This window comes from Ornithinibacillus salinisoli (assembly GCF_042684965.1).
Taxonomy (GTDB): Bacteria; Bacillota; Bacilli; order Bacillales; family Amphibacillaceae; genus Ornithinibacillus; species Ornithinibacillus salinisoli.
Window position 1 is genome coordinate 57,672 of sequence record NZ_JBHUMI010000046.1, and the last position, 53,525, is coordinate 111,196.

General features: G+C 36.6%; 47 protein-coding genes and 2 riboswitches (1 of these 49 only partly in view). Of the genes, 36 read left to right on the top strand and 11 right to left on the bottom strand.

Annotation, left to right across the window (positions count from 1 at the left end; translation table 11 throughout):
* The 6 genes from ACFSTA_RS20605 to ACFSTA_RS20630 form a co-directional block, all read left to right on the top strand.
* A protein-coding gene (locus tag ACFSTA_RS20605; RefSeq protein WP_377558718.1) for a surface carbohydrate biosynthesis protein crosses the window boundary here: on the top strand, positions 1-591 show its 3' portion. The gene continues 675 nt to the left of window position 1, outside the view; the window shows 591 of its 1,266 coding nt (coding positions 676-1,266); its start codon lies off the left edge, out of view; it ends in the stop codon at positions 589-591.
* Positions 592-798: 207 nt separating this feature from the next.
* On the top strand, positions 799-1,803 hold the full coding sequence (locus tag ACFSTA_RS20610) for an SDR family NAD(P)-dependent oxidoreductase (RefSeq protein ID WP_377558772.1): 1,005 nt from the start codon (positions 799-801) through the stop codon (positions 1,801-1,803).
* A 26-nt stretch (positions 1,804-1,829) separates the two neighbouring features.
* Positions 1,830-3,440, top strand: a complete 1,611-nt coding sequence (locus ACFSTA_RS20615; protein WP_377558719.1) for a hypothetical protein — start codon at positions 1,830-1,832, stop codon at positions 3,438-3,440.
* A gap of 24 nt (positions 3,441-3,464) precedes the next feature.
* Positions 3,465-4,895 carry a hypothetical protein gene (locus ACFSTA_RS20620; protein ID WP_377558721.1) on the top strand — a complete coding sequence of 477 codons (1,431 nt, stop codon included), beginning with the start codon at positions 3,465-3,467 and terminating at the stop codon, positions 4,893-4,895.
* Between the two features lie 57 nt (positions 4,896-4,952).
* Positions 4,953-5,546: a class I SAM-dependent methyltransferase gene (locus tag ACFSTA_RS20625; RefSeq protein ID WP_377558722.1), complete on the top strand. Its 594-nt coding sequence runs from the start codon at positions 4,953-4,955 to the stop codon at positions 5,544-5,546.
* Between the two features lie 108 nt (positions 5,547-5,654).
* The gene (locus tag ACFSTA_RS20630) at positions 5,655-6,218 is read left to right on the top strand and encodes a class I SAM-dependent methyltransferase (protein WP_377558723.1); all 564 of its coding nucleotides are present in this window, start codon (positions 5,655-5,657) and stop codon (positions 6,216-6,218) included.
* 28 nt (positions 6,219-6,246) lie between these two features.
* On the opposite strand, the gene ACFSTA_RS20635 is transcribed toward ACFSTA_RS20630, so the two are convergent.
* Positions 6,247-6,963, bottom strand: coding sequence for a hypothetical protein (locus ACFSTA_RS20635; protein ID WP_377558724.1), 717 nt, complete (start codon positions 6,961-6,963; stop codon positions 6,247-6,249).
* 222 nt (positions 6,964-7,185) lie between these two features.
* Here ACFSTA_RS20635 and ACFSTA_RS20640 point away from each other — a divergent pair, with 222 nt between their 5' ends.
* The 8 genes from ACFSTA_RS20640 to ACFSTA_RS20675 all read left to right on the top strand — a co-directional run bounded on the left by ACFSTA_RS20640 (position 7,186) and on the right by ACFSTA_RS20675 (position 14,300).
* On the top strand, positions 7,186-8,130 hold the full coding sequence (locus ACFSTA_RS20640) for a dTDP-glucose 4,6-dehydratase (protein WP_377558725.1): 945 nt from the start codon (positions 7,186-7,188) through the stop codon (positions 8,128-8,130).
* 18 nt (positions 8,131-8,148) lie between these two features.
* Positions 8,149-9,348, top strand: a complete 1,200-nt coding sequence (pseC, locus tag ACFSTA_RS20645) for a UDP-4-amino-4,6-dideoxy-N-acetyl-beta-L-altrosamine transaminase (RefSeq protein ID WP_377558726.1) — start codon at positions 8,149-8,151, stop codon at positions 9,346-9,348.
* A 10-nt stretch (positions 9,349-9,358) separates the two neighbouring features.
* On the top strand, positions 9,359-10,090 hold the full coding sequence (locus ACFSTA_RS20650) for a cytidylyltransferase domain-containing protein (RefSeq protein WP_377558727.1): 732 nt from the start codon (positions 9,359-9,361) through the stop codon (positions 10,088-10,090).
* A 13-nt stretch (positions 10,091-10,103) separates the two neighbouring features.
* On the top strand, positions 10,104-11,171 hold the full coding sequence (gene pseG, locus ACFSTA_RS20655; protein ID WP_377558728.1) for a UDP-2,4-diacetamido-2,4,6-trideoxy-beta-L-altropyranose hydrolase: 1,068 nt from the start codon (positions 10,104-10,106) through the stop codon (positions 11,169-11,171).
* Between the two features lie 3 nt (positions 11,172-11,174).
* Positions 11,175-11,726 (top strand): UDP-4-amino-4,6-dideoxy-N-acetyl-beta-L-altrosamine N-acetyltransferase, encoded by a 552-nt coding sequence (gene pseH, locus ACFSTA_RS20660; RefSeq protein ID WP_377558729.1) that lies wholly within the window; start codon positions 11,175-11,177, stop codon positions 11,724-11,726.
* On the top strand, positions 11,723-12,778 hold the full coding sequence (pseI, locus tag ACFSTA_RS20665; RefSeq protein WP_377558730.1) for a pseudaminic acid synthase: 1,056 nt from the start codon (positions 11,723-11,725) through the stop codon (positions 12,776-12,778). The genes pseH and pseI overlap by 4 nt, the downstream gene beginning before the upstream one ends.
* A 252-nt stretch (positions 12,779-13,030) precedes the next feature.
* A complete protein-coding gene (locus tag ACFSTA_RS20670; RefSeq protein ID WP_377558731.1) occupies positions 13,031-13,858 on the top strand; it encodes a GNAT family N-acetyltransferase in 828 nt (275 codons plus the stop codon).
* A 28-nt stretch (positions 13,859-13,886) separates the two neighbouring features.
* Positions 13,887-14,300, top strand: a complete 414-nt coding sequence (locus ACFSTA_RS20675; RefSeq protein WP_377558732.1) for an ASCH domain-containing protein — start codon at positions 13,887-13,889, stop codon at positions 14,298-14,300.
* 59 nt (positions 14,301-14,359) lie between these two features.
* Here the strand turns inward: ACFSTA_RS20675 and ACFSTA_RS20680 are convergent, their stop codons facing one another.
* The 8 genes from ACFSTA_RS20680 to ACFSTA_RS20715 all read right to left on the bottom strand — a co-directional run bounded on the left by ACFSTA_RS20680 (position 14,360) and on the right by ACFSTA_RS20715 (position 22,603).
* Complete coding sequence (locus tag ACFSTA_RS20680; RefSeq protein ID WP_377558734.1) at positions 14,360-14,569, bottom strand: hypothetical protein; 210 nt, start codon at positions 14,567-14,569, stop codon at positions 14,360-14,362.
* 101 nt (positions 14,570-14,670) lie between these two features.
* Positions 14,671-15,591, bottom strand: a complete 921-nt coding sequence (gene opp4C / locus ACFSTA_RS20685) for an oligopeptide ABC transporter permease (RefSeq protein ID WP_377558735.1) — start codon at positions 15,589-15,591, stop codon at positions 14,671-14,673.
* 14 nt (positions 15,592-15,605) lie between these two features.
* Positions 15,606-16,574, bottom strand: coding sequence for an ABC transporter permease (locus ACFSTA_RS20690; protein WP_377558736.1), 969 nt, complete (start codon positions 16,572-16,574; stop codon positions 15,606-15,608).
* Between the two features lie 115 nt (positions 16,575-16,689).
* Positions 16,690-18,507, bottom strand: coding sequence for a peptide-binding protein (locus ACFSTA_RS20695; protein ID WP_377558737.1), 1,818 nt, complete (start codon positions 18,505-18,507; stop codon positions 16,690-16,692).
* A gap of 136 nt (positions 18,508-18,643) precedes the next feature.
* Positions 18,644-19,675: an ABC transporter ATP-binding protein gene (locus ACFSTA_RS20700; protein ID WP_377558738.1), complete on the bottom strand. Its 1,032-nt coding sequence runs from the start codon at positions 19,673-19,675 to the stop codon at positions 18,644-18,646.
* The gene (locus tag ACFSTA_RS20705; RefSeq protein WP_377558739.1) at positions 19,668-20,660 is read right to left on the bottom strand and encodes an ABC transporter ATP-binding protein; all 993 of its coding nucleotides are present in this window, start codon (positions 20,658-20,660) and stop codon (positions 19,668-19,670) included. Before ACFSTA_RS20705 ends, ACFSTA_RS20700 begins: the two co-directional genes overlap by 8 nt.
* 339 nt (positions 20,661-20,999) lie before the next feature.
* Complete coding sequence (locus tag ACFSTA_RS20710) at positions 21,000-21,476, bottom strand: hypothetical protein (protein WP_377558740.1); 477 nt, start codon at positions 21,474-21,476, stop codon at positions 21,000-21,002.
* A 110-nt stretch (positions 21,477-21,586) separates the two neighbouring features.
* A complete protein-coding gene (locus tag ACFSTA_RS20715; RefSeq protein ID WP_377558742.1) occupies positions 21,587-22,603 on the bottom strand; it encodes a DUF3231 family protein in 1,017 nt (338 codons plus the stop codon).
* A gap of 152 nt (positions 22,604-22,755) precedes the next feature.
* Between ACFSTA_RS20715 and ACFSTA_RS20720 the strand changes: the two genes are divergently transcribed.
* The 8 genes from ACFSTA_RS20720 (at position 22,756) to ACFSTA_RS20755 (ending at position 34,615) form a co-directional block, all read left to right on the top strand.
* The gene (locus ACFSTA_RS20720) at positions 22,756-24,279 is read left to right on the top strand and encodes an amidase (RefSeq protein WP_377558743.1); all 1,524 of its coding nucleotides are present in this window, start codon (positions 22,756-22,758) and stop codon (positions 24,277-24,279) included.
* A gap of 254 nt (positions 24,280-24,533) precedes the next feature.
* The gene (locus ACFSTA_RS20725; protein WP_377558744.1) at positions 24,534-24,662 is read left to right on the top strand and encodes a hypothetical protein; all 129 of its coding nucleotides are present in this window, start codon (positions 24,534-24,536) and stop codon (positions 24,660-24,662) included.
* Between the two features lie 244 nt (positions 24,663-24,906).
* Positions 24,907-26,436: an AbgT family transporter gene (locus ACFSTA_RS20730; protein WP_377558745.1), complete on the top strand. Its 1,530-nt coding sequence runs from the start codon at positions 24,907-24,909 to the stop codon at positions 26,434-26,436.
* A 234-nt stretch (positions 26,437-26,670) separates the two neighbouring features.
* Complete coding sequence (locus tag ACFSTA_RS20735; RefSeq protein ID WP_377558747.1) at positions 26,671-27,633, top strand: AAA family ATPase; 963 nt, start codon at positions 26,671-26,673, stop codon at positions 27,631-27,633.
* Positions 27,633-28,901, top strand: a complete 1,269-nt coding sequence (locus tag ACFSTA_RS20740) for a DUF58 domain-containing protein (protein ID WP_377558748.1) — start codon at positions 27,633-27,635, stop codon at positions 28,899-28,901. Before ACFSTA_RS20735 ends, ACFSTA_RS20740 begins: the two co-directional genes overlap by 1 nt.
* Entirely contained in the window at positions 28,898-31,102 is a 2,205-nt protein-coding gene (locus ACFSTA_RS20745) for a transglutaminase domain-containing protein (protein ID WP_377558750.1), read from the top strand. The genes ACFSTA_RS20740 and ACFSTA_RS20745 overlap by 4 nt, the downstream gene beginning before the upstream one ends.
* 37 nt (positions 31,103-31,139) lie before the next feature.
* Positions 31,140-31,241, top strand: a riboswitch (purine riboswitch).
* Between the two features lie 129 nt (positions 31,242-31,370).
* On the top strand, positions 31,371-32,906 hold the full coding sequence (gene guaA / locus ACFSTA_RS20750) for a glutamine-hydrolyzing GMP synthase (RefSeq protein WP_377558751.1): 1,536 nt from the start codon (positions 31,371-31,373) through the stop codon (positions 32,904-32,906).
* 88 nt (positions 32,907-32,994) lie between these two features.
* Positions 32,995-33,095, top strand: a riboswitch (purine riboswitch).
* 224 nt (positions 33,096-33,319) lie between these two features.
* On the top strand, positions 33,320-34,615 hold the full coding sequence (locus ACFSTA_RS20755) for an NCS2 family permease (protein WP_377558752.1): 1,296 nt from the start codon (positions 33,320-33,322) through the stop codon (positions 34,613-34,615).
* Positions 34,616-34,673: 58 nt separating this feature from the next.
* Here ACFSTA_RS20755 and ACFSTA_RS20760 read toward each other — a convergent pair whose 3' ends face one another.
* Together ACFSTA_RS20760 and msrA are read right to left on the bottom strand one after the other, a co-directional pair.
* The gene (locus ACFSTA_RS20760; protein ID WP_377558753.1) at positions 34,674-35,840 is read right to left on the bottom strand and encodes an MFS transporter; all 1,167 of its coding nucleotides are present in this window, start codon (positions 35,838-35,840) and stop codon (positions 34,674-34,676) included.
* A 366-nt stretch (positions 35,841-36,206) separates the two neighbouring features.
* Positions 36,207-36,731 (bottom strand): peptide-methionine (S)-S-oxide reductase MsrA, encoded by a 525-nt coding sequence (msrA, locus tag ACFSTA_RS20765; protein ID WP_377558754.1) that lies wholly within the window; start codon positions 36,729-36,731, stop codon positions 36,207-36,209.
* 166 nt (positions 36,732-36,897) lie between these two features.
* Between msrA and ACFSTA_RS20770 the strand changes: the two genes are divergently transcribed.
* The 14 genes from ACFSTA_RS20770 to ACFSTA_RS20835 all read left to right on the top strand — a co-directional run bounded on the left by ACFSTA_RS20770 (position 36,898) and on the right by ACFSTA_RS20835 (position 53,134).
* A complete protein-coding gene (locus tag ACFSTA_RS20770; protein ID WP_377558755.1) occupies positions 36,898-40,152 on the top strand; it encodes a BTAD domain-containing putative transcriptional regulator in 3,255 nt (1,084 codons plus the stop codon).
* 250 nt (positions 40,153-40,402) lie between these two features.
* Complete coding sequence (locus tag ACFSTA_RS20775; protein ID WP_377558773.1) at positions 40,403-41,002, top strand: TetR/AcrR family transcriptional regulator; 600 nt, start codon at positions 40,403-40,405, stop codon at positions 41,000-41,002.
* The gene (gene menE, locus ACFSTA_RS20780) at positions 41,003-42,493 is read left to right on the top strand and encodes an o-succinylbenzoate--CoA ligase (RefSeq protein WP_377558756.1); all 1,491 of its coding nucleotides are present in this window, start codon (positions 41,003-41,005) and stop codon (positions 42,491-42,493) included. It abuts the gene before it with no gap.
* 6 nt (positions 42,494-42,499) lie between these two features.
* Positions 42,500-42,913 (top strand): MaoC family dehydratase, encoded by a 414-nt coding sequence (locus tag ACFSTA_RS20785; protein WP_377558758.1) that lies wholly within the window; start codon positions 42,500-42,502, stop codon positions 42,911-42,913.
* Positions 42,910-43,920 (top strand): 3-oxoacyl-ACP synthase, encoded by a 1,011-nt coding sequence (locus ACFSTA_RS20790; RefSeq protein ID WP_377558759.1) that lies wholly within the window; start codon positions 42,910-42,912, stop codon positions 43,918-43,920. The genes ACFSTA_RS20785 and ACFSTA_RS20790 overlap by 4 nt, the downstream gene beginning before the upstream one ends.
* Positions 43,921-43,990: 70 nt before the next feature.
* Positions 43,991-45,190 (top strand): substrate-binding domain-containing protein, encoded by a 1,200-nt coding sequence (locus ACFSTA_RS20795; RefSeq protein ID WP_377558760.1) that lies wholly within the window; start codon positions 43,991-43,993, stop codon positions 45,188-45,190.
* Between the two features lie 77 nt (positions 45,191-45,267).
* On the top strand, positions 45,268-46,041 hold the full coding sequence (locus ACFSTA_RS20800; RefSeq protein WP_377558761.1) for an ABC transporter ATP-binding protein: 774 nt from the start codon (positions 45,268-45,270) through the stop codon (positions 46,039-46,041).
* Positions 46,019-46,732, top strand: a complete 714-nt coding sequence (locus ACFSTA_RS20805) for an ABC transporter ATP-binding protein (RefSeq protein ID WP_377558762.1) — start codon at positions 46,019-46,021, stop codon at positions 46,730-46,732. The genes ACFSTA_RS20800 and ACFSTA_RS20805 overlap by 23 nt, the downstream gene beginning before the upstream one ends.
* Before the next feature lie 16 nt (positions 46,733-46,748).
* Positions 46,749-47,609: a branched-chain amino acid ABC transporter permease gene (locus ACFSTA_RS20810; RefSeq protein ID WP_377558763.1), complete on the top strand. Its 861-nt coding sequence runs from the start codon at positions 46,749-46,751 to the stop codon at positions 47,607-47,609.
* Between the two features lie 7 nt (positions 47,610-47,616).
* Complete coding sequence (locus ACFSTA_RS20815; protein WP_377558765.1) at positions 47,617-48,618, top strand: branched-chain amino acid ABC transporter permease; 1,002 nt, start codon at positions 47,617-47,619, stop codon at positions 48,616-48,618.
* Between the two features lie 13 nt (positions 48,619-48,631).
* On the top strand, positions 48,632-49,642 hold the full coding sequence (locus ACFSTA_RS20820) for a 3-oxoacyl-ACP synthase (protein ID WP_377558766.1): 1,011 nt from the start codon (positions 48,632-48,634) through the stop codon (positions 49,640-49,642).
* Positions 49,643-49,660: 18 nt separating this feature from the next.
* Complete coding sequence (phaZ, locus tag ACFSTA_RS20825) at positions 49,661-50,569, top strand: intracellular short-chain-length polyhydroxyalkanoate depolymerase (protein ID WP_377558767.1); 909 nt, start codon at positions 49,661-49,663, stop codon at positions 50,567-50,569.
* 28 nt (positions 50,570-50,597) lie between these two features.
* Positions 50,598-51,341, top strand: coding sequence for a 3-oxoacyl-ACP reductase FabG (gene fabG, locus ACFSTA_RS20830; RefSeq protein WP_377558768.1), 744 nt, complete (start codon positions 50,598-50,600; stop codon positions 51,339-51,341).
* Positions 51,342-51,637: 296 nt separating this feature from the next.
* The gene (locus ACFSTA_RS20835; RefSeq protein ID WP_377558769.1) at positions 51,638-53,134 is read left to right on the top strand and encodes a class I adenylate-forming enzyme family protein; all 1,497 of its coding nucleotides are present in this window, start codon (positions 51,638-51,640) and stop codon (positions 53,132-53,134) included.
* The last annotated feature ends 391 nt before the right edge of the window (positions 53,135-53,525 follow it).

Sequence of the window (53,525 nt, forward strand, 5' to 3'; positions counted from 1 at the left end):
GAATCATATCGTAAAACTTTTGCTAAGTATAGTAATGTTCACGTGATTCACGAAGGTAATATTATCAAATGGCTATTAGCAGCAAAGGCAATTATTCACAATGGGTGTACTTCGGGCATAGAGGGGTATTTACTTGGAAAACCAGTAATTTCCTATGTTCCTTACCATGTTCCAGATAGTGCAGATGTACTCCCAAATCAATTGGGGGAGAAGGCTACAAACATAGAACAGCTTCATAAGGTATTAACAGTTGAATTGAATAGAAAATGTATAGATACGAATTCTAATGATAATGTTAAATGCATTGATAATTTATTTAATTATTGCGAATGGTCACAGGATACATTTGCTTATGATGCAATTCTACGTTTGTGTAATACGATTGTCCTAGCACCTTCCAAGCCAATAAAGTATCCGAAGACAATACACTCATCTCAAATTAAATCGAAAAAGAAGCGGAAACGTAGGTTTTCTTTAACAGAGCTTGAGATCGAGGAATTCTTTGAAAAGCTTCATCATATAGAGGATGATGATTCGATTGTAAAAATTAAAGAAATAGGGAAAAACGTATTTCACATTCAAACAGAATAAACGTAGTAGGAAAAACTAAGCTTGAAAGCTTAGTTTTTTTTATGTTTTAGCCAATTAGGGCGATTTCTCTATTGTTCGTTTTAATAGGCCGTGGTCTTTAACCAATAGTCTCTTTTTTAATATATATATTAACGTAACATGGAATAACAAAGATGTGAATTCATGTTAGAAATAAACGAATCATCTACTAGGAAAGAAGGAATAATTGTGTATTTTAAAGATAAGAGAATATTGGTTATCGGAGGAACCGGAACGATTGGAAAAAGTATAGTTAAACAAATAATAAACGAGAATCCACAGGATATCAAAGTATTTAGTCGAGATGAGTATAAACAACAATATCTTCGAACGGAACTAGGAAATCGTGATAATCTGCGTTTTATTATTGGGGATATAAGAGAATATGATAGCTTGGTTGCTGCAATGCAAGATATAGATTATGTACTACATCTAGCTGCAATGAAGCACGTGGATGCTTGTGAATATAATCCAATTGAGGCTGTCAGGACAAATATTCAAGGAACAAATAATGTTATTAAAGCCTCCATTTCACAAAATGTAAAAAAAGTAATATTTACTAGTTCTGATAAAGCAATTTCACCTACTAGTACCTATGGTGCCACAAAACTTATAGCAGAAAGATTAGTTTCAGCAGCGGAATCGAATAAATCCGAAGGAATGCCCGTATTTGCAAGTGTACGTTTTGGTAATGTAATGGGTTCGAGAGGTTCAGTTATTCCTTTTTTTAAAGAGCAAATTCTTAAGGAAAAGAAAATTACTGTAACAGATAGGGATATGACACGTTTTATGATGACCGAGAATCAAGCTACTGAATTAACGATAAAAGCGCTAAAAGAAGCAAAGGGTGGCGAAGTATTTGTGCTGAAAATGCCAGTTATTAAGCTGGGGGATCTTGCAGATATTTTAGTTGAGGAAATAAGTAAAACATACCAAATAAACGACGAAGAGATTGTTGTAGAAGTAATCGGGCTTAGACCTGGAGAAAAGATGTATGAAGAATTAATGACATATGATGAATCGAAATCAGCTTGGGAATTACCAAGTATGTATATTATTCGAGGCAGTTCAGATAGGGAAATAAACTATAGTGATGCTAAAAAAGCGAACATCGGAACTTATAGTTCGATGAGTCATCATCCATTAGCCGTTAATAAATTACGTTTCATGTTAAAGGGAGCAGGGTTAATTTAAAATCTGTACAGTAATAGGAGGTTACCATGGATACTTTTTTAAAAAATTATTGGTCTTTGTATCTAGATTTTTTAAAGGACTTTGAAAAATTAACTTATAAAGGATATTCATTACCGTATTTATGTCATTTACCAAGTTTTATTCTTAAGAATGAAAGTTTGTTAAGTGAATTAGATCATAAAACGTTTGCTAACAAACTAAAACGTCAGGTTAATGATCAAAAAGAATTTCAGGAAGTATTTAATACGTTTATGCAATCTCATCAAAGACCATTAGTGAAAAATAAGCAAGGAAAAGTCGTAATTCACTACGACAAATTACTTCGATTTCCAGTTACTACACTATCCGATTATTTTGATCCATCACGTACAATCCTCCTGACGAAAGGTAATAAAAGCAAAATAGAAAAGGCAAGGAAGGCAGCTAAAAAACGTAAACAGCAAAAATCGAAAGTTCCATCTAAAACTAAAAACTTAAAAGGAAAAAATAAGGCGAAAGCAAAATTATTAGATAATACGGTTAACCTAAAAGGAAAAAAAACGAAAAAAAATGCAATTCAGAAAGTATCAACAAAGGCGAATAACAATACAAGTGTGAAGAAAGTTAAAAAGCCAAAACCACCTAAAAAGAAGATACCATTCTATCATTTGAGTATTCATGCAGTTGATACAAAGAATGTAACGACACAGGTTCAAAATAAAGCAAAGACCATGTTACGTGCTTATGAAGATCATCATTTATATAAGCGTAGTGATTTTCAAACTTGGTTTTTAAATAACATCGCGACAGTCATTTACCATTTAGAAATGACTAGAAACTTTTTAAAAACAGTTAGTGTTTCTTGTGTCGTTGTTTCTACTACGCATAGCTTCCGTAGTCGTATATTAGCATTAGTAGCTGCAGAAAAAGGTATTCCTACTATTTGCATGCAGCATGGGATTATTTCAAGCGAACTTGGTTATATACCAAAGATTGCTACTATTGATGCAGTATACGGAAATTTTGAAAAGAACTGGTATAAAAAGATTGGAGCTCCAGATGGATCTGTTGAAGTAATAGGACATCCAAGATTCGATCAAATATTTTCAAGTCCTAAACTTACTCGTAGCCAGTTCTATCAAAAATTAGGATTAGATCCTAATAAGAAAACAATCATGATTGCGGTAAGGGAAGCCCGAAATGAAGATAAATGGCGAACGTTAATTGAAACGATTTCGAAAAAGATAAATCTTAATATACTCATAAAAAATTATCCGAGTTCGATCCCGCATAGTTTAACGAAAGAATTTTCCTTTGTTTATTCCACACAAAATTATAATATGTATGATCTTTTTCCATACGTCGATGCTGTGGTCACCTATTCTTCTACAGTGGGGTTAGAAGCAATGTTTGCTAAGAAGAACGTGTTTATCTTAAAAGAGGATATCGCAGGGTATACCGGTTATTATGAAGGGCTAGATAAATTAGTTCAAACGGATCCAACTGTTTTAGGTAATTATATAATTGAATATTTTTCACAGCCAAATTTTAAGAGTTATGCAGAAAGTAAGCGGATTAATTTTCTTGCCAATGCATATCCGGATTCGAGAAAATCTGGAGCACGGTTAAGAATATGGATAAATAGATTGATATATTAGTATGTCGTACGTAGGGGGGACAGCATGAATACGTATTTAAAAAACTACTGGTCATTATACCTTGATTTTGTTCAAGACTTCCGAAGTTTGAAATATAGAGGTTTTTCTTTATCTTATATCATTCATTTCCCCAGCCTAATTAGAAAAAACACAGCATTGTGGGAAGCATTATATGGAGATATGTTTGGTAATAAATTAAATAATCGAGTGAGCGATCCAAAAGAAATACAAGAAGTTTTTAATCAATATGTGCGATCGCATAAGAAAAAGAGTTTAGAGGATCGGAAGCATGGAAAGGTCGTTATCAATTACGATACGATACTTCGATTTCCTGAAACAATTTTTAATAATTATTTTGATAGGTCGCAAACTGTGATGGTAATGGCCGGTAGTAAAAGCAATAAAAGACCTAGTGTTGATGCATTGAATAACAAACAATATTTTCATTATCCTACGAAATATTTAAGTAATTATGTTACTCATACAAAGGAGGCTGTACTTCAAGTCCAAAGCCAGGCTAGAACGATCTTTCATTCCTATACAAACCATCATTTATATCAAGAGAAAACATTTCAAAATATCATGTTAAAGAAAATAGCGGAGGCAATTAATCGTATTGAACAATCAATTCGTTTTTTAACTGAAGTACCAACTTCCTGTATTGTTGTATCTACAACACACAGCTTTATAAGCCGAATACTAGCATTAGCTGCTGTAGAAAGGGGAATCCCAACTATTTGTATGCAGCATGGCATTATAGGTAGCGAATTGGGTTACATCCCTAAAATTGCAACTGTTGATGCTGTATATGGACATTTTGAGAAGGATTGGTTTAAAGCAAGAGGAGCACCAAAAGGATCAATTGAAATTATTGGTCATCCTCGTTTTGATCAAGCATTTCTACCACCCACCATATCAAGGAATAAATTTTTTAAGCAATTAGGTGTAGATAGGAACAAGAAAACATTGCTAATAGTTGTTAGAGGGAATCGAGATGTGGATCAATGGAGGATATTAATCAATACACTTTCTAGGCAACATTATCTAAATATTTTAGTAAAAGACTTTCCAAATGATGTCCCCCATACACTGACAAAAGAGTTTCCGTTTGTACATTCGACTCAATCATTCGACCTCTATAACATTCTTCACAAAGTAGATTGTGTAGTTTCCTACCCATCTACAGTAGCTTTGGAAGCAATGTTAACACAAAAACCAGCTTTTATTTTGGATAATAAGATACCGAGTTACACAGGGTATTTTAATGGCTTGGATGAATTAGTTCAAACGGATCCACAGAAGTTAGGGGAGTTAATAATAAACTATTTTAATGATCTGAATTGGGCTAATAATGTTAAGGAAAAGAGAGAAAAATTTATTCGCTATGCTTATCCTTCCGAGAGTTCGTCTGGAGAACGATTGAAAAAATTAATAAATAAATTAATTAATAACTAGTTTTTAATATGCTTTAGTAGGTATTACGAATTGAAAATAGGAGGATAAAGAGTATAAATGACTGATAAAAATAAAAAAACACTGGAAGAAATTCATAATTATTGGATAAACCGAAGCTTGCCAAAATTATATCTTAATCAGGTGAAACGAAGTGAATTTTTAACGGAATATATAAAGAAATATGTAATATCCAGTGATAGGATACTTGAAATTGGATGTAATGCAGGAAGAAATTTAAATCATTTAAAACAGCATAACTATAAACATTTGACTGGTATAGAAATAAGTGAGGAGGCAATTCGTGAACTAAAAAAATCCTTCCCATCATTATATAAAAATGCTGAGATTATTCACGCTCCGATAGAGAATGTAATTAAACAATTACCATCTAATCATTATGACCTCGTATTTACTATGGCTGTGTTAGAGCATATCCATCCAGATAGTGAATGGATTTTTCAGGATATGGCAAGGATTGCAAAATCGTTTGTAATTACGGTTGAAGCTGAAAATGCAGAGCATTGGCGTGTCTTTCCCCGAAACTATAAAAAGATATTTGAAAAATACGGCTTGAAACAATTAGAAGAAGCAAGGTGCGATAAAGATTTAGGATTGGGAGCCTATACAATTAGAGTGCTAAAAAAGAACTAAACTAAGTTATAGCCCAGGTTGTAAGGCAGATTAATGATGGGTACAGGTCCTTCGGAAAAAGATCATATTTATTATGTTTGAGAAAATAAAAGTTTGGAGGATAATACGATGTATCAAGATATTTGGGTAAAAGGGAAGGTAGTACAAAAAGGTCAAAGAGAGTGTGAAAATCGGTATAAAAAGATTAAAGAACAATTAACAAAAAATTATAGAAATGAACCTTTTACAGTTTTAGATTTAGGGGCCAATAATGGATATTTTTCATTTCGAATAGCAGAAGATTTCAATGCAAGAGTAACAATGATAGAATCTAACGATAAAATTAGAGAGATTGTAAAACTAAATGAAAATGATCATGTAGAACTAATTAACAGACATATAAGCGAAAACGAATTAAACAAACTAGTCCAAAAAGAAAAATTCGATGTCATACTTGCCCTCAGTGTATTGCATCATTTCGAGGGCTATGAACAAGTAATCGATACACTATTTCATTCCTCAAAGTTTGTATTTATTGAACCTTCCGCATTAGAAGAATCGAAAGGTGGTTATAACAGTAGTAGGGTAATTGGTATTATGAAAAACCTACAAGCTAGAAATCCAGAAATTTTAACCTATAGTAAAAATATAAGAAATCTTGGTAAAAGACCTCTCATGATGTTTAAACAATAGCTATAAGTTTTAACTATTTAAATTTTTTCTAGGCTAAAAGATTTAACTTTTTTGCCTTTTCTCTTCCGGTGTTCGTAAAATAAGAATTGAAGACTTTTATAGATGTTTCTAAATCATATTTGCCATTTTGAACATGGGGCCATGCATTGATATTTTCAATATCAATTACTCTTTGCCACTTATGGTACAGTTTTACAGGAATCTTTTTATTGCCTAAGACACCTAGTGCTGCCATCCGATGCTGACCACCTGAAAGTATAAATCGATAATCATTATATTTTTTTAGAAAGTGGCCTTTAATATATCCGTCTGGATGCTTATCTGGTTGGTATCCTTCCTTAGCTAGTTTGTTATAAATATGAATAAGATCTGTGAATTCTTTTTTAATAAATGAAGTGGAGTTTGGTCCAAAATGTTGATTGTTTTTACGCCCCATATCAAAAGCAAATCCCCAAGGTAATTGAAGGATATTATTTGTAATTGGTGGAAGTCGATCATCTTTTTTTTCATGATAAAACAAACAATCTTGAATAGATGTAGGCTGATATATTTTGTAGTACTTGTTTAATATCGATTCATTAGGGGTTATGGTGGGGTTCTTGATATATTCTTTAATTGTTGCAGATAAGTAATGCCAACCTTTTTCTGTATAAGAGTAGCCCTGCCAGTCACGACACTTACTAACCTCAACTGACACTATAGTGGAATCACTATTTATTCCGGCAATGCCTTCTGGTATCGACATAAATCATTCTCCTCAAAATGTTCTGATTGAAAAGCTATAGTGAAATTACCCAATGTTAGTAGTAATTATATGTAGAAGTGTAATAAATGTTCTTTTATACTGATTATGAAATTCGGAATCAGGTTTAGATGGAGGAAAAATGACAATTCAAAGCTTACATGAATATATATAGTTTTGAGATGATTAAGATTGTTGAAGAAGGAGCAGAAAGGGTGATGACGCATGAATATCCTAGTAACTGGTGGTGCAGGTTTTATTGGGAGATGGGTAGTGGAATATCTTCTAAGGGATGGTCACCAAGTATGGGTGTTGGATGATCTTTCTAATGGAAGAAAGGAAAATCTTGCTGATTTTTTAACTAATAAACATTTTATGGGATTTATTAATGGGGATATAAAAGATGTTCGAGTACTGAATCATTTATTTATGAAAAAATTTGATATTTGCTACCACTTAGCCGCAAGTATTAACGTTCAAGATAGTATTGATAATCCCCGAACAACGTTTGATAATGATGTAATTGGTACGTTTAATATATTGGAACAATGTAGAAAACATCAGGTTAAAATTGTATTTATGAGTACCTGTATGGTATATGAGCGTGCCAGGAGTGAAAATGGGATTAGTGAAGCGAATCGCGTGAAGCCTGCTTCCCCATATGCAGGTGCTAAATTAGCTGCAGAAAACATGGTTTTATCTTACTATTATGCCTATGGTCTTCCTGTTACCATTATTCGTCCGTTTAACACGTATGGACCTTATCAAAAAACGGGAGGGGAAGGAGGGGTTGTTGCGATTTTTATAAAAAATAAGCTAGCAGGTAACCCGTTACAAATTTATGGTGATGGCACGCAAACTCGGGACTTATTATATGTAGAGGATTGTGCTCGTTTTGTAGTGGAGTCGGGATATTCAGATAATGTAAATGGTGAATCTATCAATGCTGGACTTGGTAAAGATGTAAGTATCAATACGTTGGCAGAGATGATTGTTAAGGATGAAACTCAGATTAAACATGTTACGCATATTCATCCACAAAGTGAAATACCTAAGTTGCTATGTGATTATAGTAAAGCGAAAGAAATGTTGGGGTGGGAACCAAAATATAGTTTAGAAGAAGGAATTGAAAAAACAGAAGAATGGATCAAAGCTACGGATCTTATTTAATACAGGAAGGAATTTATTATGAAAAAAAAGGAAAGTATAGCTCTCTATGGTGGTACACCTGTAAGAAACTCCTATTTGCCATATGGAAAGCAATGGATCGATGAGGAAGACATACATGCAGTAACGAATATATTAAAAAGTGATTTCCTTACAACCGGACCGACTATTTCCCAATTTGAAAAATCGATTGCATCATTTGTTGGTGCAAAACATGCTGTAGCATTCTCAAATGGAACTGCTGCATTACATGCTGCCTGTAATGCAGCTGGAATATCTGAAAATGATGAAGTGATTACGTCACCAATGACTTTTGCAGCAAGCTCTAATTGTGCCTTGTATATGGGTGGAAGACCAATATTTGCTGATATTAATCCTCAAACATATAACATAACTTCTGAAACGATAAAACCTCTCATTAATGGAAAAACAAAAGCAATTATTACCGTAGATTTTACAGGTCAGCCGGTAGAATATGAAGAAATAATGGCAATGGCAGAAGAACATGAACTTGTAGTCATAGCCGATGCTGCACATGCTCTAGGGGCCACCTATAAAGGAGAAAATATTGGTTCTATTGCAGATATGACCATGTTTAGCTTTCATCCAGTTAAACATATTACAACTGGTGAAGGCGGAATCATTACAACTGATAGTGATAAGTACTATGAAAGATTAATAGAGTTTCGAAATCATGGTATTACACGTGACCCAATGAAAATAAATAAAAAGGATCCTTGGTATTACGAGATGCAAGCATTAGGCTTTAATTATCGAATGACTGATATTCAAGCTTCGTTGGGGTTAAGCCAAATAAGAAAGCTGCAAAAATTTATTGATTTGAGAAGGGATTATGCGCAAAAATATAATGAAGCGTTTGAAGGAATGGCTGAAATTATTACTCCATTTCAAAAGGAAGATTGTAATTCTAGTTGGCATTTATATATTATACGGTTACACCTTAGTAAATTACGTGTAAATCGTGACGAGATTTTCCGTGCTTTACAAAAGGAAAATATCGGGGTGAACGTACACTACATTCCCGTATATTTACACCCATATTATCAACTGTTGGGCTATAAAGAAGGGCTATGTCCACAAGCTGAAAAGGTTTATCAAGAGATTATTACTCTTCCTTTGTTTCCAAAAATGTCTGATCAAGACCTCAATGATGTAATAACTGCAGTAAAAAAGGTGATATCTTATTACGCGGTGGAGTGAGGTGAATACTATGAAGGTTGTAGCAATTATACAGGCACGGATGGGTTCCTCCCGTTTACCTGGAAAAGTATTGAAGCAAGTACTTGGTAAAGAATTATTAACCTATCAATTGGAAAGGGTAAGTAGATCTAAGTATATGAGCGACGTCATTGTTGCTACCACAAATAATAACAGAGATAAGGAAATAGTATCTTTATGTAAATCATTAGATATCCTTTACTATACAGGGCCAGAGGAAGATGTATTAAAGCGCTATTATATGGCTGCCCAGCATGTAAACGCTGATGTTGTTATACGATTAACTGGTGATTGTCCGATAATAGACCCTGAACTTATTGATAGAATAACAGAAACGTATTTACTTCATAACCCCAAGTATCAACTTGTGACTAACACATTAGAGCGAACATTTCCAAGAGGTATGGATATAGAGGTGTTTTCTTTACAGGTATTAAAAGAAGCGCACAAACAAGCAGTATCTAAACCCGATCGCGAACATGTAACTAGATACATCGTAAATCATCCAGAATCTTTTTCATTATTAAATGTCTCGAATAGCAGAAATGATAGTCATTATCGTTGGACTGTGGACACAATGGAAGATTTTATCCTTATAAAAAAAATTATAGAATCACTATACCCACAAAATAGAAACTTCACGATGGAGGACACCATAAATTTACTAGCAGAATATCCTGAATGGCAGTTAATAAATAAACATGTACAACAGAAAAAAGATTGAGAGTGTGTAGATAATGAATATCTTTATTCGAGCTGATTCATCTAAGGAGATAGGAACAGGACATATAATGAGATGTTTGGTCCTGGCCGAAGATCTTCGTAAGAAAAAGGTGAATATTACTTTTATCTGTAGAAAATTACAAGGAAATTTAATGGACCTTATAAAAACTAAAGGATTTCATGTTCGCTCACTACCACCAATAACTAGTAATCTAGGTGATTTACAATGGCATAAGACCTATTGGGATTATGATGCAATGCAAACCACCAATATATTAAAAAAGCAAGCAGAAGTTGAGTGGTTAATTATTGATCATTATGCATTCGATATTATGTGGGAGCATCAGCTAAAACCTTATGTGAAAAAAATAATGGTAATTGATGATTTGGCAAATCGTCCGCATGACTGTGATTTATTGTTAGATCAGAATGTATATAAAAATATGGATGAACGATATGCAGGTTTAGTTCCTTACACGACCAAGACTTTATTAGGAATAAAATATTTATTGTTAAGACAGGAATATAGAAACATAAGAAATATAAAAAAACGGAATGGCTTGGTAAACAAAATACTGATATCTTTCGGTGGGAGTGATCCAACCAATGAAACAATGAAAGCACTCAAGGCAATTAACATGTTAAATAGGCAAAATATTCATGTGGATGTCGTAGTTGGGTTTTCCAATCAGAACTACCAAACTATCCAATCACTATGTGCAATTATGCCTCAAACGACCTTGCATTATCATATAGATTATTTAGCTGATTTGATGGCAGAAGCTGATCTGGCTATTGGAGCAGGTGGAAGTACAACATGGGAGAGATGCTATGTTTGCCTTCCAGCCATTACCATTGAGACTGCCAGGAATCAGACTGAAATATTAACTTTCTTGTCTGAAGTTGGTGCAATACGTCATTTAGGAGTAAGCAAAGAGGTAAGTGAACTTGATATAGCAAATACGCTTCATCAATTATTACAAGATCCTAAAAGCCTAATAAACATGATGGATGCTTCTTTATTAATTATGAAGGAGGTTGAAAGTAACTCCGTTGCTAAACAATTAGTTGAGGGAGAATAACGAATGGTGAATATAGAGGATTTTCAATTAAAACCGATTAGTTATGATGAATTAAATATTATCCTACAATGGCGAAATTCTAAGAGGGTTAGATCATTGATGTATACTGACCATCAGATTGATTGGGAAGAACATTATCAATGGTTTAACAAAATAAATAAAGACCCAAAGAAGATGGTTTTCGTTTTGTATGATAAGAATAAGTCGCTAGGCATTGTCAGTTTTTCCAATATTAATAAAGACCATTCACGATGTGAGTGGGGGTTCTATATTGGTGATGAAACTGCCCCAAAAGGATCTGGAACGATCATGGGTATATTAGCATTGGATAAAATTTTTAATGAAGTAGGTTTAAATAAAGTTTGTTCACAGGTCTTTCAAGACAATACCAAGAGTTTGGGGTATCATCAAAAATTAGGATTCGAGATAGAAGGTAAACTCATCGATCATGTTCAAAAAAATAATCGATTTATAGATGTTATACAAATGGCGTTATTTGCAAAAAAATGGGTAGATGTTAGACCAGTACTCTTACATCAACTGGGAGGGGGATGAAAGTGAAGGAAATTCGATTAGGAACAATAAAAATTGGTATAAACAATCCTCCATTTATCATCGCAGAAATGTCAGGAAACCATAATCAATCATTAGATAGGGCACTAGAAATTGTTGAGGCGGCAGCAAAGTCTGGAGCTGATGCGCTAAAAATTCAAACATACACAGCAGATACTATGACATTAAATGAAACGAGAAATGATTTTAGGATTCGTGATACAAAGAGTGTTTGGAAAAATAAATCACTTTTTGAACTTTATGGAGAAGCATATACTCCCTGGGAATGGCATGAACCTATTTTTAAACGGTGTAATGAATTAGGGATGATCGGTTTTAGTACACCTTTTGATGAAACAGCGGTTGATTTTTTGGAAACACTCAACGTTCCTTGCTATAAAATAGCATCATTTGAATGTACCGATTTACCATTAATAAGTAGGGTAGCCAAAACTAAAAAGCCAATGATCATTTCAACAGGTATGTGTTCGGCTGCTGAAATAGAAGAAACGGTAAACACTGCCATGAAGGCAGGATGCCAAGACTTAATATTGCTTAAATGTACCAGTACGTATCCGGCATCACCAGAAAATACAAATATTAAAACCATTCCTCATATGAAGGAATTATTTCAATGTCAGGTCGGACTATCCGATCACACAATGGGAAATGGGGTAGCAGTTGCGAGTGTTGCACTAGGGGCGACTGTTATTGAAAAACATCTTACCCTTTGTCGTGAGGATGGGGGGGTTGATGCTAGCTTTTCGTTAGAACCTCATGAAATGGAAGCATTGGTAACAGAAACGCAAAGAGCATGGCGGTCTTTAGGAAGTGTAAACTATGGTACAACAAAAGCTGAGGAACCCTCCAAGAAGTTTCGTCGTTCCTTATATATAGTAGAAGATATGAATGAAGGAGATGTATTCACTAATAAAAATTTACGAGTAATTCGACCTGGTTTTGGGCTTGCTCCAAAATACTACGATATACTAATTGGAAAATGCGTTAAACATGATGTTAAAAAAGGAACACCTGTAACTTGGGATCTATTATAGACGGTCTTTCACATTTATGTGAAAGGCTTTTATTATTACATGTTATAATAGAATTTAAGTAGAGTATTGGAAATTTTATGAAATATATGGTAGGGGATAAACTTTTAACTTGAATTTGAGGAAGTGGACAAGTTAAGAATCTTAATGAGCAGAAAATCATGGAATATAATTAATGATAAAATAAAAAAGCAGATGTTGAAATTTTCCAATCGTTCATACTTCTAGAATGATTGGATTGGAGGAGAAGATAACATGTATGAGTTAAAGCAAACTAAATTTAATATTTGCAAGCAGTTACTGTCAGATGCAGACATGGTCAATGAAGTACAAGCAATCATTGCTGGGAAAAATCCAGGGCGAATTTTTGTTGATGATTCGGAGGAGCCAAAGAGTGGCCTTGTTTGGTTTGGTAATTTAGATGGATTTTGTTTTATAGGGGATGAAAATAACGATGTCTTCATCGATAAAATAGATGATCTCATCGATCAAGTAATAGCTCCAGAATCAAAAGCACTTGATCTTAAATGGTTTGAAGGTTTTGGTATAAATAAAGCATGGGAGAAAAAATTAGAAACTATTTTTGCCAAACGAAAACCTGTAGTTGGGAAGCAACGAGTATATACACTGTTTCCGAATCTATATGTTAGGGAAGTAGAACCTATAATGGACTCCAAATATTCGATGGAAAAAATAACTAAACTACTACTTGAAAATAACAAGTTGAAAAACAAGGATAAACTTCAATCTAAGGTGCTAGAATTTTGGCAAACCATAGATGATTTTGAAACGAATGGATTAGGTTATTGTATCGTTTATAAGAATGAAATTGTGAGCCATTGTTTTTCTTCATTCACAACAGAGAAATATCAAGGAATTGCTATTGAGACAGAGAAGGAATACCGTGGAAAAAATTTAGCGAAAATAGTTGCTCATCGTTTTGTCCAAGAATGCTTCAACAATAGAATGATTCCATACTGGGACTGTATGGAGATCAATAAACCATCCATAGCTGTTGCAGAAAGTATAGGGTTTCAGAGGAAATTTAATTATAAGGTGATGGAATTTCCCTTTGAAAATTAGTGATGTGAAATGAAGGGTGGAAAGAGTAATGAAACGAATTGATTTTTGGGGAAGAGATGAAAATGACGAAAGATTGTTGGAGGAAGTAATTAATGGGCTAAAGACAGCTACATGTACACCTAAGGTCTGGTATGATCGATTACCTAATGAGGAAAAAAGTAATATTGGAGATATACTGGAAGCATTTACGAAAAAAGGAGTTCACCGTGCAACCATTGAAATAACGGATTTTTATGAAATACCATTTGGCAAGATAGAAGGAGAAATAGGAGAGAAAATAGCAAAAGGTGAAAATTCTACTTTAGAAGAGTTCGTCGAGGATCATATCTTTTCATGGAAAGAACCACTAGAAGCGGAAGGTAAATCATTGAATGATGATACCATTATCGTTGTTGAACACTTTAAACTTGTTTCTGTTGTGGGAGATGAGGTTAACAAATAGCCCTTATAAAATAGTAATTTCCATTAAAAAACTGCTGACTCAGCAGTTTTTTTCGATTGTTAATCCCTTTGTTCATGATCATCTATCGAAGGTTTAGCACCTGAGCTACCCTCTTCTTTTTTAAATCCTTTATCAAGCTGTCCAGCATTTTCAATATCGCCAGACATTTTATACCCAGCTATTTCTTCATTACTGGTTGTCCCATACAGTCCCATTCCACCAAGTTGAACATTTAAATTTTTTGGAGCTTTACCGTTTTTTTCATTCATGTTTTGAACACCTCCGAAATTAGTTTAACCAGAGGAGGAAAAGGTATGTACAATTAATAACCTCTCAATTATGGAAAAATTGAGAGGTTAATTAGTTGATATTATCTTCTATTACTCTTCGGATCAAATGCATCTCGAAGTCCATCTCCAATAAAGTTAATTGCTAAAACAGTTACAAAGATGGCTACTCCTGGTGGAATCCAAGCTTCTGGATGCTCTCGTAGTATGCGAACATTCATTGCTTCCGATAACATATTCCCCCATGTAGGTGTAGGTTGCGGAATCCCAAATCCAATAAAGCTAAGGGCGGATTCGATGATAATATAAGATGCCATCATCAAAGTTGCATTAACAATAATTGGACCTATTGCGTTAGGGATAAAGTGTCTAAATATGATGCGAAAATCTGTTGCTCCAATGGCACGGGCACCTAGAATAAATTCCTGCTCACGCAAGGAGAGGTATGTCCCACGAATAATACGTGTTAAATTCGGCCAGGACGTTATCGCGATAATGGTTACAAAAATTGGTATGGTGATATTATCTAGAATTGCGATAATAGTTAACGTTAATACTAAAAACGGTAGCATAAGCACGATATCTGCTGCACGCATAATAATACTGTCTACCTTACCACCATAATAACCAGCAAGAGAACCTAAAAGAATCCCAATCGTTAATGTGAAGAACATGGCACTAAAACCGACTAATAGAGAAATACGTCCGCCATACAATAAGCGGGCAAAGTTATCTTGTCCCGTTCCATTGGTGCCTAAAACATGCTCATCACTCGGTCCTTTTTCAATCTGAAATAAGTCTGTTACTATAGGATCTTGATCGGTAAATACAGGAGCAAGAATACAAATTAAGATGATAATTAGTAATAAAAACACACTAATTACTGCCATTTTATTCTTGATAAACCTACCCATTGCTAGCTTAAATGGGCTTTTACTTTTACTCTGGTTATTTGGAGTAAGATCTGGTTTTGTTGATAACGTTTCTTGTGGATTTGGTTGCATAGGATGAATTCACCTCAATCATATCGGATTCTTGGATCAATAATACTGTAGAATATATCAGCAAGTAAGTTACCTATTAGGATAAGTACTCCTAGTATTAACGTAATAGCCATGACTACTGGAAAGTCACGATTGGTAACGGAACTGATAAACAGTGTTCCAAGTCCTGGGTATTGAAAGACTTGCTCGGTAATAACCGCTCCACTTAGTAAAACTCCAATTTCAAATCCCATTAAGGTGATAATTGGAATAAGTGCATTTCGAAGGGTATGTTTATAAAGCACATTACGGTCAGACATTCCTTTTGCCTTGGCGGTCCGTATATAATCACTACCAAGAACATCTAGTACCTCCGAACGCATGTAGCGCATATAGGTAGCTGTTCCAGCTAGTCCAAGTGTTATACCCGGTAACACCATGTGGTGAATACGGTCTAAGAAGGCTTCAAATCCGGTTACGCCAGGTGCGGATAATGTACCTTGGGCGGGAAACCACCCTAAATTTATAGCTAGAAAGTAAATGGCAATTAGCCCAAAAAAGAAATTAGGAATTGCTAAACCTAGAAAACCGAATCCAGTCGCCGTATAATCCAGTAGGGAGTAAGGCTTTCTTGCAGAGTATATTCCTATTGGTATGGCAACAATGATCGTAATAAATAGTGAAAATAAACCTAAGTAAAGTGTATTTGCGACACGAGCCTCAATCAATTCTGCAACAGAACGGCCATTAAATATTAAAGATTTACCGAAATCTCCCTGCGCAGTAGAGCTTAACCAATTCCAATATTGAACAGGAATTGGGTCGTTTAATCCTAATGCTTCTCGTTGTTGTTCATAAACTTCTGGGTTCACAGTTGGATCGGCAAGCTGCTGTCCTGTTAAAGCATCACCTGGCGCTGCCTTAGCGAGCCCGAATACAATTACTGTCAGGGCGAAAAGCATCGGAATAAAAACAAGTATGCGACGAACGATATATTTGTACATCTAATTCCCCCCGGTCTTTAGGACATTGTTTTGGTAGTATTGGTGTAATGTATGTAATTTAAAAGGAAAAGAGCATGCGGTGTGTTCCACACGCTCTTTATCCAGTTAACAATTCCTACTCAGATACCCACCATAATTGAGGGTCATTATTGAAACCATATGGCATTGGATCGATACCATTCACACGCTCGTTGAACGCATAAATTTTATTTTGTGCATACAGTAATAAGGCAGGTAGATCGTCAGAGAACAGTCCTTGCCACTCACTATAGACATCTTCACGATATGATTGATCAAATGCATCAGGTGGTGTGATACCGTCAGTGATTAACTGATCAGAATCTGGGTTATTCCAACGACCAAAGTTATATGCATCTTTTGATCTCCATAAGCCAGAAGGATCTGGGTCACCACTACCTAGGCTCCAACCAAGTAAATATAGATCCCAATCTTCATTGTTATTTGTTAAATCTTCAACATATGCAGACATTTCTTTTGGTTGTCTTAAATCAACCTGGATTCCTGCTTGCTCAATCATTTGTGCAAGAATTGGTGCTGATCTTTCACGAAGTTGGTTACCAGTTGGGTAGTTTAAGTTAACAACCCATTCTTCACCATCAGGAGTATCCCTATATCCATCACCATCAGCATCAACATAACCTGCATCATCTAATAGTGATCCTGCCATTTCAAGGTCCGCGCTATAATCTGTACCTGCAGCATCATCATATGCCCAGAACTGCTGTGCAATTGGAGCATTGATAACAGAACCATGACCAAGTAGTAACTCTTCTACGATTGCTTGGCGATCAATTGTATATGCGATCGCTTGTCGTACAAGTTTTTCACTCATATCTTCATTTGGAATCCAATTTTCTGGGTTAATTTCACCGCTTGCAGCATCTTCATCTGTACGATGGTTGTGGATGAAGCCCATCAATTGATATCCAAAGTCAGGTTGTTCAATAATTTCAATATGATCTTGAGATGCAACAGACTCATAGTCGGCTGCTGGTACACCATTTGGATCAGCGATGAAATCAATTTCTCCGCTTTCCAATAGACCTAAAATAACGGACTGGTCAACAATACGCCATGTAACAGAATCTAGGTATGGTTCACCTTGCCAGTAATCAGCATGCTTTTCTAATACATACTGCTCACGTTCAAGCATTTCTGAGAACTTGAATGGACCAGTACCAATTACTTCCCCTGCATTAAGTGTTGCAGGGTGTTCAGGCATTTCCGCTACTGGAACATCTGCAAAAACATGCTCAGGAATAATTTGGAATGCAACATCTTTTAAAATTGTAACGTTAGACTGAGCGAATTTAAATGTAACCGTGTAATCGTCTTCAGCAACAACGCCTTCGAATTCATCAGTTTCCCCGTTTACGAATTCTTCATATCCTACTAATTTATCAACATATTCAGTACGAACACCACCAGCTTCAATATAGCCAGGGCTTGCCATTGTTTTGTAAGTGAAGACTACGTCGTCAGCTGTGAATTCTTCTCCATCATGCCATTTAACACCTTCTTCAAGGTATAACGTAATTTCTGTGTTATCTTCATTGATATCCCAGTCATGAGCTAAACCAGGACCAAATGCCATCGTTTCATCTTGTGTAAGTAGTCCTTCGTGGGTGAAGTCTAAAATATTTGCTTCATATGCTTCCTCGTAGAAAATAGGGTTGAAAACACCTGCAGGAGCAGTATCCATAGCACCAACTAGATTTCCACCCATTTGAGGCTCATCATTCGCTGGTTCTTCATCCTCTTCGTCAGTATCAGATCCTGGATCTTCTGTTTGCTCATCAGGATCCTCACCTTCTCCTTCATTGGCAGTATCGTTATTACAAGCGGCTAACACGATACCAAAGAGTAACATTAAAATAAGGAAAGCCAATTTAACATTAAAACGTTTTAACAAAAGAAATTCCCCCTTTACAAAATTTAAATTATTTTTTACTACAAGTTAACGATGTCTTCATGATCACCTCCCTATAGCTGATAAAATTTATTAGAAAGCTTGACACATAGCCAAGTACTAATAATAGAATCAATATTTATGAGTACAGATGACAGGCAACAAAATGACCATCTTCTTTTTCTATTAGTTCAGGTCTATCTGTTACACATTTATCATGTGCTAATGGGCATCTCGTTCTAAAAGTACAGCCCGAAGGAGGATTTGCTGGACTTGGTAGGTCTCCAGACAATTTGATACGCTCCCTAGAAATACTAGCACTTTCATTCGTATCAACAACAGGTATTGATGAGAGCAAGCCTTTTGTATAAGGATGCAGCGGGTTATTATACAACTCTTTCTTAGGTGCGATCTCAGCAATCCTTCCTAAATACATAACAGCAACTCGATCACTTATGTGTTTTACAACACTTAGATCATGCGCAATAAAGAGATAAGTTAGTCCCAATTCGTCTTGGAGATCTTTCATTAAATTAAGCACCTGAGCTTGTATGGACACATCCAATGCAGAAACGGGTTCATCGCAAATGACAAATTTTGGGTCCAGCACCAATGCTCGGGCAATGCTTATCCGCTGTCGTTGCCCTCCGGAGAATTCATGTGGATATTTTTGTAAGTCGCTTCGACGTAATCCTACCTTTTCAATCATTTCTGCGGCTTTTTGTTTTCGTTCTGTCTTTGATAATGATGTTTGAACTATTAATGGTTCCTCGATCAGTTCTCCTACGCTCATCTTCGAATTTAAAGAGGCGAAAGGGTCTTGGAAAACAATCTGCATATCGCGACGGTATTTATTCATTTCTTTTTTGTTTAATTTGGAAATATCCACATCATTAAAGCTGATTATTCCTTCTGTTGGATTCAATAAACGAAGCATTACTCTTCCTAATGTTGATTTACCAGATCCAGATTCCCCTACAATTCCAAGTGTTTCTCCTTTATGTATTTGGAATGAAATATCATCAACTGCTTTTAAATGTCCAACGGTGCGTTTTAATATACCACCTTTAATTGGAAAGTATTTTTTTACATTTTTTACATCGACAAGTACTTCTTTTTCTAATTCATCTTGTTTCACTATTTCTGCTAGATTTTTTTCCAGACTAGTCAAGAGAATTCCTCCCGTCTTCATAAAGATGGCAACGAACATAATGGTTCGTATCAATTTGTTCAAGCTCCGGGTTTGACTGTGTACATTTCTCCATTACATAGGGACAACGAGTGGAGAAGCGACAGCCATTAGGGAAATCTGATGCAGGTGGTACAGTTCCTTTAATAGCCCCTAATCGATCCACATCTTCATCCAGGTTTGGTAAACTATCTAACAACCCTTTTGTGTACGGGTGCTTGGTACCTCGTAGTAAGTGTTTCGTAGGTGCATGTTCAACGATTTGGCCACCGTACATAACCATCACTCGGTCCGCATATTCGGAAACAACACCTAAATCATGAGTTATTAATAATAGGGCCATATTAAATTTCTCTTTCATCTCTACCATTAGATCCAATATTTGTGCTTGAATTGTAACGTCAAGGGCTGTTGTTGGTTCATCAGCTATTAATAGGCTAGGTTCACAAGATATTGCCATTGCAATCATAACCCGCTGTCGCATTCCGCCGGAAAGTTGATGAGGGTATTCATCAAATACTTCGCTAGCTCGCGGTATTCCAACTGTTTGTAGTAACTCAATTGCACGAAGTCGTGCCTCTTTTTTAGTCAACTTTTTATGCTTCCGAAGCATTTCAGTGATCTGATTGCCAATAGTATAAACAGGATTTAGTGCTGTCATCGGCTCTTGGAAAATCATTGCAATATCGTTTCCACGTATTTTAGTCATTTTTTTTGCGGATAATTGGAGTAATTCCTCTCCATCCATTTGGATGGTACCGTCAATAATTCTCCCTGGTTTATTAATAAGTTGCATGACTGAAAGTGCTGTAATACTTTTACCACTACCGGATTCACCTACAAGAGCAACTGTTTCACCTGGGTAAATTGAAAATGAAATATCGTCAACAGCTTTTGCAATTTGATCTTGGTTTAAGTAAAAGTAGGTCTTAAGGCTCTCCACATTCAATACTGGTTGTTTTGACATAGAAACACTCCATTCCGAAAATTAAGAAAATTATAACGATAAATATGTAGTTAAAAAGTAGTGTAAAGCTATTAAATTCTAAGGTGTAAAATTTTGAAGTTAATTGTTGAATTTTTTACGATTTTAAAGAAGGGTGTGCGTATATTCTAGGTTGATTGCTATCATATACTAGATGGTTGTGGACTATAGGTGTTGTTAGTAACTGAATAAATAGTAGTATTTTATATACACATTAAATAATGTAGGTTAATTTGTCAAGACTAAATTTTTCAAAAATTTAAAATCACATATGAAGGCAAAAATAAGCCCTCATGCGTGTGGATTCGCTGAGAGCAAATTTCAGACATATTTTTTTACTAAAATCCATCGGATAATGGATCCGATGATTAGACCTATAGGAAGAAATAAAATAGGTAACCACATTGGACCTAATAAGTATCCAAATATTGTAAATGAAGGAGAAAAAATTAAGCCTACTGTTACAAAATAGGCAGAGAATACGAGGGGTAAGTATGAAAATGGTTTCTTTCCGCCACCGGCATCTTTATATGCATCCCAAATCGCAAAAAAGTATAAACAGGGATAAAACATTAACCATAAGTAGTTTGTCACTTCGATTGCCTCTTGAATTTGACCATTGAAGCTTAAAACAATAATTCGGTTAAAGTTTCCCATTACATTTATAATGAATTCTAAGGTAACAAATATTATTCCCTTAATGTACTTTTTATTTAATAATTGAGCAAAACCGGGTAAGGCAATACTCCATAATAATGCTTCCAATCGTTTACTTTTACTATTTATCTTTGTCTCCATAATGTCATACCTTATTCTGCATATTTTATGATAGGGGCTGTTATTGTTAGTATTCGTTCCTTATGATGGATAATCAGACTAATTTGGTTGAGATGATATTTTAGCATAGTTTATTCATTTCCCTTCTTAAATTTTGCTAATTTTTCACGATCCACCATTTTCGGTGGTTCCTCCATCCATTTATGTTTAATCATAATATTGGCACCATCCTCACAATATAGAGCTACTTCCCCCATTAATCTGGTATATTGAGTGGCAATATCTCGTCTTAGATTTGCAGAGATGCTTTGCCCATAAAAGCCAATTCCCTGCACGATCATCCCGGATGTATGATACATCATTAACTTATCCGAAAAAGGGGAAACATTGGATGAGGAAGTTACCATAGAATCAGAACCCATTGGATTTGGCACGTCACTCCCTTGCAGGATTTCACTAAGAATATTAATATGCTTTTGTGCGATGTCAATACCACGTAATAAGTATGATTTTACTTCTTTATTCGTTGTCACTTGACTAAATCCCATAAGTAAAGCAGCACCCAATGCATTCCGTTTTATGTTTGAATGAAGATTTGCTATTTCTGGGGCAGCTAATGTTCTTCGTTCGCCAAGCCAACCTGTTAAGAAGTTTGGTTTATTAACAAAGTCTATTTCCTTAGGGGTAGGTATTACAGGTGGTTTTACAAAAATTCCTTTTGTTAAAGAGATATTTACAGTCTTGTGGTGCAGTCTATTAAAATTTGAATGTAAATTGGAGTAATAAGTATACACATCTTCTCTCGTGCTGTTGCTTATTGCCGTGGATGCATATTTCATCCCCAACGAACATTCATTTAAGATATAATTGAGCATAAATCCATCAGAGTATAATTTGGGTGCTTCCTGATTAATATCGTCTTCTGTGAATCCTACTGGAATCGGATGACCTGCTTCTTTGATCATTTCAGTTAACTTGTCCAAAGCTTCTATAGCCATGTTGAAAATATCTTGTATAACTGGTTTGATTTCCTCATCTTCTACTTTATTAATAAAATACGACGAAACACCTTTCGTAAGACTAGCATTCATATATGAAGTCCATAGGTGTGATATTTCTGATGCCGTTAAGGGTATATTGTGTTGCATTATTTTCCTCCTTCATTAAACACGATGTTTTTTATAGGTTGGCGCTAAATTTAAGACTTATACTTAATAAATTCGAAAAGAATTATTCCATCCGTGTGAATTGGGTTGTAGGACGATTAATGCTATAATATAGGACATCGAGGTGGTAACATATGGAATTAGATACTTATTTATCATTAGACGCTACGGATATGGCTCAGCTAGTCAAGAATAGAGAAATAAAATCAAAAGAATTATTACAGTTAAGTATAGATCAACTGGAAAAAGTTAATCCATCCTTGAACGCTGTCGTGAGACATAGGAAAGAAAAGGTACTACAAGAAACGGAAAGTCCGTTAAACTACGATGCTCCTTTTATGGGGGTTCCTATTTTATTAAAAAATATTTCTCAGGCATTACGAAACGAGCCCTTGACATCGGGTTCCAGATTATTAACATCCAATACAGCGAAGCAAGATTCAAACTTCGTGCAAAGAATTCGTCAAGCTGGTTTTCATTTTATAGGTCATACGAATACGCCAGAATTTGGACTGAAAAACATATCGGAACCTGAACTGTACGGTCCAACTCGAAATCCATGGAATATGGAATATTCTCCAGGGGGATCGAGTGGGGGAGCAGCAGCGGCGATCGCATCTGGGATCGTACCAATCGCTGGTGCAAGTGATGGTGGAGGTTCGATTAGGATTCCAGCATCTTTCACGGGATTATTCGGACTAAAACCGACTAGAGGCCGTACACCAGTAGGACCTGGTGTGGGGAGACAATGGCAAGGTGCATCAATTGATTTTGTTCTTAGTAGATCGGTTAGAGACAGTGCAGCATTATTGGATATGTTACAGGTAATCCAACCAGAAGCAGCATTTCAAACTCCGCTGTTCATGGATGGATATAAACATACCTTGGATCAACCTTTTGTACGCACATTAAAAATTGGCTTTACAACAGAATCTCCAGTTGGAACACCAGTGTCTGAGGAAGCTATTAAAGCAGTAGAAAAAACAGTGAAATGGCTTGAAAAACAAGGACATCATGTCGAGGAAGTTGATAATGGTGTGGACGGTGTACAACTGATGAGAGATTATTACCTCATGAATAGTGGAGAGATAGCTTCTTTAGTCAATCAACTTGAAAGAGGTTTAGGACGAGCAATTACTTCGGACGACGTGGAAATCGAGACTTGGTTACTGAATATAGCAGGTCAATCGGTCACAGCAGCAGAGTACTCAGCAAGCTTAACATCCTGGGATATTGCTGCCGCAAAAATGGCCAAGCTACATCAAACATACGATTTCTATGTGACTCCAGCCACAGCTTATACAGCGCCTAAAATAGGCGAGTTAACTCATACACCTACAGATCAGCAAATCTTGCGTGAGAAGATTAGTCGTGTCGGAAAACAAGAACAACAGGAACTAATTTATGAGATGTTTCTACCAAGTTTAACGTATACCCCATATACGCAACTGGCTAACTTGACCGGTCAGCCTGCAATGTCACTGCCGGTTCACCAGTCAATAGGGGGATTACCACTAGGAGTTCAAGTTATGTCTGCTAAAGGAGAAGAACATCGGTTGTTGCAGTTGGCATATCAAATCGAACAATCTGATCTATGGGTAGGAATGAACGGGAACCCATTTTTTGAACGTACCGTGGAGACTAGTAAGACTAAGTAAAAGGCTGGGACAAAATTGTATTAGTCAAAGAAAAATCCGAACTGTAATTCAAAAATTCTATTTTCGAATTAGTTTGGATTTTTCTTTTGGGTTGTTTTCGTACTTTGTTGGTAATTATATATAGACTGTGTATTACTTAAAAAGATGGCGCACTTCAGAATAAAGTGCCAAACGGTCGTTCATAGTAGTAATGAAAGCCCGAATGAAGAGAATAAAGCGCCAAACGGTCGTTCATAGTAGTAATGAAAGCCCGAATGAAGAGAATAAAGCGCCAAACGGTCGTTCATAGTAGTGATGAAATCCCGAATGGTAAAGAAAAATTAACCAATGGTCACATGGCAGTTACTGTGCATTTTTCCTCTCGTGTAATCGTTCGTCTATAGAGTCAAAAGTTACGGTTATGACCAGCTCCTTAAATCCTTCAAAAAGTTATCCCTTGTCATTCTCGTTTCAATCTTCGCTTTTAAAACAATCTTACGAAAAAATTCACTATTTTTACTTATTCATTTGCTATTTTAATTATTAGACTCCGAGTATATAATAAACACTGCACTATTTATACGTGTTATTTTCAGAATATTATCATTGGTTATTCTTTTCAACCAAGAAGGAAGGGGCATAATATACATGGATAATCAAAAGAAAAAAGGATTTTTTCAACGGTTTTTGGATGTAGTAGAGTATGTAGGGAATAAGTTACCGCATCCTGTTACATTATTCGCAATATTAGCATTAGTTGTGTTAGTGCTTTCAGCTGTTGTTTCTTCCTTTGGAATCAGTGTAGAACACCCTGGGAAACCTGGGGAAATGGTAGAGGTTAAAAACCTTCTAAATGCTGAGGGAATTCAGTATATATTTGGCAGTATGACGGAGAACTTTATTGGATTCGCACCACTCGGAGTTGTACTACTAACAATGTTAGGAATTGGTTTAGCAGAACGTACAGGGTTAATTAGTGCTTTACTTCGTGGGTTCGTGCTTAGTGTGCCAAAACGCTTTATTACGTTAGGTCTTGTATTTGCTGGGATCATGTCAAGTGTTGCTTCAGATGCTGGATATGTTGTTTTACCACCACTTGGTGCCTTGATTTTTGCAGCAGTTGGACGTCATCCATTAGCTGGTCTAGCAGCAGCATTTGCGGGTGTTTCTGGTGGATTTAGTGCAAACTTGTTTTTATCAGGAACAGATGCATTACTTGGAGAACTAACAATAGCAGGGGCGACAATCGTTAGTCCTGAATATGCAGAAACAATGAACATTGCGATGAACTATTACTTTATTATTATTTCAACATTTATACTTACGTTTGTTGGTGCATGGGTAACGGAAAAAGTAGTAGAACCGCGTCTAGGAGAATATAAAGGCGATTATCGAGAAAAGCTAGAGAAATTAAAAGGTACAGAGAAAAAAGGACTTATTTGGGCTGGTGTTTCTGTACTAGTAGCCGTAATTTTAATGGCATTGTTGATTTTACCTGAAAACGCTCCAATGCGTGGTGAAGACGGAGCAATCATTCAATCACCATTTATGAGTTCACTAGTTCCAATCATAGCGATTCTATTCTTTATTCCTGGACTTGTATATGGAAAAGTAACAAAAGTTATCAAAAATGACAAAGATGTAGCAGGTCAAATGTCTGACACGATGGCAGCAATGGGGATGTTTATCGTATTAGCGTTTACTGCAGGACAATTTGTTGCATATTTCAATGAATCAAACTTAGGATTAGTGCTTGGTGTATATGGAGCAGAATTCTTACAAAATGTTAGTTTAACAGGTATTCCATTAGTGATCTTGTTTATTATTATTGCTGCCTTTATCAATATCTTTATTGGTAGTGCATCTGCAAAATGGGCAATGATGGCACCGATTTTTGTGCCAATTATGATGCAAATGGGCTATTCTCCAGAGTTAACACAAATGGCTTATCGTATTGCAGATTCATCAACTAACATCATTTCACCATTAATGACATACTTCGCAATTATAATTGCTTTTGCACAGAAGTATGATAAGAAAATGGGTATTGGTACATTGATTTCTACGATGTTCCCATATGCCATGTTCTTCTTAGTAAGCTGGACAATCATGTTAATTATTTGGATGCTATTCGGAATTGATTTAGGACCAGCTGGACCAATTTTATACAATAATTAATCACGTAAATGCATTACTCCACGGAGTAATGCATTTTTGTATTTGTCAGATAATCCCATTGAATTTATAAGGTTAACTATTTTATACTTTTGTAAGCAATTGTTTTAAAGGGATATTTTTCTGAAAATAATATATTTTGTGTATGCTTTTACTTCAATACTACTTTTTAGTATAGTTATAGTATAAATATGGAAGCATTTTTGTAGTGCAATTATCATGAGAAGGAGCGAACAAATGGTACAAAATACAGCAGTATACAATGACAAAATCGAAAAAGTAATAGCGAATATCAATTTAGTAATGATTGGGAAAGAGGAAGCTGCAACCTTAAGTATGGTAGCCTTACTGGCAGAAGGCCATGTATTACTTGAGGATGTACCTGGAGTTGGAAAAACAATGCTTGTTCGTACCCTCGCGAAATCACTAGATTGTGATTTTAAACGAATTCAATTTACTCCAGATTTATTACCATCCGATGTAACAGGCGTCTCCATTTATAACCCTAAAGAAATGGAATTTGAATTTCGCGGAGGACCAATATTAGGCAATATTGTACTAGCTGATGAAATTAACCGTACTTCTCCTAAGACACAGTCATCACTTCTTGAAGGAATGGAGGAACACAGTATTACTGTCGATGGTAAAACTATTAAACTTCCAAAACCATTTTTCGTTATGGCAACTCAAAACCCAATTGAATATGAGGGAACATATCCGTTACCAGAGGCACAGTTAGACCGGTTTATATTAAAATTAAGTATGGGGTACCCGTCTATGGACGAAGAGTTAATTATGCTTGAGCGTACTGCAAGAGACCATCCGATTGAATCGATTGAATCCGTAATGACAAAAGACGAATTAGTAGCAATTCAACAAGATGTGAAAGACGTATATATTGATAAAAATGTTCAGCAATATATCGTTAATTTAGTAAGAGGGACAAGGGATCATGCTTCTATTTTTCTAGGGGTAAGTCCTCGTGGATCAATAGCATTAATGAGGTCTGCAAAATCATATGCGTTTATTAAAGGACGTGACTATGTGCTGCCAGATGATGTGAAATATTTAGCGCCATTTGTACTTTCCCATCGAGTAATTTTAAACTCAGAAGCTAAATATGATGGAAAGACAAATCGTGAGCTAATTGAAGAAATAGTGAAGAATACCTTTGTTCCAATTCGAAAGGAATTTCGTTAATGAAGGAATCATTACGCTTTATCGGTAAATTCGTCTTTATATTTACCTTGTTTGCGGCCCTATTCTCGTTCGCGATGTTTCAGGGTGGGTTCACGAGTTGGTTTTTATTCTATAGCTTTTTACCGATTTTTTTATATCACATTGGTTTGCTCTTTTACCCTATTAAAAATTGGAAAGTTTCGAGAAAATTATCCCACCATGTTATTCGAGCGGGTGATGGTGTGTCTGTTTCGGTAGAGATTGATCGGAAATTTCCCTTTCCACTTTATTACTGTATTTGTGAGGAGATCTTTCCAGTTAGCTTAAATAAAGTAGATAATCGGCATGAAAAATATCACCATCTCGAACAACCGAACAAGTTGTATAATAATCGAAGTATTAAGAAAATCACTTTCCCATGGTTTAAACGTAAAATAGCGTTATCTTATACCATTAAGCATATTCCGCGCGGGGAGCATCAATTAAATGCGGTCCGAATTCGTACGGGTGATATTTTCGGATTGATTAAGAAGGATCATGTGTTTCAAGTTTCCGATGCTTTGATTGCTTATCCTGATGAACGACCAATCGTATTGATGGAAAAGATCAGTAGCTATGAACAAGGTTCGATCTCTTCTTATACAATGAACTTGAAAAATACAAATGTTGCAACTGGAATACGTGAATATATGCCTGGGGATCGTTTTTCTTGGATTGATTGGAAACAAACTGCTAAGAAAAATGAGGTCATGACAAAGGAATTCGAGCAGGAAAAAAGTACCGATACATTAATTGTTTTAGATGGCTGCTATTACAACGGCTTAAATCCATTAGCATTTGAAGCAACGGTTGAAGTTAGTATGTCCTTAATGGAAACAATTCGTCAACAAGCTTCACAAGTTGGTTTTTTATCGATTGGCAAAGACGTTGCATTATTTCCAGTTCAACACGATCCAACGAAAAAAGAATGGATACGTAAGCATTTGACGCGAATATATCCAACTAAAACGAAACCGTTTTCTTTGCTATTAAAAGAAGAAATGTTTAAGATTGCCAACGACTTTTTCGTTGTCGTGGCTACTACTCGGATGGATGAACAATTAAAAGATACATTAAAGCAAATAAAGTTACGGAAAAAGCGTGTTTCTGTGGTCTATATTCAATCTAAAAATAGAATTTCTGAAGATGAATATCATATGTTGAAGCAACTACAGCATGAGGGAATTGGTATTAATATTCTAACCGAAAAAGAACTTGTAAATAATCCTATAGGGGTGAGTGGACTGTGAGTCGATCATATAATAACAACATACCAACCATCTACACCTCTATCCTATATATCTTCGGTTTATTACTATTTTTGGAATGGCTATATCCTGTTGAAAAGGTTACAGATACTACGAACCTAAGTGTTTTTATTATCTATACGCTGTTTTGTTTTATCATTACTATTTTACAAGTAAAATGGTGGATCTCTGCTCTTTTAAAAGGATTTGGCTTATTGTTTATTATTAATGGTCTATTCTCGGAATTTAGTTTGATTAGCCGATTATGGTTTGAACAATTATTTACTATGATTGGTGTTAATTTTCAAGCGTTATTTTCCCAAGAGTGGAATGATTTAACTGGAATGTTTCGAAGTATTTTATTTTTAATTATTATTTGGTTAATGAGTTATTTAATCCATTATTGGTTTATTCAGATGAAACGTATATTCATCTTCGTGCTGCTTACTATTGTATATTTGGCGGTACTAGATACATTCACCATATATGATGCTAGTATTCCAATAGTTCGTACCTTTGCTCTTGCATTTCTAGGGTTAGGAATGGCGAACTTCTTTAAGGAAATACAAATGGAAAGGATTTCGTTTTCATGGACAAATAAGAATACAGTTTGGATGATACCATTAATATTAATCGTATTATTTTCCACAGTTATAGGTTATGCAGCACCGAAATTTGAACCACAATGGCCAGACCCTGTTCCATTTATTAAAAATGCTGCAGGTGGATCAGGTGGTGGTAACGGTGCTATTCAAAAAGTAGGCTATGGAGAAGATGATTCCAGACTCGGAGGATCTTTTGTCCAAGATTATTCTCCTGTTTTTCAAGCTGTAGCGAAAAAGGACCATTATTGGCGAATTGAATCAAAGGACTTGTATACAGGGAAAGGCTGGCTCCATTCAAATGAACCTGATTATGTAGAACAAAATAACGGAAACATTTTATTAGAGGACTATGGCGCAGATGTCGAAACAGAACGACTTGAAGCGATTTTAGACTTTGAAGAAAATACCAATATCCCTAAGTTAGTATATCCATACGGTACGAACAAGGTGGAAGCGGATGGAAATGCCATGTTCCTATTAAATCATCTTAGTGGTGAAATTAGTACCAAGTCAGCTAATAAAGATGTCGCACTTACTGATTATACGATCTTGTATGATTATCCTTCCTTCCCACTAGATAAAATGCGAGAAGATATAGATTTTGGCGGCGATAAGAAAGATCAGTATACTCAGTTGCCTTCTACATTACCTGATCGTGTCGGTCAGTTAGCAGAGGAAATAACATCCTCTTTTACTACGCAGTATGATAAAGTAAAGGCTATTGAAAATTATTTTGGTAGAAATGGGTTTGTCTATCAAACTACGGATGTCCCAGTTCCTAGTGATGACCAGGACTATGTTGATCAATTCCTATTTGATTCTAAAGTAGGCTATTGTGATAATTTTTCAACTTCCATGGTCGTTCTATTGCGTACATTGGATATCCCAGCTAGATGGGTAAAAGGCTTTACGAGTGGGGAACAGATTGAAGATTATGTTAATGGAGATTCCTCTTACAACGTGTATGAGGTAACAAATTCGAATGCGCACTCTTGGGTAGAAGTGTATTTCCCTGAAGTTGGTTGGGTACCATTTGAGCCAACCCAAGGGTTCACAAATTTAACAGATTTTTATTCCGATACAAACACCGAAAATGCAGATGATGCATTGGAAGCACCGACACCAGAATTGGAAGAATCGGAAGAGCCAGACCCTAAGGATCTAGAGAAAGATGAAGCGGTGGAAGCAATCAATCAAGATAATGCTAGTGGTGGTTCTGACGGATTCACGCTAAATTGGTGGCAAATCGTCATAGGAGGAGTAATCCTCATTATCATAGCTATTGTAATCTATCGGAAAAGATTCCATTTGCGATCATATCTATTAGAACGGAAATGGCTCAAAAATCAGGACCCTGAAGCATATCAGGATGCCTATCATTTTGTGTTAAAACTATTAAAACATCAAGGGTTTTCTAGAAACCCGGATCAAACCTTACGTGAATATGCAAAACGAATTGATTCTTGGTATAGTACGGATTCAATGAGACGTCTGACGAATGAATACGAGAAAATAATCTATAAAAATGAACTTGATTCCTATACTGTGACAGAAATGAAAGACTTATGGAAAAATTTCATCAAACAGATATTGGGTTGACCATGAGCGAATTCGCTAGTAGAATAAGTTTAACTTATACAAATAAATACATGTACTTCGTATATCCTCGATAATATGGTTCGAAAGTTTCTACCAGGGCACCGTAAATGCCCTGACTATGAAGGCGGAATATCTTTGATTTTTTCGAAAACCTGGAATTCTGCCTTTTTGTAGTTTATATACGAAAAGGTAAGTGTCCAGGTTTTTCGTTTTTTCAACAGTTATATAACACATCATATCAATATACAAAACAGTTAGGAGCGTTAACATGAACAACAATGAAATGATTTTAGTATTAGACTTTGGAAGTCAATATAATCAATTGATTACGAGAAGAATTCGAGAATTCGGAGTCTACAGTGAGTTACATTCGCATAAAATCTCTGTGGAAGAAATTAAACGATTAAATCCGAAAGGGATTATTTTATCGGGTGGTCCTCATAGTGTCTATGATGAGAACAGTTTTCGTCCCAACAAAGAGATTTTTCAGTTAGGAATTCCAGTACTTGGTATTTGTTATGGTATGCAATTAATGGCATTGCATTTTGGAGGAAAAGTTGAGAAAGCGAAAAATCGTGAATATGGAAAAGCAACCATTCATTTGCAACATGATCCTGTCTTATTTAAAAACACTCCAAATAGCCAAACAGTTTGGATGAGTCATGGAGATAAAGTGGTAGAAGAGCCATCAAATTTCCAAGTAGATGCAACAAGTTCTTCTACACCAATTGCAGCGATGAGTTATCCTGAAAAGCAAATGTACGGGGTGCAATATCATCCAGAAGTGCGCCACTCAGAATATGGCAACCATTTATTAAAGCAGTTTGTGTTTGATGTATGTGCGTGTAATGGAGAATGGACCATTGAAAACTTTATTGATATGGAAGTTGATCAAATCCAGAAAAAGGTAGGTGACAGGAAAGTACTTTGTGCACTTAGTGGCGGGGTAGATTCTTCTGTTGTTGCAGCGTTAATCCATAAAGCCATTGGGGATCAGCTAACATGTATTTTTGTTGACCATGGATTGCTTCGAAAGAATGAAGCAGATGATGTCATGAAGATTTTTGCTGATGATTTTAAAATGAATATAATAAAAGTCGATGCCTCTGAGCGATTTTTAACGAAATTACAAGGTGTAGATGATCCTGAGAAAAAACGAAAGATTATTGGAAATGAATTCATTTACGTATTTGATGATGAAGCAGAAAAATTAAAAGATATTGATTTTCTTGCCCAAGGAACATTGTATACAGATATTATTGAGAGTGGTACGGAAACAGCACAAACAATTAAATCACATCATAATGTTGGTGGACTTCCGGAAGATATGCAATTCGAACTAATTGAACCGTTAAATACGTTATTCAAGGATGAAGTTCGTGAGCTAGGGTCACAACTTGGATTGCCTGATCGAATTGTTTGGCGCCAACCATTCCCTGGACCAGGGTTAGCTATCCGTGTGTTAGGTGAAGTGACAGAAGAAAAACTAGAAATCGTCCGAGAGTCAGATGCGATTTTACGTGAGGAAATAGCGGCTGCTGGACTTGATCGAGACATATGGCAATATTTCACCGTGCTACCGAACATCCGGAGTGTAGGTGTTATGGGAGATGCTCGAACGTATGATTACACAATAGGAATTCGTGCGGTAACCTCTATTGATGGAATGACATCGGATTGGGCACGCATTCCTTGGGATGTTCTGGAGAAAATTTCAACTCGTATCGTAAATGACGTAGCACATATTAACCGAGTAGTTTATGACATTACGAGTAAGCCACCTGCTACGATTGAGTGGGAGTAGAAAACGAATGATTTTAAATAAAGACAATAAAATGTTCGGATTTTGTTGACATTTGTCTATCGAAATAGTATTATAGCCATAGGAATTATTAAAAACTTTATATTTAATGCGTATAATTTAGGGAATATGGCCCAAAGTTTCTACCAGACTGCCGTAAATGGTCTGACTACGCAGATTTAGTAATTATTGTATGGAGAGATCTTCCGCACTATTTGAAGATTGATAGCTTTCTATATGAATTACTTTTTCTTGCTTAGTTCATGGTAGCACTCTTGGGATCAAGGGTGTTTTTTTATTTCCTTAGAAAAACTTGGCTTTTCGCCAAGCTTTCATGGCGATAGCCTTAGTTGCACTTATGCAAGATAGGGATGTTCCATATTTTCCTATTTGCGAAAAATTGGGGAGGAAGCATAATGAAGAAGTATTTTCAATTTGAAGAATTAGGTACAAATTACCGCACAGAATTTACAGCTGGATTAACCACATTCTTAGCGATGGCATATATTCTTTTTGTAAATCCGGACTTACTTGGTGCAACAGGTATGGATCAAGAAGCAGTATTTGCTGCTACTGCAATTGCAGCTGCTGTAGGTTCACTATTCATGGGACTTATTGCAAAGTATCCTATTGCACTTGCGCCAGGTATGGGCTTGAATGCATTTTTTGCTTTTACTGTCGTAATTGGTTATGGCATTCCTTGGGAAACAGCGTTAGCTGGTGTATTAGCATCTGGACTTATTTTTATTGTGTTAACATTATCTGGATTACGTGAAAAAATTATAAATGCTATCCCTGGAAACTTAAAGAAAGCAGTTGGAGCTGGTATTGGCTTATTTATCGCATTTATTGGACTTCAAAGCGCAGGAATTGTTGTTGGGGATGAAGCGACATTAGTTGGTTTAGGGGATATCACGTCTCCGACTGTATTGCTCGCTATTTTTGGACTAGTTGTATCCGTAGTATTGTTAGCATTCGGAGTAAAAGCTGGAATATTTTACGGTATGATTCTTACAACGATTGCTGGCATAATCTTTGGCTTTACAAAATTAGAAGGTGTTGTTGGTGGTATTCCGAGTGTAGCACCAACATTTGGTCAGGCATTTTTACACTTTGGTGATATTTTCACATTGGAAATGCTTGTTGTTATTTTAACGTTTTTATTCGTTGACTTCTTTGACACAGCAGGAACATTAGTTGCGGTGGCATCACAAGCAGGGTTGGTAAAAGACAATAAATTACCACGTGCTGGGAAAGCATTATTTGCTGATTCAGCCGCCACTGTAGTTGGGGCAACGGTTGGAACGTCAACAACTACTTCTTATGTAGAGTCTTCTGCTGGAGTCGGTGTAGGTGGTCGATCAGGATTTACAGCAGTTGTTGCAGGAGGATTTTTCTTATTAGCATTGTTTTTCTCACCTTTGTTAAGTGTAGTTACTTCTGAAGTAACGGCTCCTGCATTAATTATTGTTGGTGTATTAATGGCTTCAGCATTGAAGGATATTGAGTGGGATCAATTTGAAATTGCTGTACCTGCATTTTTGACAGTTATTGCGATGCCACTAACGTACAGTATCGCTACAGGTATTGCGATCGGGTTTATCTTCTATCCAATTACGATGCTCATTAAAGGTCGTGGGAAAGAAATTCATCCAATCATGTACGTACTGTTCGTTATCTTTGTACTATACTTTATTTTCTTGAACAAATAATAAAAAGCGAGATCACCGATCAGATATCGGATGGTCTCGCTTTTTTTTCAATTTGTTATTATCCCTGTTCTGAAACCTTTTTTCCAAATGGCAATGCATGATAGATCGATAGAAGAATTGTTCCAGCAACTGCTAAGCAACCCATAAAGAAGTATAATCTACCACCACCAAAAGAATCAATTAATGCTCCTCCCATTAAAGAGCCGATAATACCGGAGATCCCAAAGAAAGTGGCAAAAAATACAAGATGACCGGTCGACTGTAATAACTTTGGAATAAGACGAGAAACGTAGTCAAACGCAGCTAGATAAAATACCCCAAAGGTCAATCCATGTAAGAATTGCAATGCAATCACGTACATCGGATCATCTGCTAGAGCATAGATAAACCAACGAATACTATAAAGTACCCCCGCTATTATGACGAAAAATAATGGATGAAATTTTTTAAACCAATATCCAGCCAAAAAGAATACGGCAGCTTCACTTGCAACTCCGACAAACCATGCCAGACCAACTAAAAAATCGTTACCGCCAAGCTGTTCGATGTATAATCCCATAAAGCTATCATTTGCGCGATGAGATATTGTAATAAATAGCATTAATACCAAGAATATAAGAAATGGTTTATTTTTAATTAGCTTTCCGACATCTTTGATATGAACTGGTTTAGATTCTACTTTGACATCTTTCAATCGAAATGTAACGAATAAAGCAATGATGCCAAAAAATAGATATGGCCAGATCATATACTGCACTCCGGCCTTATTTAGAATGGCGCCAATTAGGAGTGAGGAAGTAGCAAATCCGATCGATCCCCAAGTTCGGATAGATCCGAAAGAAGCTCCAAGATCATCCGCTCGCCGCTGAGCTAAACTATCTCCGAGAGCACCAATTGGAGTTACAAAGAAATAGAATATCGCCCCCATTAATAGAATAGTCACTAATGTATTCATTTGAAAGAAAAGCACGCTACCTATTAGCAGCCCCACGATACAAATTAACAGGATTCGCTTTACGGTTTTGTATTTATCACTTAAGTACCCCCAAAAGGGTTGTGCAAAGATAGACGCGAGAGGTCCGATGGCTAGTACATACCCAATCTCCGTTCCTTCTAATCCCTTATATTTTAAGTAAAGGGGTAAATAACTAAGAATGATAGTGTTTGTAGCATGAAAGCTAAATAATAGCATTTTTAATGGTATTAATGATTCTGTTTTTGACAAGATGTCCGCTCCTAATCTGTTTCATAATGTAAGAGCAATTATACTACTTTAACTTGGATACGGAAAGGATTTCAGGTTTGCAGAAATACTGTATTGGGGGATGAAAGATAGAGTGGGGAAAGTTAATGTTCGCCTAGAAAATACATAGATATCCGATGGATTATTCGTTATTTGTGAAGGCTATGAAACGCAATTGCTTGTCCCATAACAGTTGAAAGTCCTTCATCAAGGGAATGAAGGACGAAACATAACAGTATAACAAGAAAATGAAGGTTCATTTCATTTGAAAAATATCTTATCTATTTTTACTTACAAATACCATGGGATTAACTATTCTTACGGTACCCGCACCCTTAACGAGTTCCCTTATTTCCACGTATCTTCAATAAATTCATCACGACCAGACTTCGCTCGGTCTTCTTTATATTCCGTTTCATTTTTCTTATAAAAATCTTGGTGATAATCCTCTGCCGGGTAGAATGTAACAGCTGGTAATATCTCTGTTACGATTGGTTTCGCAAATTTTCCACTTTCAGCTAATTTCGTTTTGGAAGCTTCAGCTAATTGCTTTTGCCCCGCATCCTGATAAAAAATAGCTGTTCGGTATTGTTCCCCGCGATCATGGAATTGTCCGCCAGCATCTGTTGGGTCGATTTGTCGCCAGTAGACTTCTAATATCTCTTGATAGGAAATAATACTAGGGTCGAATGTAATTTCTACGGCCTCATAGTGACCAGTAGTTCCACTTTTCACATCCTCATACGTAGGGTTTTCAAGGCTTCCTCCTGTATACCCGGAAACGATTCGGTGAACACCATCCCACTTGTCAAATGGTTTCACCATACACCAAAAACATCCACCAGCAAATATTGCTTTTTTTAACGTAGTCAAATCCTTCCCTCCGATGCATTATATTACTGCTTCATAATTCACTTTATATAAGAATATATATTTACAAACTTATCACATTTCACAAATAGTATCACGAAATAAATACAATCCTATGAAGCTATGTTAAAATGATAGAACATTAAGATTATTGAAAGGGGTGTCATTGATGCGAGATATACCGATTGTTCAAAGCCAATATAGTCCATTACCAATAAGGGAGCGCTTTGTCAGACGTGGACAGTTGAACAAAAAGCTGAGTCATGTGTCCAACTATTCGTTGACTTTATTATATGCTGGTGCAGGGTATGGAAAGAGTACGGCCCTATCTTTATATGCTCATGATCATGGTTTGGCAGCATGCTGGTTTTCCATATCTCCAAATGATGACGATATACTGCCTTTCTTAACTAAAGTAAGTTATGCAATTAAAATCAAATACCCAACTTACGGTGATGCGATCCAAAAAGAACTAGATTCGCTAGGAAATTTCGTTGATACAGAACAGATATATGGAATAGCTTCTACATTTATTAATGAAATTGTATCACTACAAGAAGAAGTTACATTGATTCTTGACGACTTTCATCACGTGATGAATTCATATGAAATTGAAAAATGGATTTTGTTTGTTTTGGAGCATATTCCTGCAAATTTACATATCGTACTTTCTAGTCGCAATAAACCGAAGTGGGAGGTGCTTCCGGCATTAAAATTAAAGGGCGATTTAATAGAGATTTCACAAGAAGATCTAACCTTATCACGGAATGAAATGGACTATATCTTAGAAGAATCTTTGCAAATGAAAATTAGTGAAGCGGAATTAACAAAAATCTATCAATTAACAGAAGGATGGGCGATAGCTTTTAATATGCTTAGCCAGCAGTTAAATGACAAGACATCCATAGAAAACATCTTTCGAAATCGGCAAAATTCATTAGGTGAACTATTCGAGTATTTGGCATCAGAAGTGTTGGCAAAGCAGTCATTAATCATCCAACAATTTTTAATGCAATCAAGTATTTTGGAAGATTTATCACCTGAAGTTTGTGATAAAATGCTGCAGATAAATGGATCAGAGGAAATACTACATGGTTTATTGGAACAAGGCCTTTTTGTTGCCGAAGGGGAAGGAAATTCCTATCGATATCATGCATTATTTAAAGCATTTTTAGAAAATCAATTAATAAAAAACTATAAGCAAGAGCACTATTCATTGCATGATCGAGCAGGTCATTTCTTTCAGACAAAAAGAAATCTAGAAGCAGCATTGTATCATTACCGAAAAATCAACAAATACCATGAGGTAGCAAGTATTCTGAAAGACTATGGGGCAGTGATGCTTCGTTTAGGAAGATTACAAAACCTCTATGAAATCGTATTAGATATACCGGATGAACAGAAGCAGGTTTATCCTGTGTTATATTTCTATCAAGGAGAAATTGAGCGTTACCGTTCCATGTATGAAAAAGCGGAAAGAAACTATGAACGTATGATCAGTATTCTTCCGGAATATGATCAGGAGAATTACAATTTAATAGGACTAGCATTTGAAGGAAAGGCTCGCATTTATTTAGATACCATACAACCTGAACAAGCGGAACGATTTGTGAAACAAGCTATTCAGATGAGAGAAAAAGCGAATCCCCCAAAAGAAGAAATGGCACAGTTATACCAGCTAATGGCAGAGAACCTATTAAACTTTGGACAAGCAGGTAAAGCAGATACTTGGTTGGAGCAAGCAAAAGCGTTAAATCTACCATTGGAAGAAGGAAATTTACAAGCGCGAATCTATCTTCGAACAGGAAAATTAGCAAAAGCTAAGGAAGTATTACTACTTCGTAAAGAAACACATAAGGATGTAAATAAAACGCAGGTTCCACAGTCTCACAGAGAAACTGATATCTTATTAGCAATTATCGAAGCTTTCATGGGAAATGCAGTGGAAAGTAAGCAGCTTGCTTCCAAGGCTATTCAACATGGACTAGAGATAAAATCGCCATTTGTTGAAGCATGCGGATGGATGAGAATGGGGCATGCTGTTCAATTATTGGATCAATATGATGAAGAGCTAGCTATAAAATGCTATGAGACGGCATTAGAAATTATGGAAAAGATAAATGTATCAAGAGGAAAAGCAGAGCCATATATGGGATTAGCCATTTTGTACGGTAAAAGAATGGAATATGCACGAGCGATTGACACGGCGAAAAAGGGATTGTCAGAGACGGAGAGAGTGAAGGATCGATGGCTTAGTGCCCTTATTAAGCTAGGTATTGCTATAACAGAGGTTTATAATGTAAATCTTAATCATGCCAGTCAAATAATCGATAATACCCGTAACGAATTTATGGCTTGTGGTGATAGATATGGTGTAATGGTAACTACCTTTTGGAGAGCTTATGTTGCTCATCACATGGAAGATGAAGGAACATTTAAACAAGAAATAGATATATTTTTACAAGAAGTTCATACCGAGGAATATGATTTTTTCTTAAAAAAGAGAACAACCTTTGGTCCTACTGATTTACAAAATTTTGTTCCGTTGCTCTTAAAAGCAAAGCAACTAGGAATTGCACCTCAACTAGTTAATAAATACATGCATGAACTAAATTTAAATGATAATATCAAAAGTCATCCGGGATATACATTAGTAATTCATGCCCTCGGACAACTGAAAGTTTGGATCGGAAAAAAACAAATTGAGACCCGAGATTGGCAAAGAGAAAAAGCAAGGGAATTATTTGAGCTGTTTATAACGAATCGAAATAATTTCATATCGAAGGAGAAAATTTTTGAATGTCTGTGGCCAGATCTTGAGGAAACAGCAGCTAATAAAAACTTTAAGGTTGCGTTAAATGCTTTGTTAAAAGCGTTAGAGCCGAAAAGAAAAGCAAGAGAAGATTCCTTCTTTATCTTACGCAAAGGTGGAACGTATGGATTAAATCCAGATTCCGTATATGAGTTAGATACGATTAATTTTGAAGAATCGATATCACGTGGCTTGGAAGAAAAAGACCCTAAAAGAGCAAAGGATTTGTTAGAAAAAGGATTGAGCTATTATCAAGGTGATTTTTTAATGGATCTTCGTTTTGCAGATTGGTGTTTACCAGAACGAGAACGTCTACAATTAATTTTCCTTCGTGGTGCAGAACGATTGGCACAAGTAAATGTAAGGTTACAATTTTTTAATGCGAGTATCGAGTGGTGTGAACGGATTTTATCAGTCGATCACACATGGGAAGAGGCATATCGACTTTTAATGTACAGTTATTATCAACTTCATAATCGTCCACAGGCCATGAAATGGTATGAAAAATGCTGTCATGTTTTAGAGCGAGAACTTGGAGTAGCGCCCATGCCCCCTACAAAAGAAATGTATTTGTTAATTATGGAGTCTGAGCAATTAAATACGTACTACTAAACCCTTTCTTGCAAAGGGTTTTTATATTGTTACCAGTAGCGATTCGCATATAAATAGAAATATTCGCCTACAAGCAACAATTAACAGCGAAGTGTATTCCCGTAGAGGTTCTCAGAGCGATATACTATTTCGCAGTATATATCAAAATAGTAACAATCGATGTGAGAAGGAAAATTTCTCAAAAATGTATTGAAAATTTTTAGAAAGTTTTTTATAATATAAAAAGTGAGAGGTGAGTCATATGTCAGAAATGAAAACGGATCGCTTAACAATTAAGGGAATGAAAACAAGGAAGAAGATCCTAGATACGGCTGAAAAAATTTTTGGTGAGAACGGGTATTTTGAGACATCGGTCGCAGAAATCACCGTTAGAGCAGGTGTCGCTCAAGGAACGTTTTATAATTATTTTCCAACCAAAAAAGCTGTATATGATGAATTAATCTATCAGCTTAGTTCTAGTTTTAGACACCATATAAAAAATGCAATGCGTGATAAAACAACCTTTGAAGAGAAACAGCGTGCAGGTTATTTAGCATTTTTTGAATGGGTCATGAATCACCGGGATTTATACAGTATTGTGCAACAATCCGTTCTAGTCGATAAAAACTTGTATCGGTGGTATTACGAGAAAATTGCAGCAGGTTTTATTACGTCTATTGAAGATGCGATCAGTAACAAGGAGTGTAAATCAATCGACCCAGAAACAGTTGCTTATTGTTTAATGGGGATTGGGCAATTTATCGGGATGCGCTGGGTGCTCTGGGAGGAAGAACATGTTCCGGAAAAAGTCTTTGATGAGGCAATGGAAGTAATATTTCATGGACTACATTTTCGAGAGGAGGTGAATTGATTGGAAGCAATATCCTATTGGGTTCATAAGAGAGCCTTTATTACTCCTGACCGTGTAGCGCTCATTAGTGATCAGAGCATTTATACGTATTTCACTTTATCGGTTAAAATCCAACAAAAGGCTGCCTTTTTGCAGAACCACCTCCAATTGCAAAAGGGAGATCGCGTTGCTATCCTATCGCAAAATCGTGAGGAATACATGATTTCCTATTTTGCGATTGCTCAACTAGGGTTGGTGGCTGTACCGTTAAATATTCGTTTGACTGCTCCAGAGTTAGCATTTCAAGTAAAAGATAGTGGTGCCACAACGATTCTTTATGAAGAGGAAACAATGGATTTATATCAAGAAATCTGTGATCATGTCAATTTTGTAAACGCTTACGATTTTACTCAACCAATTATGTATAGTGAAGAAAGCATAACAGAGGTTGCTGTGGATGTAGCAAATGATCCATATGTTATTTGTTATACCTCTGGAACTACGGGTAGGCCTAAGGGGGCTGTCTTAACACAAGCAAATATGTTTTGGAACGCTTTAAATAACCAGTATGCGATTGATATTACGTCAGCCGATAACGTCATCGTTCTCCTACCATTATTCCATATTGGAGGTATGGGTTTATTCGCATTTCCGGCCATTCTGGCAGGAGGAACTGTTGTTATTCCAGGGAAATTTAATCCAGGGGATGCCATTGAAAAGATACAAGCGTATGAGATTTCAATCGTGATGGGAGTTCCAACGATCCATGATGCTATTCGAAGGCATCCGTTATTTGAAACGGCAAACTTTGATTCCGTAAGGTGGTTTTATAGTGGGGGTGCACCATGTCCAAATGAATTAATCCAAGCATATCTTGATCGGGGATTACCTTTTGGGCAAGGAATGGGTATGACCGAAACGGCACCTACTATTTTTATGCTATCGAAAGAAGATTATAAACGAAAGGTAGGTTCGATCGGGAAACCGGTTATGTTTTGTGATATAGCAATTGTTGATGACAACGGAAATCAGGTCAGAAATGGTGAAATTGGTGAACTACTTATTAAAGGACCTCATGTGATGAAAGAATACTGGGGTCTTCCAGACAAGACAAAAGAAGCCATTCAGCATGGCTGGTTCTATTCGGGTGATTTAATGAGACAAGACGAAGAAGGATTTGTCTATGTTGCTGGACGAAAGAAGGACATGATTATATCTGGCGGAGAAAACATCTATCCATTGGAGATAGAACAAATCTTGAAAGAACTCCCACAAATTAATGAGGCAGCTGTAATTGGTGTACAGGATGAGAAATGGGGGGAGGTTCCAATTGGGTTCATTTCCTTTAATAAGAAAGAAAACCTGACTGAAGAAGAGATGAAAGCTTTTTGTAGTACAAGACTTGCAAAATATAAAGTACCTAAACAAATTATTATTTTGACAGAACTACCTAAAAATGCAACTGGAAAAATAGACAAAAAATCATTACGTCATTATGTGATTTCGAGGTGAAACGAGATGGAATTTACAATTGGGCAAACAGCTCATTTTTCTAGGACGATAACGGAAACAGATTTTGTTTCATTTGCGGGTCTGAGTGGAGATTATAACCCCATCCATGTCGATACGGAGTATGCAAAACGTACCTTTTTTCGTGAACGAATCAGTCATGGCCTTTTAACGGCAAGCTTATTGTCTAGGTTATTAGGCATGCACTTGCCAGGACCGGGATCAGTTTATGTATCCCAAACAATGTATTTCACGAAGCCGGTTTTTATAGGTGATACGATTACGGCACGTGCAGAGGTGTTGGAGGTTCATGAAAAGAATCGATTAATCACATTACAAACAACCTGTACAAATCAGGACGGAAAAGTTGTTTTGGATGGAGAAGGTGTTATGAAGCTACCGAAGAAGGAGCAGATACGATGATTGGAATTGAAAGAACAAGCATATATGAACCAGAAACGATTGAAACTGCAGCAGAATTAGCAATAAAAACAACGATTCCAGAACAAGTCATTCAAGAAAAATTTGGGCTATATGAGAAAAGAATTGCCCTGGAGAGCATGCATGCTTCCGATTTAGCAATTGCTGCCGGTAAAAAGATATTAGAAGAAGTTGATCCAGCTGTGATAGATGTGGTGATTTACTTTGGGAGCCCATTCAAGGATTATCAGGTTTGGACAGCTTCCTCAAAAATCCAATATGAACTTGGTACGACCAATGCCTACGCATTTGAAATGATGAATGTTAGCTCTTGTTTCCCTTTAGCTGTAAAAGTTGCTAAAGACATGCTTGCCTCTGATAGGGGCATAAACAATATTTTGTTAGTTGGGGGATCGAAGGAGTCACAAATCATTAACTATGATAATCCCCGAGCGCGATTTATGTTTAATTTTGCAGACGGCGGAGCTGCCGCATTGGTATCAAGAAACGCATCGAAAAGTGAAATACTTGCTTCATCTATTTTAACGGATGGTTCCTTCAGTAAAGACGTACTTGTACCAGGTGGTGGCACTGTTCATCCAGTAAGTACAGAAGTCGTTGAAAATAACATGCAGTACATTGATGTGCCAGATCCAACTGGTATGAAAGAACGTCTAGATCCTGTTTCTATCCCCAACTTTGAAAAAGTCATCAAGCGATCATTAGAAAAAAGTGGAGTCTCTCTACATGACTTGAAAGTACTTCTACCACTTCACACCAAAAAATCCATGTTTAATCAAATCTTAGAAAAACTAGATCTAGAGGAAAAGCAAGCAATTTATTTAACACACCACGGACATATGTCTGCTCTTGATCCATGCTATGGATTGTATCTTGCTGAGAAAGAAGGATTATTGCAAAAAGGAGACATAGCGGTAATGGTGACAGCAGGAACTGGCTATACATGGGCTGCTACTGCTTTACGTTGGTTTGGTTCATCGCTTTTGTAACTAGCTTGTAACTACCATTCGTTATGCTTAACACAAGTAAAAATTAATGAAATATAGGGGGAATATTGTAATGAAATTAAAACGTATGTTTATGATCATGTTAGTTGTAGTATGCATAGGTTTTCTAGCTGCTTGTGGAGATGAAGGGGCATCAGGAGATTCTGAGACGATTAAAGTCGGAGTCTTATTATCTCAAACAGGTGCTCTTGAAACCTATGGAGCGCAAACCCAAAGAGGTTTTGAATTAGGAATGGAGTATGCAACAGATGGCACAATGGAAGTAGCAGGAAAAAAGATCGAATACATTTTTGAGGATACGGAGACAGATCCTACGGTTGCTCGACAAAAAGCATTAAGTCTTCTTGAAGATGAGGAAGTTGATATTCTTGTAGGCTCTTCCAGCTCGGGAGATACATTAGCAGTTACCCCATTAGCTGAAGAATATGAGACAGTAATGATCGTTGAACCAGCTGCTGCAGATAGTATCACCGGATCGGAATATAATGATTATGTATTTAGAACAGCAAGAAATTCATCGCAGGATGCATTTGCGGCTGCGGCTGCAGTGGCTGGGGAAGGTGTCAAAATTGCAACGCTCGCCCCAGACTATTCCTTTGGTCATGATGGTGCCAAAGCATTTATTGCTGCAGCGGAGGAGCTAGGAGCAGAGCTAGTGCTAGAGGAATATGCAGACCAAGCAGCAACTGATTTTACCGCTAATATCCAAAAAATTATTGAAGCTGAACCTGATTATTTGTATGTTGTTTGGTCCGGAGCTAATACACCATGGAATCAGATAGTAGACATGAAAGTACAGGATCAAGGGATTAAGGTAACGACAGGTGTAGCTGATATTGCGACACTACCATCAATGTCCCCGCTAGTTGGTATGGAAGGTTTTACTCTTTATTATCACACATTGCCTGATAATGATGTGAACAACTGGTTAGTCGAAGAGCATAAGAAAAAATTTGACGGTGAAGTTCCAGATCTTTTCACAGCAGGTGGCATGAGTGCAGCAATTGCCGCTGTAGAAGCAATTGAAAAAACGGATGGGGATACGAGTGGTGAAGCGTTGATTGAGGTGATGGAAGGTATGAGTTTTGAAACACCTAAAGGTACCATGACGTTCCGTGAAGAGGACCATCAGGCGTTACAGGAAATGTACTCTGTTACGTTAGAAGAAAGTGATGAATTCGATTATCCTGTACCTGTTTTAAAGCGTGTGCTTACACCAGAAGAAACTGCACCACCAATTATGAATCAGTAAGGTAATCATGGAGAACAATACCCTTGCCTTTGTCTGGTGAGGGTTTGTTCTACTTCATGTTAAAAAGGAGGAAAACGATGGATGCTATCTTACAAACGAAGGAGTTAACCATTTCCTTTGGTGGTCACATTGCTGTCGATTCGGTATCTGTTCACATTCCAATGAAAAAGTTCACATCAATTATTGGACCAAATGGAGCTGGTAAAACTACTTTTTTTAATTTATTGAGCGGACAATTATCTCCAACAAAAGGTTCTATTATTTATAAAGATAAAGACATCACGAAACACTCTGCAACAGAACGGACGCGTTTAGGAATAGGGAGATCGTTTCAAATTACTAACGTGTTTCCCAATTTAACTGTTTTAGAAAATGTCCGTTTAGCGGTACAGTCCCAGGCTAAAGTACGCTATAACATGATTGCTCACTATCGGCATTTTAAAAGCTTGGAGCAAAAGGCATACCAGCTATTAGAAAAAGTTTTTCTACAGGATAAAGCAGATTCGAAAGCAATTAATCTAGCACATGGAGAAAAAAGAAAACTAGAAATAGCAATGCTATTGGCCTTAGAAACAGAGATATTGCTATTAGATGAACCGACTGCGGGCATGTCATTGGAAGAGGTTCCGGCAATTATCGACGTCATTAAACATATTAAACAACATGAAGATCGAACCATCGTTTTGATAGAACACAAGATGGATATGATTATGGATCTCTCAGATGAAGTACTTGTCCTATTTCATGGAGAATTATTAGCGAAAGGGACACCAGAGGAGATTGTTAAAAACGAAATGGTCCAATCTGCATATTTAGGAGGGATGTATGATGAAGAGGAACAGTTTACTTAAATTAAATCAAGTAGAAGCATATATACAACAGTTTCATATTTTACATGATATAACATTTGAAGTTCCTAAAGGTGGGGTTACTGTACTTCTTGGAAGAAATGGAGCGGGGAAAACAACAACATTACGAACGATAATGGGCCTTAATCCTGCATCCAATGGATCGATCGTTTTTAACGAACAAGAAATTAGTAGTTTAAAGCCACACATGATTGCTAATCGAGGGATAGGATACGTTCCTGAAGACCAAGGCATTTTCGGAGACTTAACTGTAGGTGAAAATATTCGAGTTGCGATGAAAAAAGAGGATGAGGAAACGACGAATCGATTGGAATGGGTGCTCGAATTATTCCCTGACTTAAAAAAGTTCTGGACAAAACCTGGTGGGCAATTAAGTGGTGGTCAAAAGCAAATGCTGGCAATTGCTCGAGCGTATGTTAATGAAAATGAACTGCTATTAATTGATGAACCAAGTAAGGGGCTAGCTCCAATTATTGTTGAGAAAGTAATGGAATCGATACAACAAATGAAAGAGAAGACTACGATTTTATTAGTAGAACAGAATTTTTTAATGGCTAGTAAAATAGGGGATCAGTTTTATATTATCGATGATGGTCAAACGGTTCACGATGGTCAAATGACAGAATTAAAAGAAGATAAAGTGTTGATGAAGAAATACTTAGGCATTTCCTAGGAAGGGGGACCTTGTTATGGATTTAATATTTAGTTTACTGATTAATGGACTTGCAACAGGCATGTTAATATTCCTCCTTGCCGCCGGACTAACATTAATATTCGGATTAATGGATGTATTAAATTTTGCCCATGGAGGATTGTTTATTTGGGGAGCGTATAGTGGTGTATGGTTCTATCAAATGAGTAATAGTTTTCTATTTGCGATTATTGCTGCTATTGTTACCGGTTTGCTACTAGGTCTTATTACAGAAAAGCTCATCGTACGACCAGTGTATGGTAACCATGTACAGCAAATTTTAATTACACTAGGTTTTATGCTCGTTTTACAGGAATTAATAAAAGTAGTTTTTGGTCCAGATCAAAAAGCGGTATTTCCCCCTGACTGGTTACAAGGAAGTTTTATGGTTGGGGATATCGTCATTATAAAATATCGATTATTTATTATTGCTATTGGATTTCTTATTTTTTTCCTTACGCTATTTATTTTAAAACGAACAAGAATCGGATTAATTGTTCGAGCAGGTGTTATGAATAAGGAAATGATCCAATCCTTAGGAATCAATATACGGTTTGTTTTTATGCTGGTGTTTATGGTAGGAGCTGCTCTGGCTGCATTAAGTGGTTTATTACATGCTCCATACTCTGGAGTAATTTATGCTGAGATGGGATTAGAATTTTCGATTTTGGCGTTTATTGTAGTCGTTATCGGTGGAATGGGTAGCTTTACGGGGTCTTTGTTTGCAGCAATTTTAGTAGGTTTGGCTCAAGCATTCATGGCATATTATTTTCCAGCACTGTCCTTAGCTGTAAATATGCTACTCATGGCTATTGTTCTTATATTTAGACCACAAGGCTTGTTCAGGGTGAAGGGGTGAGAAATATATGAATGTACGTAGTATTGATAAGAGTACGTGGATCTACCTTGCAATTGCACTGTTGTTATTTATTGTTCCATTTATTGTAACCGGACGTAGCATGCAATTTATTATCATCCAGATCTTTATTTTTGGAATCTTTGCTATGAGCTATGATTTACTACTTGGATTTACTGGCATTATTTCTTTTGGGCATGTCATGTTTTTTGGAATAGGTGCTTACTCAACTGCGGTGACATTGGACCGCTTTGATGCGACACTACCTTCACTATTACTTGGGGTACTGATTGCTTTGGTTATCGCAGCCATTGTTAGTTTTATAGTAGGTGTGCTAACCCTAAGGTTAAAAAGTCATTTTTATGCCATGTTGACTTTAGCATTAGCAGGTTTATTTTTAGTAGCAGCTGAAAAATGGCGATCGGTTACTGGAGGGAATGATGGCTTTACATTTCGACTTCCAGAGATAATTCGTGATTCACAAAGTCAGTACTTCCTCTGTTTAATTTCGTTAATTCTAATATTCTTTGGACTAAGACGTCTCACGAATTCGCCATTCGGTAAAGTATTAATGTCGATAAGGGAAAATGAACAGCGTACAGAATCATTGGGATATAAGGTATTACATTATAAAGTTATTGCAAGTGTGGTTTCTGGCGTCATTGCTAGTTTTGCTGGCGTTTTATATATTATTTCTCTACGTTTTGTGAATACGAGTGTATTTGCTACCGATGTAACGATCGATGTATTACTTATGACTATTATCGGTGGAGTAGGCACGTTAATTGGACCAATCATAGGTGCTGGATTGGTAGAGTTTGCTCATCATTGGTTATCTGGTTTATCTGAAGTACATTGGATTTTTGAACGATGGATCATTCTATACGGGACCGTTTATATTTTAGTAGTAATCTTTTTCCCATTAGGCATAGTCGGTACCATACAAGCGAAATTTTTTGGTAGAACGGTAACGAAAGGCATAAAAGATAATAGTAAAACAAAAGCAGGATAGAGAGGTGTTAGGGATGAATGCAATAGGAATTGTAAGCACAGGAACCTATATACCAGAACGACGTATGACTTCTCGTGAAATTGCTACCCGAGCAGGAATACCGTTAGAAGTTGTTGAACAGAAGCTAGGCATCATGGAAAAAACGATTCCTGGTAAGGATGATCATACAGCAGAAATGGGTACACGGGCAGCACAAGTAGCAATCCAAAAGGCAGGTATTGACCCGAAGCAAATTGATCTCGTTATATATATTGGAGAAGAGCATAAGGAATACCCGCTCTGGACCGCTGCTATTAAATTACAGCATGATGTTGGAGCAGAAAATGCATGGGCATTTGATACGGCTTTAAGATGCGGAACAACCATCATGGCATTAAAGGTTGCGAAGGATATGATGATCGCGGATCCTAACATAAGCACCGTGTTACTTGCTGGTGGCTATCGAAATGTTGATTTTATCAATTATGAAAACCCACGTACGCGCTTTATGTATAATCTAGGCGCAGGTGGTGGTGCGATGGTATTGAAAAAAGGGCACTCGGAAAATTTACTGCTAGAATCACATTTGATTACAGACGGATCATTTTCAGAAGATGTGGTTGTTCCAGCTGGTGGGACAAAAAATCCAATATCTAAGGAATCACTGGATGCTGGATTATATCAGCTAGATGTGTTAGACCCCACCGGGATGAAGGAAAGATTAGAGCAAAAATCTATGAAGAATTTTATCACATGTATTGAACGTGCATTGCATAAAAGTGGTTATGAAAAAGAAGATATTGATTATGTAGCAATGTTGCACATGAAGCGATCAGCACATCGATATGTATTAGAACAATTAGGTGTAGACGAGGTAAAGTCTATTTATCTAGAAGATTACGGACATATTGGGCAAATGGATCAAATCATATCTTTAGAACTTGCAGAACAACAAGGGAAATTAAAAAATGGTGACATTGTCGTTTTCGTTTCTGCAGGCATTGGCTATGCTTGGGGCGCGAATGTAATAAAATGGGGAAAATAATAAAGGGAGGTTTTACAAATGTCATTAGCTGTTCATTTGAAGAAGGTAGCTTTACCGAATGGAGAGGAGATTGCTTATCGAGAGCGGGAAGGAGGAGAAGATATTGTTGTATTGGTTCATGGGAATATGACTTCTTCCGTTCATTGGGATTTAGTTTTGGAGAATCTGGACGAAAAATACAAGGTGTATGCGATTGATTTACGTGGATTCGGGGAGTCTAGCTATCATGAGCCAATTACAGCAATAAAGGATTTCTCTGATGATGTTAAGTTTTGGGTTGATGAACTTGGAATACGAGATTTTGCATTCGTAGGCTGGTCATTAGGAGGAACCGTATGTCAGCAGTTTTGTGCGGATTATCCAGGATATTGTGATCGGTTATTTTTACTCGCTTCAGGTTCGTCACGAGGGTATGCCTATTATGCAGCTGGTCCAGATGGAATGCCGGATCTAAATCATCGATTAGAAACAATGGAAGAAATGATGAAAGACAGTAAACGAATGATGATTCAAGAGGCATATGACACAAAGAATTATGACCTGTTAAGGCAAATCTGGGATATGTTAATTTATCAACATCATAAACCTGATCCGGAACGTTATCAAAAATATGTGGAAGATATGACTACACAACGAAATCTAGCAGAATGCTATCAGGCTTTAAACATTTTTAATATAAGTAATCAACATAACGGGCTTACAGCAGGAGAGGATAAGGTAAAACTTATAGATATTCCAGTCTGTATCGCTTGGGGAGAGCATGACATTGTTGTCACCAAACAGATGACGGAGGAATTACGTGAAGACTTTGGTGATAAAGCGGATTATAAAGAATTAATAGGTTGTGGACATTCACCTATTATTGATGATTTGGAGCAGCTATTAAAAGTGATGGAGAATTTTTTTACAGAAGCAGAAAATGTATAGTAATTTTGGGGAAGGGAAGTTTTTATAGATGAATAGGTTACAAGAGAAAGTGGCGATTATCACAGGAGCTGCTAACGGTATTGGTCTTCAAGCAGCACGTACATTTGCGGATGAAGGTGCAACAGTTATTCTTGCCGATTTTGATGAAGTAAAAGGGATAGAAAGTGAGAAAGAACTAATTGATGCGGGTTTAAATTGTCAATTCATCCAAGTTAATGTCGCTGACAGAAAAAGTGTGGATGCTATGGTAGAAAAAGTAGCTGATAAATATGGAAAGATCGATATATTAATCAATAATGCAGGAATTACACGGGACGCTATGCTTTCCAAAATGACTTCCGAACAATTTCAACAGGTAATCGATGTGAATTTGACCGGTGTTTTCCATTGCACCCAAGCTGTCCTCCCTGCCATGGTTGCGCAAGGAAAAGGGAAGATAGTTAGTACTTCGTCAGTAACAGGTACATACGGCAATTTCGGTCAAACAAATTATGCAGCCGCAAAAGCTGGCATTATTGGAATGACGAAAACGTGGGCGAAAGAGTTGGGCCGTAAAGGGATCAATGTGAATGCGGTAGCTCCAGGTTTTACCCAAACAGCTATGGTTGCTGCAGTCCCAGAAAAAGTAATCGAGCAAATGAAGGCTCAAGTACCTATGCAGCGATTAGGAAAGCCAGAGGATATAGCAAATGCGTATCTATTTCTAGCATCAGATGAATCCGATTATGTGAACGGCCATGTGTTACATGTTGATGGTGGGATTATGATGTAAATAACATACGCTTGAATACGAGAATTGGGAATTCGTATTCGGGCGTTTTTGATTTAAGGTGAATGTTGGTTGGGCTGGGTTAGTGGGGGGACGAAATGGGGATTATATAATCGAGTAATTTTCAGTTTATCAGCGAACCCACCCTCGTCAGTGAAATTGTAACTCCCTTGTAACTCTTCCAATTTACAATAATAAAGGATATACACAATGTGCGATGTATATGCTGTCGCAGTATTCCTTATCCTGTTAGCCTAAACCCCACTGATTGAAGTTTCACTGTATAGGAGGAGTTGCGGATGCATGCTAACTTAAACTGGCTAGAGTCTCGGATGAAAATATCTCCAGATCGAGAAGCAATTATTGATGCAGACACGAAAGATTCATGGACATATAAACAGCTCTATGATCGTGCGGATATATTGGCAAATTATTTCATACATCAAGGTGTTCAAAAAGGTGATCGGGTAGCACTTTTAGTACCTAACCATATCAGTTATCTTGATTTTATTTTTGCTTGCATGAAAATAGGGGCTATTTTTGTTCCATTAAATTGGCGGCTATCTGATGATGAATTGGAGTATGTGGTTAAGGATTGTTCACCGAAAATATTAGGAGTAAATAGCTCTTTCTTGAAAAAGCTAGCGAAAGCTGATAGCGATATCATTTTGCTAGAAATTCATCATAATCATTATCTCGATAACTTTCTCAAGGAACGAAAGGCGCCTCCAATTGAATTACAAGAAACAGATCCACTTGCCATGATCTACACTGGAGGTACTACCGGGCGTCCTAAAGGGGTTGTGCTTAGCCATCGTTCAATTCTGTGGAATGCTCTTAATACAATCGTTAGCTGGAATCTAAGCGAAGATGATGTCACTTTAACTTGCTTACCAATGTTCCACACTGGAGGGCTAAATGTATATACCCTTCCGTTACTATTGATTGGTGGAAAAGTTGTTCTTTCTTCTTCCTTTCACGCAGAGAAGGCTGTAGCAGATTTATTACAATATAAATGTACCGTAGTCTTATTTGTTCCAACCATGTATCACTTGATCATTCAGACTCGCCAATTTCACGAAGCAACCTTCCCTGACATGAAGGTTTTTGTATCAGGTGGCGCACCATGTCCACATAAAATATATGATGCCTTTCGTAAAAAAGGAATCGCTTTTAAAGAAGGGTATGGATTAACGGAAGCGGGACCAAATAATTTTTATATTGATCCAAAGGACACAGAAAGAAAGCTCGGCTCGGTAGGAAAACCAATGCTATTTAATGATATAAAAATTGTAAGAGAAGATGGCTCAACTGCAGAATTACAGGAAGTAGGAGAATTACTAGTACGTGGATGTCACGCTTTCGAATATTATTGGAATAAGCAGCAAGAAACAAAGAAAACGATACAGCATGGCTGGGTACATACGGGAGATCTTGCGAGGCAGGATCGTGAAGGTTATGTATATATTGTTGGAAGAAAAAAAGACATGATTATTACCGGTGGTGAAAATGTCTATCCATTAGAGATCGAACATTGGCTAGAATCCCATGAAGCAATTGTAGAGGCGGCAGTTTTAGGACTACCTGATGAGAAGTGGGGAGAAGTAGTCACTGCATTTGTTGTTGGAGAAAATATTAGTGAAGGTGAATTAAAAGCGTATTGCAGGGCTAAATTAACACGGTATAAAATACCGAAAAAGTTCTATTTTGTTAAGGAGCTTCCAAAAACACACGTAGGAAAGATTGATAAAACACGATTAAAAGAAAAGGCACGGGAAGATAGCAGGAGTTCCTAAATTTAACTGAAGAGGCTGGAATAAAAGTAATTTTTCAAAGAAAAATCCAAACTATGATTCATTCTTCAATTAGAATTCGAGTCAGTTAGGATTTTTCTTTTGGGTGTTTTCGTAATTTTTGTTGTTAATTATATAGAATGCGCAATAACTTAATATGAGAAACGTAGTGAAGATTGAGAGTATATTTACTGAACCAAATCTCGCTCCAGAAATACACTTCGCTTTCCGCGGGCGGCTGGTGAGCCTCCTCGAACTCCGTTCTGCGGGGTCTCACCGATGCCTTTCCTCGAGGCTGCTGAAAAAGTCCAGAAAAAGTCGAAGGTATACCCAAAAAGCTTCTGATTTAGATTATAATAGAACTAATATACTTGAAGCGGTGATTAAAATGTTA

Bases quoted from the DNA above. Each gene is read 5' to 3' on its own strand.
- ACFSTA_RS20615 (WP_377558719.1), top strand. From the start codon at position 1,830: ATGGATACTTTTTTAAAAAATTATTGGTCTTTGTATCTAGATTTTTTA.
- ACFSTA_RS20620 (WP_377558721.1), top strand. From the start codon at position 3,465: ATGAATACGTATTTAAAAAACTACTGGTCATTATACCTTGATTTTGTT.
- ACFSTA_RS20625 (WP_377558722.1), top strand. From the start codon at position 4,953: ATGACTGATAAAAATAAAAAAACACTGGAAGAAATTCATAATTATTGG.
- ACFSTA_RS20630 (WP_377558723.1), top strand. From the start codon at position 5,655: ATGTATCAAGATATTTGGGTAAAAGGGAAGGTAGTACAAAAAGGTCAA.
- ACFSTA_RS20635 (WP_377558724.1), bottom strand. From the start codon at position 6,963: ATGTCGATACCAGAAGGCATTGCCGGAATAAATAGTGATTCCACTATA.
- ACFSTA_RS20640 (WP_377558725.1), top strand. From the start codon at position 7,186: ATGAATATCCTAGTAACTGGTGGTGCAGGTTTTATTGGGAGATGGGTA.
- pseC (WP_377558726.1), top strand. From the start codon at position 8,149: ATGAAAAAAAAGGAAAGTATAGCTCTCTATGGTGGTACACCTGTAAGA.
- ACFSTA_RS20650 (WP_377558727.1), top strand. From the start codon at position 9,359: ATGAAGGTTGTAGCAATTATACAGGCACGGATGGGTTCCTCCCGTTTA.
- pseG (WP_377558728.1), top strand. From the start codon at position 10,104: ATGAATATCTTTATTCGAGCTGATTCATCTAAGGAGATAGGAACAGGA.
- pseH (WP_377558729.1), top strand. From the start codon at position 11,175: ATGGTGAATATAGAGGATTTTCAATTAAAACCGATTAGTTATGATGAA.
- pseI (WP_377558730.1), top strand. From the start codon at position 11,723: ATGAAAGTGAAGGAAATTCGATTAGGAACAATAAAAATTGGTATAAAC.
- ACFSTA_RS20670 (WP_377558731.1), top strand. From the start codon at position 13,031: ATGTATGAGTTAAAGCAAACTAAATTTAATATTTGCAAGCAGTTACTG.
- ACFSTA_RS20675 (WP_377558732.1), top strand. From the start codon at position 13,887: ATGAAACGAATTGATTTTTGGGGAAGAGATGAAAATGACGAAAGATTG.
- ACFSTA_RS20680 (WP_377558734.1), bottom strand. From the start codon at position 14,569: ATGAATGAAAAAAACGGTAAAGCTCCAAAAAATTTAAATGTTCAACTT.
- opp4C (WP_377558735.1), bottom strand. From the start codon at position 15,591: ATGCAACCAAATCCACAAGAAACGTTATCAACAAAACCAGATCTTACT.
- ACFSTA_RS20690 (WP_377558736.1), bottom strand. From the start codon at position 16,574: ATGTACAAATATATCGTTCGTCGCATACTTGTTTTTATTCCGATGCTT.
- ACFSTA_RS20705 (WP_377558739.1), bottom strand. From the start codon at position 20,660: ATGTCAAAACAACCAGTATTGAATGTGGAGAGCCTTAAGACCTACTTT.
- ACFSTA_RS20710 (WP_377558740.1), bottom strand. From the start codon at position 21,476: ATGGAGACAAAGATAAATAGTAAAAGTAAACGATTGGAAGCATTATTA.
- ACFSTA_RS20715 (WP_377558742.1), bottom strand. From the start codon at position 22,603: ATGCAACACAATATACCCTTAACGGCATCAGAAATATCACACCTATGG.
- ACFSTA_RS20720 (WP_377558743.1), top strand. From the start codon at position 22,756: ATGGAATTAGATACTTATTTATCATTAGACGCTACGGATATGGCTCAG.
- ACFSTA_RS20725 (WP_377558744.1), top strand. From the start codon at position 24,534: ATGAAGAGAATAAAGCGCCAAACGGTCGTTCATAGTAGTGATGAAATC.
- ACFSTA_RS20730 (WP_377558745.1), top strand. From the start codon at position 24,907: ATGGATAATCAAAAGAAAAAAGGATTTTTTCAACGGTTTTTGGATGTA.
- ACFSTA_RS20735 (WP_377558747.1), top strand. From the start codon at position 26,671: ATGGTACAAAATACAGCAGTATACAATGACAAAATCGAAAAAGTAATA.
- ACFSTA_RS20740 (WP_377558748.1), top strand. From the start codon at position 27,633: ATGAAGGAATCATTACGCTTTATCGGTAAATTCGTCTTTATATTTACC.
- guaA (WP_377558751.1), top strand. From the start codon at position 31,371: ATGAACAACAATGAAATGATTTTAGTATTAGACTTTGGAAGTCAATAT.
- ACFSTA_RS20755 (WP_377558752.1), top strand. From the start codon at position 33,320: ATGAAGAAGTATTTTCAATTTGAAGAATTAGGTACAAATTACCGCACA.
- ACFSTA_RS20770 (WP_377558755.1), top strand. From the start codon at position 36,898: ATGCGAGATATACCGATTGTTCAAAGCCAATATAGTCCATTACCAATA.
- ACFSTA_RS20775 (WP_377558773.1), top strand. From the start codon at position 40,403: ATGAAAACGGATCGCTTAACAATTAAGGGAATGAAAACAAGGAAGAAG.
- ACFSTA_RS20785 (WP_377558758.1), top strand. From the start codon at position 42,500: ATGGAATTTACAATTGGGCAAACAGCTCATTTTTCTAGGACGATAACG.
- ACFSTA_RS20790 (WP_377558759.1), top strand. From the start codon at position 42,910: ATGATTGGAATTGAAAGAACAAGCATATATGAACCAGAAACGATTGAA.
- ACFSTA_RS20795 (WP_377558760.1), top strand. From the start codon at position 43,991: ATGAAATTAAAACGTATGTTTATGATCATGTTAGTTGTAGTATGCATA.
- ACFSTA_RS20800 (WP_377558761.1), top strand. From the start codon at position 45,268: ATGGATGCTATCTTACAAACGAAGGAGTTAACCATTTCCTTTGGTGGT.
- ACFSTA_RS20805 (WP_377558762.1), top strand. From the start codon at position 46,019: ATGAAGAGGAACAGTTTACTTAAATTAAATCAAGTAGAAGCATATATA.
- ACFSTA_RS20810 (WP_377558763.1), top strand. From the start codon at position 46,749: ATGGATTTAATATTTAGTTTACTGATTAATGGACTTGCAACAGGCATG.
- ACFSTA_RS20815 (WP_377558765.1), top strand. From the start codon at position 47,617: ATGAATGTACGTAGTATTGATAAGAGTACGTGGATCTACCTTGCAATT.
- ACFSTA_RS20820 (WP_377558766.1), top strand. From the start codon at position 48,632: ATGAATGCAATAGGAATTGTAAGCACAGGAACCTATATACCAGAACGA.
- phaZ (WP_377558767.1), top strand. From the start codon at position 49,661: ATGTCATTAGCTGTTCATTTGAAGAAGGTAGCTTTACCGAATGGAGAG.
- fabG (WP_377558768.1), top strand. From the start codon at position 50,598: ATGAATAGGTTACAAGAGAAAGTGGCGATTATCACAGGAGCTGCTAAC.
- ACFSTA_RS20835 (WP_377558769.1), top strand. From the start codon at position 51,638: ATGCATGCTAACTTAAACTGGCTAGAGTCTCGGATGAAAATATCTCCA.